The organism is Ureibacillus thermophilus (assembly GCF_004331915.1).
Lineage (GTDB): Bacteria > Bacillota > Bacilli > Bacillales_A > Planococcaceae > Ureibacillus > Ureibacillus thermophilus.
Window position 1 is genome coordinate 2,895,441 of record NZ_CP036528.1, and the last position, 57,671, is coordinate 2,953,111.

General features: G+C 38.1%; 58 protein-coding genes, 3 pseudogenes and 1 riboswitch (1 of these 62 only partly in view). Of the genes and pseudogenes, 25 read left to right on the forward strand and 36 right to left on the reverse strand.

Features of this window, described 5'->3' with window-relative positions; genetic code table 11:
• On the forward strand, positions 1 to 194 hold a 194-nt coding region (locus DKZ56_RS15390; protein WP_222837121.1), incomplete at its 5' end, for a hypothetical protein.
• A gap of 320 nt (positions 195 to 514) precedes the next feature.
• Here DKZ56_RS15390 and DKZ56_RS14685 read toward each other — a convergent pair.
• Entirely contained in the window at positions 515 to 1,393 is an 879-nt protein-coding gene (locus DKZ56_RS14685) for a nucleotidyltransferase-like protein (RefSeq protein WP_208650621.1), read from the reverse strand.
• A gap of 134 nt (positions 1,394 to 1,527) precedes the next feature.
• On the opposite strand from DKZ56_RS14685, the gene DKZ56_RS14690 reads away from it, so the two are divergent.
• Positions 1,528 to 1,887, forward strand: coding sequence for a YgzB family protein (locus DKZ56_RS14690; RefSeq protein WP_208650622.1), 360 nt, complete (start codon positions 1,528 to 1,530; stop codon positions 1,885 to 1,887).
• A 26-nt stretch (positions 1,888 to 1,913) separates the two neighbouring features.
• On the opposite strand, the gene DKZ56_RS14695 is transcribed toward DKZ56_RS14690, so the two are convergent.
• The 4 genes from DKZ56_RS14695 to bcp form a co-directional block, all read right to left on the reverse strand.
• On the reverse strand, positions 1,914 to 3,179 hold the full coding sequence (locus DKZ56_RS14695) for a trypsin-like peptidase domain-containing protein (RefSeq protein ID WP_245989513.1): 1,266 nt from the start codon (positions 3,177 to 3,179) through the stop codon (positions 1,914 to 1,916).
• Between the two features lie 143 nt (positions 3,180 to 3,322).
• A complete protein-coding gene (gene perR, locus DKZ56_RS14700) occupies positions 3,323 to 3,775 on the reverse strand; it encodes a peroxide-responsive transcriptional repressor PerR (RefSeq protein WP_390262259.1) in 453 nt (150 codons plus the stop codon).
• Positions 3,776 to 3,955: 180 nt separating this feature from the next.
• Positions 3,956 to 4,900 carry a D-2-hydroxyacid dehydrogenase gene (locus DKZ56_RS14705; RefSeq protein WP_208650624.1) on the reverse strand — a complete coding sequence of 315 codons (945 nt, stop codon included), beginning with the start codon at positions 4,898 to 4,900 and terminating at the stop codon, positions 3,956 to 3,958.
• 5 nt (positions 4,901 to 4,905) lie between these two features.
• Positions 4,906 to 5,382 (reverse strand): thioredoxin-dependent thiol peroxidase, encoded by a 477-nt coding sequence (gene bcp / locus DKZ56_RS14710; protein WP_208650625.1) that lies wholly within the window; start codon positions 5,380 to 5,382, stop codon positions 4,906 to 4,908.
• 117 nt (positions 5,383 to 5,499) lie between these two features.
• Between bcp and DKZ56_RS14715 the strand changes: the two genes are divergently transcribed.
• Complete coding sequence (locus DKZ56_RS14715; RefSeq protein ID WP_208650626.1) at positions 5,500 to 6,789, forward strand: glutamate-1-semialdehyde 2,1-aminomutase; 1,290 nt, start codon at positions 5,500 to 5,502, stop codon at positions 6,787 to 6,789.
• Positions 6,790 to 6,933: 144 nt separating this feature from the next.
• A complete protein-coding gene (locus DKZ56_RS14720) occupies positions 6,934 to 8,025 on the forward strand; it encodes an FUSC family protein (protein ID WP_208650627.1) in 1,092 nt (363 codons plus the stop codon).
• A gap of 779 nt (positions 8,026 to 8,804) precedes the next feature.
• Here the strand turns inward: DKZ56_RS14720 and pssA are convergent.
• Both pssA and DKZ56_RS14730 read right to left on the reverse strand, forming a co-directional pair.
• Positions 8,805 to 9,329: a CDP-diacylglycerol--serine O-phosphatidyltransferase gene (pssA, locus tag DKZ56_RS14725; RefSeq protein WP_208650628.1), complete on the reverse strand. Its 525-nt coding sequence runs from the start codon at positions 9,327 to 9,329 to the stop codon at positions 8,805 to 8,807.
• A 43-nt stretch (positions 9,330 to 9,372) separates the two neighbouring features.
• Complete coding sequence (locus DKZ56_RS14730) at positions 9,373 to 9,978, reverse strand: Crp/Fnr family transcriptional regulator (protein ID WP_208650629.1); 606 nt, start codon at positions 9,976 to 9,978, stop codon at positions 9,373 to 9,375.
• A gap of 149 nt (positions 9,979 to 10,127) precedes the next feature.
• On the opposite strand from DKZ56_RS14730, the gene DKZ56_RS14735 reads away from it, so the two are divergent.
• The 4 genes from DKZ56_RS14735 (at position 10,128) to cysK (ending at position 13,746) form a co-directional block, all read left to right on the forward strand.
• On the forward strand, positions 10,128 to 10,976 hold the full coding sequence (locus tag DKZ56_RS14735) for an ABC transporter ATP-binding protein (RefSeq protein ID WP_208650630.1): 849 nt from the start codon (positions 10,128 to 10,130) through the stop codon (positions 10,974 to 10,976).
• Positions 10,942 to 11,694: an ABC transporter permease gene (locus DKZ56_RS14740; protein ID WP_208650631.1), complete on the forward strand. Its 753-nt coding sequence runs from the start codon at positions 10,942 to 10,944 to the stop codon at positions 11,692 to 11,694. Before DKZ56_RS14735 ends, DKZ56_RS14740 begins: the two co-directional genes overlap by 35 nt.
• A gap of 16 nt (positions 11,695 to 11,710) precedes the next feature.
• On the forward strand, positions 11,711 to 12,727 hold the full coding sequence (locus DKZ56_RS14745) for an ABC transporter substrate-binding protein (protein WP_208650632.1): 1,017 nt from the start codon (positions 11,711 to 11,713) through the stop codon (positions 12,725 to 12,727).
• Between the two features lie 98 nt (positions 12,728 to 12,825).
• Complete coding sequence (gene cysK, locus DKZ56_RS14750; protein ID WP_208650633.1) at positions 12,826 to 13,746, forward strand: cysteine synthase A; 921 nt, start codon at positions 12,826 to 12,828, stop codon at positions 13,744 to 13,746.
• Between the two features lie 5 nt (positions 13,747 to 13,751).
• On the opposite strand, the pseudogene DKZ56_RS14755 reads toward cysK, so the two are convergent.
• From DKZ56_RS14755 to mutY, 7 genes and pseudogenes are all read right to left on the reverse strand, one after another.
• Positions 13,752 to 14,246: pseudogene (locus DKZ56_RS14755) on the reverse strand (ABC transporter permease); the annotation flags it as partial.
• Positions 14,247 to 14,248: 2 nt separating this feature from the next.
• A pseudogene (locus DKZ56_RS14760) lies at positions 14,249 to 14,611 on the reverse strand (ATP-binding cassette domain-containing protein); the annotation flags it as partial.
• A pseudogene (locus DKZ56_RS14765) lies at positions 14,586 to 15,104 on the reverse strand (oligopeptide/dipeptide ABC transporter ATP-binding protein); the annotation flags it as partial. The pseudogenes DKZ56_RS14760 and DKZ56_RS14765, both read right to left, overlap by 26 nt.
• 25 nt (positions 15,105 to 15,129) lie before the next feature.
• Complete coding sequence (locus DKZ56_RS14770; RefSeq protein WP_281275663.1) at positions 15,130 to 16,872, reverse strand: ABC transporter ATP-binding protein; 1,743 nt, start codon at positions 16,870 to 16,872, stop codon at positions 15,130 to 15,132.
• A 111-nt stretch (positions 16,873 to 16,983) separates the two neighbouring features.
• A complete protein-coding gene (ntdP, locus tag DKZ56_RS14775) occupies positions 16,984 to 17,532 on the reverse strand; it encodes a nucleoside tri-diphosphate phosphatase (protein WP_208650634.1) in 549 nt (182 codons plus the stop codon).
• Positions 17,533 to 17,748: 216 nt separating this feature from the next.
• On the reverse strand, positions 17,749 to 17,880 hold the full coding sequence (locus DKZ56_RS15785; RefSeq protein WP_281275664.1) for a hypothetical protein: 132 nt from the start codon (positions 17,878 to 17,880) through the stop codon (positions 17,749 to 17,751).
• 45 nt (positions 17,881 to 17,925) lie between these two features.
• Positions 17,926 to 19,005, reverse strand: a complete 1,080-nt coding sequence (gene mutY, locus DKZ56_RS14780) for an A/G-specific adenine glycosylase (protein ID WP_208650635.1) — start codon at positions 19,003 to 19,005, stop codon at positions 17,926 to 17,928.
• Between the two features lie 118 nt (positions 19,006 to 19,123).
• Here mutY and DKZ56_RS14785 point away from each other — a divergent pair, with 118 nt between their 5' ends.
• Positions 19,124 to 20,110, forward strand: coding sequence for a metal-dependent hydrolase (locus tag DKZ56_RS14785; RefSeq protein WP_208650636.1), 987 nt, complete (start codon positions 19,124 to 19,126; stop codon positions 20,108 to 20,110).
• Between the two features lie 205 nt (positions 20,111 to 20,315).
• On the opposite strand, the gene DKZ56_RS14790 is transcribed toward DKZ56_RS14785, so the two are convergent.
• The 3 genes from DKZ56_RS14790 to recX are packed head-to-tail and all read right to left on the reverse strand — an operon-like array spanning position 20,316 to position 21,701.
• Entirely contained in the window at positions 20,316 to 20,579 is a 264-nt protein-coding gene (locus DKZ56_RS14790) for a YfhJ family protein (protein WP_208650637.1), read from the reverse strand.
• Position 20,580: 1 nt separating this feature from the next.
• Entirely contained in the window at positions 20,581 to 20,907 is a 327-nt protein-coding gene (locus DKZ56_RS14795; protein WP_208650638.1) for a YfhH family protein, read from the reverse strand.
• On the reverse strand, positions 20,904 to 21,701 hold the full coding sequence (gene recX / locus DKZ56_RS14800; protein WP_208650639.1) for a recombination regulator RecX: 798 nt from the start codon (positions 21,699 to 21,701) through the stop codon (positions 20,904 to 20,906). The genes DKZ56_RS14795 and recX overlap by 4 nt, the downstream gene beginning before the upstream one ends.
• A gap of 167 nt (positions 21,702 to 21,868) precedes the next feature.
• Here recX and DKZ56_RS14805 point away from each other — a divergent pair, with 167 nt between their 5' ends.
• On the forward strand, positions 21,869 to 22,624 hold the full coding sequence (locus DKZ56_RS14805) for a polysaccharide deacetylase family protein (protein ID WP_208652278.1): 756 nt from the start codon (positions 21,869 to 21,871) through the stop codon (positions 22,622 to 22,624).
• 316 nt (positions 22,625 to 22,940) lie between these two features.
• On the opposite strand, the gene ribH is transcribed toward DKZ56_RS14805, so the two are convergent.
• From ribH to ribE, 3 genes are read right to left on the reverse strand one after another with little or no spacing between them, the layout of a single operon-like run.
• Positions 22,941 to 23,408 carry a 6,7-dimethyl-8-ribityllumazine synthase gene (gene ribH / locus DKZ56_RS14810; RefSeq protein ID WP_208650640.1) on the reverse strand — a complete coding sequence of 156 codons (468 nt, stop codon included), beginning with the start codon at positions 23,406 to 23,408 and terminating at the stop codon, positions 22,941 to 22,943.
• A 27-nt stretch (positions 23,409 to 23,435) separates the two neighbouring features.
• The gene (locus tag DKZ56_RS14815) at positions 23,436 to 24,623 is read right to left on the reverse strand and encodes a bifunctional 3,4-dihydroxy-2-butanone-4-phosphate synthase/GTP cyclohydrolase II (RefSeq protein WP_208650641.1); all 1,188 of its coding nucleotides are present in this window, start codon (positions 24,621 to 24,623) and stop codon (positions 23,436 to 23,438) included.
• Positions 24,624 to 24,637: 14 nt separating this feature from the next.
• Positions 24,638 to 25,282, reverse strand: a complete 645-nt coding sequence (gene ribE / locus DKZ56_RS14820; protein WP_208650642.1) for a riboflavin synthase — start codon at positions 25,280 to 25,282, stop codon at positions 24,638 to 24,640.
• A gap of 229 nt (positions 25,283 to 25,511) precedes the next feature.
• Positions 25,512 to 25,646: riboswitch (FMN riboswitch) on the reverse strand.
• Positions 25,647 to 25,790: 144 nt separating this feature from the next.
• On the opposite strand from ribE, the gene rlmD reads away from it, so the two are divergent.
• The 5 genes from rlmD (at position 25,791) to DKZ56_RS14845 (ending at position 31,240) form a co-directional block, all read left to right on the forward strand.
• Positions 25,791 to 27,164 carry a 23S rRNA (uracil(1939)-C(5))-methyltransferase RlmD gene (gene rlmD, locus DKZ56_RS14825; RefSeq protein ID WP_208650643.1) on the forward strand — a complete coding sequence of 458 codons (1,374 nt, stop codon included), beginning with the start codon at positions 25,791 to 25,793 and terminating at the stop codon, positions 27,162 to 27,164.
• A gap of 538 nt (positions 27,165 to 27,702) precedes the next feature.
• Entirely contained in the window at positions 27,703 to 28,953 is a 1,251-nt protein-coding gene (locus tag DKZ56_RS14830; RefSeq protein ID WP_208650644.1) for an L-lactate MFS transporter, read from the forward strand.
• Positions 28,954 to 29,252: 299 nt separating this feature from the next.
• Positions 29,253 to 30,368, forward strand: coding sequence for a tetratricopeptide repeat-containing glycosyltransferase family 2 protein (locus tag DKZ56_RS14835; RefSeq protein ID WP_208650645.1), 1,116 nt, complete (start codon positions 29,253 to 29,255; stop codon positions 30,366 to 30,368).
• A complete protein-coding gene (locus DKZ56_RS14840) occupies positions 30,365 to 30,520 on the forward strand; it encodes a hypothetical protein (protein WP_208650646.1) in 156 nt (51 codons plus the stop codon). Before DKZ56_RS14835 ends, DKZ56_RS14840 begins: the two co-directional genes overlap by 4 nt.
• A gap of 36 nt (positions 30,521 to 30,556) precedes the next feature.
• A complete protein-coding gene (locus DKZ56_RS14845; protein ID WP_208650647.1) occupies positions 30,557 to 31,240 on the forward strand; it encodes an acyltransferase in 684 nt (227 codons plus the stop codon).
• A gap of 337 nt (positions 31,241 to 31,577) precedes the next feature.
• Here DKZ56_RS14845 and DKZ56_RS14850 read toward each other — a convergent pair whose 3' ends face one another.
• The 3 genes from DKZ56_RS14850 to DKZ56_RS14860 are packed head-to-tail and all read right to left on the reverse strand — an operon-like array spanning position 31,578 to position 34,660.
• Positions 31,578 to 32,534 carry a Gfo/Idh/MocA family protein gene (locus DKZ56_RS14850; protein WP_208650648.1) on the reverse strand — a complete coding sequence of 319 codons (957 nt, stop codon included), beginning with the start codon at positions 32,532 to 32,534 and terminating at the stop codon, positions 31,578 to 31,580.
• Complete coding sequence (locus DKZ56_RS14855) at positions 32,531 to 33,637, reverse strand: DegT/DnrJ/EryC1/StrS family aminotransferase (RefSeq protein WP_245989515.1); 1,107 nt, start codon at positions 33,635 to 33,637, stop codon at positions 32,531 to 32,533. Before DKZ56_RS14855 ends, DKZ56_RS14850 begins: the two co-directional genes overlap by 4 nt.
• A 48-nt stretch (positions 33,638 to 33,685) precedes the next feature.
• Entirely contained in the window at positions 33,686 to 34,660 is a 975-nt protein-coding gene (locus DKZ56_RS14860; protein ID WP_208650650.1) for a glycosyltransferase family protein, read from the reverse strand.
• Positions 34,661 to 34,830: 170 nt separating this feature from the next.
• Between DKZ56_RS14860 and DKZ56_RS14865 the strand changes: the two genes are divergently transcribed.
• Positions 34,831 to 36,108: a nucleotide sugar dehydrogenase gene (locus tag DKZ56_RS14865; RefSeq protein ID WP_208650651.1), complete on the forward strand. Its 1,278-nt coding sequence runs from the start codon at positions 34,831 to 34,833 to the stop codon at positions 36,106 to 36,108.
• A 94-nt stretch (positions 36,109 to 36,202) separates the two neighbouring features.
• On the opposite strand, the gene DKZ56_RS14870 is transcribed toward DKZ56_RS14865, so the two are convergent.
• The 4 genes from DKZ56_RS14870 to DKZ56_RS14885 all read right to left on the reverse strand — a co-directional run bounded on the left by DKZ56_RS14870 (position 36,203) and on the right by DKZ56_RS14885 (position 40,584).
• Positions 36,203 to 37,303 (reverse strand): glycosyltransferase, encoded by a 1,101-nt coding sequence (locus DKZ56_RS14870; RefSeq protein WP_208650652.1) that lies wholly within the window; start codon positions 37,301 to 37,303, stop codon positions 36,203 to 36,205.
• The gene (locus DKZ56_RS14875) at positions 37,300 to 38,991 is read right to left on the reverse strand and encodes a glycosyltransferase family 4 protein (RefSeq protein ID WP_208650653.1); all 1,692 of its coding nucleotides are present in this window, start codon (positions 38,989 to 38,991) and stop codon (positions 37,300 to 37,302) included. Before DKZ56_RS14875 ends, DKZ56_RS14870 begins: the two co-directional genes overlap by 4 nt.
• Positions 38,992 to 39,104: 113 nt before the next feature.
• Positions 39,105 to 40,205 carry a DUF1648 domain-containing protein gene (locus DKZ56_RS14880; RefSeq protein ID WP_208650654.1) on the reverse strand — a complete coding sequence of 367 codons (1,101 nt, stop codon included), beginning with the start codon at positions 40,203 to 40,205 and terminating at the stop codon, positions 39,105 to 39,107.
• A gap of 1 nt (position 40,206) precedes the next feature.
• Positions 40,207 to 40,584: a GntR family transcriptional regulator gene (locus DKZ56_RS14885; RefSeq protein WP_208650655.1), complete on the reverse strand. Its 378-nt coding sequence runs from the start codon at positions 40,582 to 40,584 to the stop codon at positions 40,207 to 40,209.
• A gap of 288 nt (positions 40,585 to 40,872) precedes the next feature.
• Between DKZ56_RS14885 and DKZ56_RS14890 the strand changes: the two genes are divergently transcribed.
• The 4 genes from DKZ56_RS14890 (at position 40,873) to DKZ56_RS14905 (ending at position 45,574) form a co-directional block, all read left to right on the forward strand.
• Positions 40,873 to 42,102: a saccharopine dehydrogenase family protein gene (locus tag DKZ56_RS14890; RefSeq protein ID WP_208650656.1), complete on the forward strand. Its 1,230-nt coding sequence runs from the start codon at positions 40,873 to 40,875 to the stop codon at positions 42,100 to 42,102.
• On the forward strand, positions 42,099 to 43,238 hold the full coding sequence (gene nspC / locus DKZ56_RS14895) for a carboxynorspermidine decarboxylase (protein ID WP_208650657.1): 1,140 nt from the start codon (positions 42,099 to 42,101) through the stop codon (positions 43,236 to 43,238). The genes DKZ56_RS14890 and nspC overlap by 4 nt, the downstream gene beginning before the upstream one ends.
• A 394-nt stretch (positions 43,239 to 43,632) precedes the next feature.
• Positions 43,633 to 43,821 carry an SE1561 family protein gene (locus tag DKZ56_RS14900; RefSeq protein WP_208650658.1) on the forward strand — a complete coding sequence of 63 codons (189 nt, stop codon included), beginning with the start codon at positions 43,633 to 43,635 and terminating at the stop codon, positions 43,819 to 43,821.
• 202 nt (positions 43,822 to 44,023) lie between these two features.
• A complete protein-coding gene (locus DKZ56_RS14905; protein ID WP_208650659.1) occupies positions 44,024 to 45,574 on the forward strand; it encodes a fumarate hydratase in 1,551 nt (516 codons plus the stop codon).
• 113 nt (positions 45,575 to 45,687) lie between these two features.
• On the opposite strand, the gene DKZ56_RS14910 is transcribed toward DKZ56_RS14905, so the two are convergent.
• A complete protein-coding gene (locus DKZ56_RS14910) occupies positions 45,688 to 47,061 on the reverse strand; it encodes an L-cystine transporter (protein ID WP_208650660.1) in 1,374 nt (457 codons plus the stop codon).
• 226 nt (positions 47,062 to 47,287) lie between these two features.
• Between DKZ56_RS14910 and DKZ56_RS14915 the strand changes: the two genes are divergently transcribed.
• A complete protein-coding gene (locus DKZ56_RS14915) occupies positions 47,288 to 49,192 on the forward strand; it encodes a heavy metal translocating P-type ATPase (RefSeq protein WP_208650661.1) in 1,905 nt (634 codons plus the stop codon).
• A 67-nt stretch (positions 49,193 to 49,259) separates the two neighbouring features.
• Here DKZ56_RS14915 and DKZ56_RS14920 read toward each other — a convergent pair whose 3' ends face one another.
• Entirely contained in the window at positions 49,260 to 50,183 is a 924-nt protein-coding gene (locus tag DKZ56_RS14920; protein WP_208650662.1) for a YihY/virulence factor BrkB family protein, read from the reverse strand.
• A 33-nt stretch (positions 50,184 to 50,216) separates the two neighbouring features.
• A complete protein-coding gene (locus DKZ56_RS14925; protein ID WP_208650663.1) occupies positions 50,217 to 50,543 on the reverse strand; it encodes a YtxH domain-containing protein in 327 nt (108 codons plus the stop codon).
• 161 nt (positions 50,544 to 50,704) lie between these two features.
• Here DKZ56_RS14925 and DKZ56_RS14930 point away from each other — a divergent pair, with 161 nt between their 5' ends.
• The gene (locus DKZ56_RS14930; RefSeq protein ID WP_208650664.1) at positions 50,705 to 50,926 is read left to right on the forward strand and encodes a DUF1128 domain-containing protein; all 222 of its coding nucleotides are present in this window, start codon (positions 50,705 to 50,707) and stop codon (positions 50,924 to 50,926) included.
• 117 nt (positions 50,927 to 51,043) lie between these two features.
• Here DKZ56_RS14930 and motB read toward each other — a convergent pair whose 3' ends face one another.
• Together motB and motA are read right to left on the reverse strand one after the other, a co-directional pair.
• Entirely contained in the window at positions 51,044 to 51,826 is a 783-nt protein-coding gene (motB, locus tag DKZ56_RS14935; protein ID WP_208650665.1) for a flagellar motor protein MotB, read from the reverse strand.
• Positions 51,810 to 52,610 (reverse strand): flagellar motor stator protein MotA, encoded by an 801-nt coding sequence (gene motA, locus DKZ56_RS14940; RefSeq protein WP_208650666.1) that lies wholly within the window; start codon positions 52,608 to 52,610, stop codon positions 51,810 to 51,812. The genes motB and motA overlap by 17 nt, the downstream gene beginning before the upstream one ends.
• Before the next feature lie 333 nt (positions 52,611 to 52,943).
• On the opposite strand from motA, the gene DKZ56_RS15790 reads away from it, so the two are divergent.
• Both DKZ56_RS15790 and DKZ56_RS14945 read left to right on the forward strand, forming a co-directional pair.
• Complete coding sequence (locus DKZ56_RS15790) at positions 52,944 to 53,072, forward strand: hypothetical protein (RefSeq protein WP_281275667.1); 129 nt, start codon at positions 52,944 to 52,946, stop codon at positions 53,070 to 53,072.
• 157 nt (positions 53,073 to 53,229) lie between these two features.
• Complete coding sequence (locus DKZ56_RS14945) at positions 53,230 to 53,811, forward strand: beta-class carbonic anhydrase (RefSeq protein ID WP_208650667.1); 582 nt, start codon at positions 53,230 to 53,232, stop codon at positions 53,809 to 53,811.
• A 115-nt stretch (positions 53,812 to 53,926) separates the two neighbouring features.
• Here DKZ56_RS14945 and DKZ56_RS14950 read toward each other — a convergent pair whose 3' ends face one another.
• Together DKZ56_RS14950 and DKZ56_RS14955 are read right to left on the reverse strand one after the other, a co-directional pair.
• Positions 53,927 to 54,517, reverse strand: a complete 591-nt coding sequence (locus DKZ56_RS14950) for a GNAT family N-acetyltransferase (RefSeq protein WP_208650668.1) — start codon at positions 54,515 to 54,517, stop codon at positions 53,927 to 53,929.
• A gap of 103 nt (positions 54,518 to 54,620) precedes the next feature.
• Positions 54,621 to 55,370: a polyphosphate kinase 2 family protein gene (locus DKZ56_RS14955; protein ID WP_208650669.1), complete on the reverse strand. Its 750-nt coding sequence runs from the start codon at positions 55,368 to 55,370 to the stop codon at positions 54,621 to 54,623.
• Positions 55,371 to 55,480: 110 nt separating this feature from the next.
• Here DKZ56_RS14955 and DKZ56_RS14960 point away from each other — a divergent pair, with 110 nt between their 5' ends.
• A complete protein-coding gene (locus DKZ56_RS14960) occupies positions 55,481 to 56,209 on the forward strand; it encodes a TspO-related membrane protein (RefSeq protein ID WP_208650670.1) in 729 nt (242 codons plus the stop codon).
• Positions 56,210 to 56,227: 18 nt separating this feature from the next.
• Here DKZ56_RS14960 and map read toward each other — a convergent pair whose 3' ends face one another.
• The gene (gene map / locus DKZ56_RS14965) at positions 56,228 to 56,986 is read right to left on the reverse strand and encodes a type I methionyl aminopeptidase (RefSeq protein ID WP_208650671.1); all 759 of its coding nucleotides are present in this window, start codon (positions 56,984 to 56,986) and stop codon (positions 56,228 to 56,230) included.
• A gap of 493 nt (positions 56,987 to 57,479) precedes the next feature.
• Positions 57,480 to 57,671, reverse strand: partial view of an energy-coupled thiamine transporter ThiT gene (thiT, locus tag DKZ56_RS14970; RefSeq protein WP_208650672.1) — the 3' portion only. It continues 372 nt past the right edge of the window; only the last 192 of its 564 coding nucleotides appear in the window; its start codon lies beyond the right edge, outside the window; the stop codon is at positions 57,480 to 57,482.

Here is a 57,671-nt window from a genome sequence, read left to right on the forward strand (position 1 = left end):
CCGGTATTAGCTCGCGTTTCCGCGAGTTATCCCAGTCTATAGGGCAGGTTACCCACGTGTTACTCACCCGTCCGCCGCTAACCAATCAAAAAGCAAGCTTTTTAATTGGTCCGCTCGACTTGCATGTATTAGGCACGCCGCCAGCGTTCGTCCTGAGCCAGGATCAAACTCTCCATAAAAGAAAATTTGATTAAGCTCGAAATTACTGAATTTTGAATCTCGTTCGATAACTAGGTTTAACGAACTGAAATTTACGCGTCTGTTGTTCAGTTTTCAAAGTTCATTTTTATCGCTTTTTCGCAGCGACTTAATTATTTTATCTCATCACCAAACTTTTGTCAACAACTTTTTTTGTTTTTTTAAGTTGTTATTTAACTATAACTTTCATCGTTTAGCGACGTTTATTATAATACAAGAGCGATTGATCAATGTCAATACTTTTAGCGAAAAAATTTCGAGGAAAAATAAAATTATTTAACCTCGAAGAAATGGTATTTTAAAAGCAATATTAGAACTATATCGAATTATTGTTATTTGCTCGATATAATCTATGATCAATAGATTCGTTTTTAGAATTCATTCTTTCAATAATAATATATCCTTTTTCAATTAAAAATTCAATGAAAAGCTCTAATTCTACTGAATAAATTTTAAGCTCGTGATGGTTGTGTAAATCTTGAATTGTCCAAAGGTCTTTTGAACTCAAAATCTCCATTATATGTTGGGAACATGATTGGATTCGGGAATTCATAGAAAACTCGATTGCTAGAAACAGCAACTCCAATCTTTTTTCAAGAGTTTCCCTGCTTGTTACTAACTCTTCATAGAGCTTATAGATGGATGGCTCTATTTTTTTCACTTGAGACCAGACTGTTACTTCAGGATATAGACCGCTTTCAATGATTGACAGTCTTGCTAAGTATTGAAGAGATTTTACGACATGTTGATATGCATCTAAATAATCGCCGCGCTGAAAAAACTCTTTTCCTTCAGTATAGCTTCTCAATAACTTTGCAAATTGAATACCCGTCTTAATCTTTCTTCCGTAAAACGAGAAATCTTCTAATTCCAATTTTAAATGGCTTAAGTATTCATTGCGTTCGAACATTATTTTCCCATGAAATATCCAATCAACAATTCTCCGGTTTCTTCCTATGTAAATCCATTTATTTAATAATCTTTCGGTGATGACATGCATGGCCACTTTCTGATCTTCATAACAATAATGTTTTGTAAAAATAGGAAGTTCAGCCTCTTTAACAACAATTAAAATGATCGAATCAAATGTATCTGTTAAGTTAATTTGGTCTTCCCGTTTATTTACAAGTATAACTCCTAAAGTTTCAGGTTGACTTGCACGTTCTTGATAAATGGAACGCAGATTATAGTCCATGAATAGTCCTCCTATTTAGCGATTACGATAATTTCTTTCGACATTTATAATAAGAATCCTTCTTTCTTTTCTTTCTATTTCTCCATTTATCTTAACTATGATATATTAATATCAAGATTAGGAGGGCACTCTAAATGAAGAAATATTCAAGCAAAATCAATAAAATTCGTTCCTTCGCACTTGCACTGATTTTTATCGGATTTATCGTCATGTACGGTGCCGTATTTTTCAAAAACAGTGTTATATTAGTGCTTCTTTTTATGGGGTTAGGATTATTATGTATCATTGCCAGCACAGTAGTATATCTTTGGATTGGACTTTTATCTACTAGAGCGGTAAAAGTTATTTGCCCCAACTGTGGTAAGCAGACGAAAATGTTAGGCCGAGTTGATATCTGTATGTATTGCAACGAGCCGCTGACTTTAGACCCGTCTCTTGAAGGAAAAGAATTCAGTGAAGAATACAATCGAAAAATAAATAAAAAAAATGAGTAGGAAAGAAAGCTTTTCTACTCATTTTTTTATTTATGGATAGTAATGTCTGAAATTTTGAAATTTCCATACTCATCAACTATCACCGTATATGTTTTATAACGATCGAAATATTGGTAGTCCCCTGAAGCGCTATAAAAATCAAAAGTTTCATTTGTTTCTACTAGATAATATCCCTCATGAGATGTTACATCTAAAATATCATTTGTAAGAAATATAAATTGATGACCTTTATAAGCAATGTCTGAAATATAATCTTCTAATTCTTCATACGCAGTACCTGTTACCATATCAGCAATCCAATAAAAATTGCTTTCATTTAAAGCCAATTCATAATACATTCGGAAGCTTTGAACAAATTGACCAGCCAATATTGTATTATCATCTTCTAATGGTAATTCATTTTCGTAAGAATCTTCATCATAATAATCTTCATAAATCCCCGCCACGGCTAGTATATCTTGTCGACTCATCGGTTGTTGTATCCATTGCTCAAAATAGTCAATCATGCTGTAGATTGGAATTGCAAATCCAAAGTTGGTGTTTGATTTGGATGTATAGAGCAATGAATTGATGCCTACGACTTTTCCGGTATTTGAATCGACTAATGGTCCTCCACTACTTCCATGGTCAATTTGAACATCTACTTGATAAATTTGCTTATAAATAAACCTATCTAATTCCATATCGCGATTTGTTCCAGTGATATAACCAATGGAAGCTGAATTTTCAAAACCATTTGGACTTCCAAAAGCAATCACTTCTAAACCTACTGGTGATTCATTGGTTTCAATTGGCAAAGGATCTTCATTTTCATACGTTGGGACATGGAGCAATGCAATATCATAATGTTCCGAAATGCCGATGACTGTTGCATCAAATTCCTGACCTTTTGAATTACGAACAATCACATCCACCTCGCCATCGACAACATGAGCATTAGTCACAACATATCCACCTTTTGCATACAGAAACCCTGATCCTCTACTGTATGATGTTAAAATCGTAAATACTTTTTGCTGCACATTTTTTATTAATGTTACGCGATCTATTTCGTTCATTTTTACAGTATTTAGATAATTATTTTTGACCGGTTCTGAATTAATCGGTTTTTGCTCTTCCGTTAGTTCATATACTTTCCAAAGCCCGAAAATTACTCCGCCAAGTGCTAAAAAAATCATGAACAATATAGGCCATAACCATTTTGGCATATTCACTTCTTGTAAATTTGCTCCGCAAGATGAACAAAATTTTGCATGGCTTTCATTATCATAATGACATTTTTTACATTTCAAGTAATGCCCCCCATTATTATCCAATCTATATTAAAAAGATTAGCATAGACTGAGACTATCGTCTATACTACAAATATTTCTATCTTCTTAAGAATAGTAAAAACATAAAAAACCTAGCAACGAAAGTCACTAGGATTCCATGATTATAGTACTTTCTTATTTTGCTGTTCTAGACAGTCAGGGCAAGTTCCGTAAACTTCGAGGCGGTGAGAATTTACTTTATATCCAGTAACATGAGATGCGAATTGTTCGACTTCTTTTAACGCTGGATAGTGAAAATCCGTAATTTTTCCGCAGCTTTCACAAATCATATGATAGTGGTCATTTGTGACGAAATCAAAACGGCTTGCTGCATCACCGTAAGTTAACTCTTTCACTAAACCAGCTTCGCGAAAAACGCGCAAGTTATTATATACAGTCGCAACACTCATGTTTGGAAATTTACCTTCTAGGGATTTATATATCTCATCGGCAGTTGGATGCGTCATCGAGTTAATTAAATATTCTAGTATAGCATGACGTTGTGGAGTAATTCTTACGCCCGTTGCCTTTAACGTGTCTAGAGCATTTTTTAACTGCAGTTCAGACATCGTCATGCACCTCTTTTCAATAATTCTTAACTTATAATAGTTATAAATAGTGTAACTGAATATTTATGTAACGTCAACTTTTCAACTCATTTCTTGAGATGCAATAATACAATTTTCTCAAAAATTAGTCTTCTCTTCAATATATTAAACATAATAAATTCTTAGGTATGTAAATTGTACTATCATTTAATACCCTTTTAAAATATCCATTTTATTTTCAAGATTCCGTTCCCCGTTCATCCATTTTCTTAGACTCCGTTTAAAAATTTCAAAACTGCGCTCTAAATATCTGGAAGAGCGGCTTGAAATATGAGGAGAAATCGTTACATTCTCCATTTCCCAAAGTTTGCTGTCGCCTGGTAGAGGCTCTGTTTCAAAAACATCCAACACCGCGTGAAAAATTTGTTTTTCTTCAAGGGCTCGAATCAAATCTTCCGTTTTAACTAAATCGCCTCGTCCAAAATTCATAAAAATGCAGTGATCTTTCAAAAGTGTAAAATGTTCATAGTTCAATAAATATCTCGTTTCTACCGTACTTGGCAAAATGGAGATGAGGATATCAGCTTTCGGCAATAACTCCTTTAACTTATCCATTGAATGAGTTTCATTCATATAAGGGGCACTTTCTCCGCTGCGATTAACCCCTATCGTATAGACGTCGAAAGCTTGAAGCATCCGTCCCACTTCGCTGCCAATAGCTCCCGGTCCTAAAATAAGCGCCGTTGAACCATTTAGTTCATACAATTTTGTTTTTTGATTCCATGTTTTTTCTTGCTGATTTTTATAGATGAACGGCAACGCTCTCTTAATAGAGAGGAGATGGGCTAAAATCGATTCTGCCATTGGTTTTTTATGGATGCCGCGCACATTGGACACAACAATTCCCCTTTCCGCTATTGCTTGATGGGGCATTTTTTCAATGCCGGAAGAAGCGACAAAAATCCATTTCACCTTCTTTGCAATGTTGATTTTTTCTTCATCTAAATCTTCACCATAAGTCACCAATACTTCCGCTTTCGCCAATTCTTTATCATCAATGGTCTTATGAAAAATGAAATCAACCTCTGGAAAATCGTTTACTAAGGATTCTTTTAAATCCGGTCTTGGATCAAATGTGAAATAAACTCGCATATTTCTTACTTCCCTTCTGCTTCCCGTAAATAATTCAACACTTCTTCTATATGGTTTTTTACGCGAACTTTTCTCCATTCCTTGATGACAATTCCGTTTTCATCAATTAAAAAAGTGGAACGTTCAATGCCCATATATTCTTTACCGTAATTTTTCTTCAATACCCAAACGCCGTATTTTTCGCATACTTCATGGTTTGCATCAACTAACAATGAAAATGGCAAATTATATTTTTCAATAAACTTTTTATGCCGTTCAGCAGAATCCCCGCTGACTCCAAGAATTACAGCGTTGAGTTCCTCGAAAGATTCATGATGGTCGCGGAAGTCGCATGCTTCTGTCGTGCATCCCGGTGTCATGTCTTTCGGATAAAAATAAAGAATTACTTTCTTTCCTCGAAAATCACTCAGGCTGACTGGTTCCCCTTTTTCATTGTGCAGCGTAAAGTCTGGCGCTTTCTGATTTACTAAAGATTCGCTCATGAAAATCCCTCCCTTTTGTTTATCCTACCGAACTGGGGAAAATGTTTCAAATTCTTTGGCGTAATATGTCAAAGAAGGCTAAAATAAAATTGAAATTATAAACATGGAGGCAATACGATGAATCACTCAAAATCTGAAGAAATCTATCAAGAAGCACTAAAACATATTGTAGGCGGGGTGAACAGTCCTTCCCGTTCCTATAAAGCTGTTGGCGGAGGAGCACCTGTAGTAATGGCAAAAGGGAAAGGCCCATATTTCTGGGATGTGGACGGCAACCGCTATATAGACTATTTAGCAGGATACGGACCAATTATTACTGGGTTTGGCCATCCACATATTGCAAAAGCTATTAAACTTGCGGCGGATACAGGTGTGCTTTTCGGAACTCCAACCGAGCATGAAGTAAAATTTGCAAAAATGCTGAAAGATGCGATTCCATCGTTAGATAAAGTACGTTTTACAAACTCCGGTACAGAAGCGGTGATGACAACAGTCCGCGTTGCCCGCGCCTATACGGGACGAACAAAAATTATCAAATTTGAAGGCTGCTACCACGGACATTTTGACCAAGTATTAGTGGCAGCAGGTTCTGGCCCAGCAACTCTTGGTTCACCGGATTCAGCAGGTGTTCCTCAAACGGTGGCAACTGAAGTTATTACCGTTCCTTATAACGACACAGAACACTTGCAACTCGCAATGGATAAATGGGGAGAAGAAGTTGCCGCCATTCTAGTTGAACCAATCGTCGGAAACTTTGGTATGGTTATGCCAAAACCTGGATTTTTAGAATATATTCACAAAGTTGCCAAAGAATTTGGAGCCCTTGTTATATATGATGAAGTTATTACCGCTTTCCGTTTCCATTATGGCGGCGCACAAGATATGCTTGGACATACACCAGATTTAACAGCAATGGGCAAAATTATAGGCGGAGGTCTACCAATTGGCGCTTATGGCGGCCGGAAAGAAATCATGGATACGGTAGCTCCATTGGGACCAGCCTACCAAGCGGGAACAATGGCCGGAAATCCTGCGTCCATGCTTGCGGGAATTGCATGCTTAGAAGTGCTTCAAACTCCTGGCGTTTATGAAGAAATGGACCGCTTAGGAGGAATCCTTGAAAAAGGGATTTTGGAAGCAGCTGAAAGACATGGCATTCCAGTGACAGTCAACCGCATTAAAGGCGCTCTTACTGTGTACTTTACAGATCAAAAAGTCGAAAATTATAAACAAGCAGAACAATCAGATGGTGAAATGTTTGGCCGTTTCTTTAAATTGATGCTTTCAAAAGGAATCAATTTGGCTCCATCCAAATTCGAAGCTTGGTTCTTAACAACAGAACATAAAGAAGAAGATATTCTTGAAACAATCGATGCAGTTTATTACGCTTTTTCAAAATTGAAATAAGTTGAATGTATGGAATTCCGAATCTAAAAGGAAGGACGTACTGCATCCATTTTAATTCCTTGGGGGATTTACGATTTTGATGAGAATGATTTTACTAATAAGTTTGAACGGTTTACCAAAAAATTGTAAAGTGGGGGCTTCACTATGCAATTAGGCGCCCGAGTATTAAAAACCGGAGTAGCAATCGTCTTTGCTTTATTTTTAGCGGATATTTTGAAACTTCCATCACCTGTCTTTGCTGGAATTGCCGCAATCTTTGCCATTCAGCCTTCCATTTATCGTTCATATTTGACTATTGTGGAACAAATCCAAGGAAACCTGATTGGAGCAATTGTTGCCATCTTATTTGGTCTAAGCTTCGGTCACCATATTGTCGCCATTGGAATTGCGGCCATTCTTGTGATTGGCATTATGCTGAAGTTAAAGCTGCAATCTTCTCTTTCTTTAGCCCTTGTGACACTTGTGGCCATCATGGAGTATGAAAGCGGAGACTTCTTGGAATTCAGCGTCATTCGATTTTTAACGGTAATGGTCGGGGTGTTTGCAGCCTTTATCGTGAACATGGTCTTCTTGCCGCCACGATATGAAGTGAAATTGTTTAAAAATATTCAATCGCTGCAGGATGACATCATTCGATGGACGCGCTTAGCCATTCGGGGAGCTTCTGAGCATGTATCGACGAAAAATGCATTGAGCAAATTTGAAAAACGCCTTTCCGAAATTGAATCAATGTATGTCTTATTTAAAGAAGAGAGGCAATACACAAAAAAGAAACGAAAAAGCCAAATGCGCAAACTTGTCGTATACCGCCAAATGATTACGACAACGAAAAAAAGCTTTGAATTGCTTGCTAGGCTTCATAAACATGAAAATGAAATCGTTCATCTACCTGAAACATTCCGTACGATGCTGCAGGAGCGGCTTGACTTTTTGCTCACATACCATGAACAACTGTTATTAAAATATACGGGCAAACTTCGCCCGGAACATTCCAAATGGACAGTGGATAAAAAGCATTTAAATCGTTCGGAAGTAATGGAACGTTTGATTGAGCAAATCGCCATTGAAAAGAGGCGGGAAGGAGAAGAAGAATTTTCAAGCTACCATTTGTTCTACATTTTCTCCAGAATCCTTGATTATGAAGAAAATTTGGAGCACCTTGATACATTAATTGTTTCTTTCCGCAATTTCCACAGCAAAGACCGCAATGAAGATTTGGAAGAACAGTTTTATTAAGTCGTTCAATCGAGTAGGAGGGAGCGATGAACTCCCGTCCTCTCACACCATACGGTTCCGTATACGGCGGTTCAATTAAGATCATTGACGCAAGTTTTTATAACTTCCGTGAATAGCTGTTCTCTTTATGCCAGTGGTCACTCCACCCTCCAAGAGGACCCCACGGGATTCACCGCTTCCTTCCTCAAGTGAGGTACTACGTTTTCTGTGTTCATCATGACTCACTGAATGCCAAGGGCTATTCTCTCTTAATTGTTCGGTCCTTCTTAGTTGTTCTAGACCAACTAATACGATGACCTCTGCTGGCTTCTGACGGTTCAGCTACTTATCACTAAGTAGGTTATGAAGTGTACTTCACGTATCCGTCAGACCTCCCTGGGCAAGATTGTAATCTTTCCTTCCATCTATCTGCTTCATTTACTCTGTACCACCTTTGGCAGAAAGGACTTTGTTTTGTTTAGCAAACTCACTCAATCATACCTCGCCTTATATGAGGTTCGTGTTCCTCGGACCGGTGTTTTGCCTTCAGATTCCGCGTCACCACGGACACCCTTGCGTTGAGCTAACCTCTACTTCTGTCTTCGGGGTTCGGGACTTACACCCTATAGTTCATGTACATGCCGGGCACACAATGAAAAAGGGGGAATTGGCGTTTTCCAATTCCCCCTTTCTAATTACGAATGTCCGAAAATCTTTCAAGAGATTCACAAACCACCATATTCCTTTTGAAATTCCAATAGTGCCAATCAACCAACTGTTGAAAACTAGTTCAGGAACTCTTATCCTTTTTCAACCCTCATATGTTTTTTCTTAAAACTCGGAAACCTGATATGGCTCACCATGAGGTAACTTAGTAAAATTGTTGCCACAACTAAATAAGCCGGTTTCAATACAAATGAAAGTACAATAAGAAGAATGGCCGATACAGGAATCGGCATCCCAATAAAAGTTGAAAGCCCGCTATGTTTCGCATTAAAACGGGCAAGGCGTATTAGACCGCTGATGCTAAAAATGAGTGCCATAAACAAAGCAGCAGATCCCAATGTTTCCGAATAAATATTGTAAATGACAACAGCTGGAGCGACACCAAAAGTAACAATGTCTGATAAGGAATCAAGCTCTTTGCCAAATACAGAAGTTGCTTTAAACTTTCTTGCAGCTCTTCCATCCAACAAATCAAATAAGCAACCTAAACATATAAAAAGAATGGCTTTTCCTATTCGCTGATGGAGAACTGAAAAAATCGACAACATGCCGCATAAAAAATTTCCAATTGTTAAGAGTGAAGGTATGATATTTAACATATGACTCCCCTCTACACAATTCTAATGTATTAAAAGCAGTTTATTACTGCAAAAGTTTTTCTTCATCGACAATCACTAAAATTCCATCTTTATTCAAAAGGCCCCCTGCTTTTTGCCATTTGCTCATGAAGTTGCTGATTTTTTGGCGGCTGCATCCAAGATAATTTGCCATCTCCTCGTGGGTTAATGGCATTTCAATTACCATTCTTCCTTCTTTCTTTTTGGCCAGTTTTAAAAGCAGCCAACGCAGCCGCTCAGGTACAGTCATTGTTGAAAGTGCAATATTCAACTGCTCCGCTTTCGTTAATTCTTGTACGATAGAATCTAAAATCATCGTCCCTCGAATCATTTCATCTTCTAAAAGCTCTAACGGAAACGCATACAGAATACTATCTGTCAAAGCTGCAGCATATTTCGTATATTCGATCTGGCCTTTTAAAGAATCTAAATAACCAAAAAACTCTGAAGGTCCGATTAATGAAATGGTTGTCGTTCTTCCATCAAAAGAATCCATTGCAATTTTCACAAAACCTTTTTGTATATAGTAGAATGTATGAATTTGTTCCCCTATTTGATAAATCATTTCTCCCTTTTTTACAAAAACAGGTTTCCCTTTTTTGATGATGTCCTCAGTCCGAATGTTTATCACTCCCCTTCTGACTTAGCCATTATGATTATATAAAAATTTTTATATTTGTAACAAAAGTGACAGAAATTTTTCTCCATAATCTATAAAATTCATTTATCTAACTTAATCCTATTAATTTAGTTTGTTTTATAAGAAATTAGGTGAATTAAATGACCGAACATATTCTTTTACAGAACGTACATAAAACTTTTTCAAAGAAAAATCATTCGAAAACTGTCGCATTAGAAGATGTTTCGCTATCCATTAAACGGGGCGAATTTGTTTCCCTGCTCGGCCCTTCAGGTTGTGGTAAATCCACTTTATTGAACATAATCGCAGGGCTGGAAAAAGAAACTAGCGGTAAAGTACTTGTGAATGGAGCCCCTATAACTGGGCCCGGCAATGACCGGATTGTTGTATTTCAAGAATCGGGGCTTTTCCCTTGGATGACGGTGCTTGAAAATGTCATGTATGGACTTTTGATTAAAAAAGTGCCGAAAAATGAAGCAAAAGAACGGGCAATGAATTGGATACAAAAAGTGCATCTTGGCAAATTTGCCGACAGAAGCCCTCATGAATTATCTGGAGGTATGAAGCAGCGGGTAGCCATCGCTCGAGCGCTCGTTATGGATCCTGAGATTTTGCTCATGGACGAACCTTTTGCCGCACTGGACGAACAAACACGGATGGTTCTACACCATGAACTGGAAACATTGTGGAGAGAAACAAGAAAAACGATCATCTTCGTTACCCACAATATACGAGAAGCTGTCGTTCTTTCGGATCGAATTGTATTAATGAAAACACGACCAGGAGGCATAAAAAATATATTTCCTGTGCAAGCCGCACGACCTCGCAATTCATCCGACAGCATTTTAACTTATTTGGAAAGCCGCATTTTATTAGAACTCGAGCAAGAAATGGAAAAAGTGCTGAAGGAGGAATTGGGCAGTGATTACGCACTTCAGAAGGATCGGCTTCATATTGATCCTCATAATAATTTGGGAAGCGATATCTAAATTACAACTGTTTCCCTCATTTATGTGGCCGCCGCTGTTCATTCCAAATGAACCAGGTGGAACCACAATTATAAAAACTTTTATCAACGGAATTGTATCCGGTCAATTGTTGGAAGCAACTGGGGCTTCCTTATGGAGGCTTGTGGTTGGATTTATTATCGCCGTAGCCATTGGACTTTTGTTAGGATTTTTAATTTATAAATTCAAAGTTGTTGATGATACGCTTGGTTTCTTTGTAACAAGTTTGCAGGCAATTCCAAATATCGTCTGGCTGCCCCTTGCAATTTTATGGTTTGGCCTTGGTATAGGTTCCGTTCTATTCATTGTGATATTAGGAGCAGCCATCTCCATCACTATTACATCAAGCACGGCTTTTAAAAGCGTGAATCCCCTTTTGATTCGCGTAGCCAAAACGATGGGCTCTTCCGGATGGCACTTATTCCGCACAGTGATTTTTAAAGCATCCATCCCACAGCTGATTGCAGGACTCCGTATTGCTTGGTCTCTTGCATGGAGGGCTGTTCTTGCCGGGGAATTGCTGGGCGGCGGCAGCGGAGGGCTTGGCACTTTGCTTGACCTAGGCCGTTCCATTCAAGCAATGGATTTAATTTTCAGCATTATGATTATTATTGCCATCATCGGTTCTGTAATCGACAATTTTGTCTTTGTCCGCCTCGAAAAATTTGTTTTCCGCAAATGGGGCATATCAACAACATAAAAGGAGATGGAGAAAAATGAAAAAGCGATTGTTCTTAACAATTTTATCCGTATTGGTACTAGTTCTTGCAGCTTGCGGAAATACTGACGCTGAGAAAAAAGAGGAAAGCGCTTCTAAGGGCGAAGAAGCAAAGGCAATTCGCATTGGCTACTTTCCAAATATGACGCACATTGCGACAATTGTAGCTTTAGAAAAAGGGTACTTTGAAGAACAATTTGGCAGCGATGTAAAAATCAAAACAAACACATTCAACGACGGTTCTTCCTTCATGGAAGCGATGTCCACAGACGCCATTGATATCGGAACAGTGGGGCCTACGCCTGCTTTAAACACATACATTAAAAATCCGAAACATGAAATTATTTCCGGTGCAGTAAACGGCGGTGCCGTATTAGTTGTTGCAAAAGACTCCAACATCAATTCTGTAAAAGATTTAGTCGGCAAGAAAATTGCCATCCCAACATTCGGCAGTACACAAGATGTAGGATTAATCAAATCATTAAAAGATGCAGGCATTGATGTCAATCAAGTTACTAAAGTGAAACAAGCTCCTGCTGATACAGCTGCACTCATTTTAAAAGGTGAATTGGATGGGGCTGCTACACAAGAACCATGGGGCGTTAACATTGAAACAACTGCCGGTGCCAAATTATTGTTGGATGAAAACCAATTTGCTTGGGGCAGCGAATCAACAAATACTGTCGTTGTTGCCCGATCAAAATTCACAGAAGCAAACCCTGAACTAACAAAAAAATATTTAAAAGCCCATATTCAAGCAATTAACTTTATCAATGAAAATCCAGATGAAGCCATCCAGTTATTCCTAGACCACATTAAAGCAATCACAGGCAAAGACCTTTCAAAAGATGAAGTGACAAAAGCGTTTGACCGTTTAAAAGCAACAACAGATGTTAATGAAGATGTAATTAAAGAAATGGCAACTATTTCAAAAGAAGCTGGATATATCAATTCTGATGATATTGAAGGTCTTGTTAACCTAACTTACTTAAATGAAGTCTTAAATGAACAATAAAATCAATACTTTTGCGGGCACTTTTCCAAAACTCTATACTTGAAAATGGAAAAGATGCCCGCCTTCGTTTGAAATAATACTTTGAAAGGAAGTTTAATATGAAACTATATCATTCCATTGTAGAATTAATTGGCAATACACCCATTGTCAAATTAAATAAATTGCCCTCTCCTGAAGGGGCCAATGTTTATATGAAATTGGAATCCTTTAATCCAGGAGGAAGCGTGAAAGACCGAGCTGCCTACAACATGATTCTTCGCGCTGAACAAGAAGGAAAATTAATTCCAGGGGAAAGTACGGTGATTGAACCGACTTCTGGAAACACTGGCATCGGTCTTGCAATGGTGTGTGCCGTAAGAGGATATCGCTGCATTATTACAATGCCTGACAATGCAACAAAAGAGCGGATTCAATTGATGAGAGCATACGGCGCAGAAGTGTATTTAACTCCTAGCCATTTGCGAATGCAGGGCGCCATTGATGAAGCTTATCGAATTGCAGAAAAAATCCCTAATTCCTTTATTCCTTTACAATTTGAAAACGAAGCCAACTCGGATGCACACCGAAACACAACCGCAGTTGAAATTTTAAAAGCTTTCGGCGATCGATTAGACGCTTTCGTGTTGACGGCAGGAACAGGCGGCACTATCACAGGCACGGGAGAAGAATTGAAAAAAGCGCTGCCAAACTTAAAAATTTATGTCGTTGAACCAGCCGGCTCCCCAGTGCTTGCAGGCGGCCAGCCAGGACCACATAAAATCCCTGGGACAGGCCCAGGGTTTATTCCGAAAATTTTAAATACAAATATTTACGATGAAATTCTTCATATTCAAGACGAAGATGCCCAAACCACAGCAAGACGCTTAGCTCGCGAAGAAGGTATTTTAGTCGGAGCATCCGGTGCCAGCTCGGCCTACTATGCCCTTCAAATTGCAAAAGACCTTCCAAAGTCCGCCAATGTATTATGCTTAGCACCTGATACCGGCGAACGGTATTTGTCTAGCGACCTGTTTGAATAAGCATCTTAGTTTTTCATCTTCGGATCAAGAGCATCTCTCAATCCATCGCCCATTAAGTTAATTCCTAGAACAGTCAACATGATGGCTAGCCCAGGGAAAATCATTGTCCACGGTGCATTCGTTAAATAGATGCGCGCATCGGCCAACATTTTCCCCCATTCCGGTTGCGGCGGTTGCGCTCCTAAACCTAGGAAACTAAGAGCCGCCGCTTCTATAATTGCAGTCGCAATCGCTAATGTGCCTTGTACAATAATTGGTGCTAAAGAGTTTGGCAGAACATGACGGAATAATATCCGCGAATCTTTCATGCCAATGGCTTTGGCAGCAGTAATATATTCCTCTTCTTTTACACTCAATACTTTCGAACGAATTAGCCTTCCAAAGTTTGGCACATTGACGATGGCAATTGCAATGAACGCATTTTGCAATGAACTTCCTAAAATCGAAACAATGGCGATGGCAAGCAAAATGCTTGGGAATGCAAGTAACATATCAAATAATCAATCAATGGCTCCTCTAAAATTTTTTCAACGGTATGCCTCGGATTTAATGAAGCGTAAGGATCTTGAAACACCATTTGCAAATCTCTTCTGGTTTTTCTCATCTCATTTTTTGACAGTGATGTTGGTTCAATCCTATTAAAATAAATTTTTCCATCTGTTGGCTCAAGCAAGTGCATAATCATTCTTCCGGTAGTAGACTTTCCACAGCCTGATTCACCAACAATACCAGGGGTCTCTCCTTCAAATACTTCAAAAGAAACCCCGTCAACGGCTTTCACAACCTCCGTCGATTGGGAAAATGCCTTTTTTCGTTTAGGAAAATGTTTTTTTAATTGCTCAACTTTCAACAGTGTGTTTGTCAAGAACTTTCCCCTTGTCTTTCTCCATTAAGAAACATCTTGCCTTTTGACGTGATGAAACTTCATATATTGGGGGATTTTCTCTAAAGCATCGATCCGTTGCAAATTCACATCTCGGTGCAAATTGGCATCCAGTTTTGATGGAACCAGGCTTTGGAACGGAACCTGGAATGGAATAGAATGTTTCCTTTTTCACACGCATATCTGGAACTGATTGAATAAGCCCTTTCGTATATGGATGACTAAGATTTTGAAAGATATCCTTAACGGATGCTTCTTCTACAATTTGCCCGCTGTACATAACAATGACCCGTTCGCATATTTCTGCTACAGCCCCTCAATCATGTGTAATCAACAACACCGCAGAGTTTAATTTTTTATTCAAATCTTGCATCAGTTTCATAATTTGCGCTTGAATCGTTACATCCAAAGCTGTTGTCGGTTCATCGGCTATCAACAATTTCGGATTGCAAGATAATGCCATGGCAATCATAATAAAAAGGCGCCAAGCAATCTGGCACCTATAAATTTTGAATTTGATATAAATCGTGATAAACACCTTTTTTCGCCATTAACGACTCATGATTTCCTTCTTCTACCACTTTTCCATGATCAATGACAAAAATTTTGTCTGCATGGGTTATGGTGGATAGGCGATGGGCGATGATAATCGTTGTTCTGTCGCTGGCTAAACGCTCCAATGATTCTTGAATTAACGCTTCACTTTCCAAATCAAGGGCAGAAGTCGCTTCATCCAACACTAAAATCGGCGGATTTTTTAAAAATACTCTTGCAATGGCGATGCGTTGTTTTTGTCCTCCTGAAAGCTTGACTCCCCGCTCTCCGACTTTGGTATCGTACCCGTTCGGCAATTGCATAATGAAGTCATGGGCATTGGCTGCTTTTGCTGCTGCAATTACCTCTTCATCCGTCGCATCTGGTTTTCCCATTAAAATATTTTGCTTTACGGAATCGCTGAATAAAATATTATCCTGCAAAACGATTCCAATTTGGGAGCGGAGTGATTTTATATCCACTTCCCGCACGTCTTTCCCGTCAATTTTGACAGCCCCGCTCGTCACATCGTAAAACCGTGGAATGAGGCTGACGATTGTCGATTTTCCTCCGCCGCTCATGCCGACAAACGCTGCCGTTTCCCCCGGTTGAATGGTAAAGTTAATATTTTTCAACACCGGCTGCCCTTCATTTTCGTATTTAAATACTACATCTTGGAATTCCACCTTCCCCGATACTGGCGGCATCGGAAGAGCATTTGGCTTATTTTGCACATCATATTCTTCATCCATCAAACTAAACATGCGGTCCATGGAAGCAATCGATTGGGTAAGGGTTGTAGATGAGTTTATCAACCTTCTTAAAGGTGAATACAGCCGTTCAATATATCCCATAAAGGCTGCCATCTCACCGACAGACAGTTGTCCATGAATGATTAAGTAAGCTGCATAGCCAATGACAAGCAAAGGCGCAATATCGGTGATGGTATTTACAACTGCAAAGGATTTGGCATTCCATCTTGTATGGTCCAATGATTTATCCAAAAACTCGCCGTTTTCATGATCAAAAATTTTCTGTTCATGTTCCTCTAAGGCAAAGCTTTTAACAATGCTGATGCCGTTTACTCTTTCATGCAAATAGCTTTGCAAGTTTGCTAATGCCTGGGAACGTATTCTTGTTAAGGCTCTTAATCTTCCGAAAAAATATTTTACGCTAATCGCAAATAGTGGAAGAGAAATTACTGCAACAATAGTTAGCTTCCAATTCATCGACAACATGATTCCAATGACAATCAAAATGGTCGTCATGTCAAGCCATAAATTCATCAGGCCAATCATGACAAAGTTTTTCGTTGCCTCTACATCGTTAATGAAACGGGAAATGATATCCCCCGCCCGATGATTGGAATAAAATTTTAAGCTTAATTTTTGCAAATGCACATACAGTTCTTTTCGAATATCATACAGCACTTTATTGCTCACGTGCTGGGCAAAATATTGCCGATAATATTCCACCGGCGGACGGATGATAAAAAAGAGGAAAATCGCTCCGCCAAGCCAATAAACTAATTGCTTGACCCGCTCGGCATCGGTTAATTCGGTATTTAATAAAATGTCATCAATCACGATTTTAGTTAAGAACGGAATAAAAAGAGGAATGGCAAATTTAATAACCCCAATAATGAGGGTAAGAATAATTTCCCAATAATAAGGCTTGACAAAACGCATATATCTTCGAATACTATCCAAACACAATCACATCCTCATGCTGCATCAGTGCTTCTTTTTTCTAATAAAACATAACGCTTCTTATTTTACCACAATAAAAAGACGCCCCTTCAATTGAGACGCCTTGAATAATTATTGATTATTGGATTTCATGTCTTTATAAAATAAATAACGGTTTGTCCATACTTCAATAAAATCTTGTGCAAAAGGACCTTTTTTCTGTTTCACCCAACTTAAGAGTTTTGTGACATTGCGCTTTAAAATTTTATCGATTACATCTGGATAGCCCATTTCCGCTTTATGCTGCTCATATTCATCTTCATCCAGCAACGTATAGGATTTATCCGGAAACACTTTGAGATCCAGGTCATAATCAATGTATTTTATTGCATTATTGTCGAAAACAAAAGGAGAACTCATATTGCAATAATAGTAAACGCCGTCTTCTCTCAGCATGCAGATAATATTGAACCAATGTTCTGCATGAAAATAACATATGGAAGGTTCCCTTGTCAGCCAAGTTCGACCATCCGCTTCTGTGACGAGTGTTCTGTCATTTGCTCCGATAATAATATTTTTCGTTCCTTTTAATACCATCGTTTCGTGCCAAACTCGGTGGATGCTTCCATTATGTTTGTAACTATGTATTTGAATGGTTTCTCCTTCTTTCGGTACCGTCATTGCATTAGCCCCACCTTTTCACTATATCCTCACGTTTATTATATCAATGTTTCTAAAAACTTGTATGAAAACATACATACTTTCTTTTATTAAATTGAGAAATGGTTCATTTTACTATTATAAATCATTCAAATTTCCACCGTAAATGAAAATCCATGTAAAAAATTAAAGGTATAGACAAAAATGTCTATACCTGGGAAAACTGAAATTCACATCTTATTTGTTGTTATTGTTGTTTTGTTTGTTTGGTTGCTGCTTTTTATTTTGTTGATCTTGACGAGTTTGCTCAAAATCTTGTTCTTGTGCAAACTCCTCTACTTGGTTGTTTTTGTTGCGATTTTTTGCCATGCTGTTCACCTCCACGGTAGATATTGTGGACAGGTGAACTTGGGATTATTCCCATGAATAAAAAATATATTGATTCAGAAAATTCAAAATTTTAATCATTGGCACGGGAACAGGCAAGCTTTCCATTTCTTTTAAAGTCACGCAACGCACAGATTCCGGTGTTTTTTCGGTTTTCTCAATCTCCACCAAATGGCAGCGCAAATACCAAATTAAATGGGAAAACACATGCTTTTGCTCGAAAAAATTTTCTTTCAGGATTTTTTCGATTTTCACATTATAGCTTAATTCAAAAGCCTCTTTCGTATTATCCGACGGTTTATTCTTTTCAATCATTGGAAATTGCCACATATTCGCAAGCAATCCTTCCCTTGGCCGTCTTTCAATTACAACTTTCCCATCGTTGACCGCAATATATACATCATAGTATATATGTTTTTCTTTTGTTTTCTTTGTTTTAACGGGCAACTGTTCTGCATCGCCTTCCATAAATCCTAAACAATATTCCCTCACCGGACAGAGCAGACATTTCGGTGAAGTAGGAGTACAAATCATCGCACCTAAGTCCATCAACGCCTGATTGAAATCTCCAGGATATTCCGGATGAATGAGCTGTTCTACCGCTTCTTCAAAAATTTTTCGGGTTTTTGGAAGAGCGATATCTTCTGTCCTATGCAAAACACGGCTCAACACGCGCATGACATTGCCGTCCACCGCATGTTCCGGCAAATCATAGGCAATGCTTAAAATGGCTCCGGCCGTATAAGGGCCAACGCCTTTTAATTTTTGAAGGTCATGGCGATTATTAGGAACCGTGCCACCATATTTTTCGACAACCTCTTTTACTCCTGCTTGCAAATTGCGGACCCTTGAATAATAGCCAAGCCCTTCCCACATTTTCAGCAATTCTTCTTCATCGGCATTTGCCAACGATTCAATGGTAGGATATTTATCGATAAAGCGATGATAATACGGAATGACCGTATCCACGCGGGTTTGTTGAAGCATCACTTCTGATACCCAGATTTTATAAGGGTCTTTCGTATTCCTCCATGGCAAATCCCTTTTCTCTTGATGAAACCATTCGACAAGACTTTGTCGAAATTGTTGCAAGTATGGATAATTCACAATTTCCTCCTAGCGGTTTTCGATTTTATTTTGAGTGATTAGGATATAATATAATTATAAATATAATGGATTGATTGATTTTTTTCTGTAGTCCTCCGTTATTAAGGAGTTGATTTGGATGGATACAGGCACACATCTCGTCATGGGCATTGCCCTGGGCGGCTTATCTTTAGTTGATCCAGTGGTTGCAGGCAGCAGCGCAACCTTTGCGGCAGTTTTAACGGGAACTATTGCCGGTTCTCAAGCTCCTGATGTGGATACTGTGTTAAAGCTCCGCAACAATGCGGTTTATATAAGACATCATCGAGGTATTACCCACTCGATTCCTGCCGTTATTTTGTGGCCTATTGGAATTACCGCTATTTTATCACTCATTTTTCAAGACGCCAATGTATTGCATTTATGGTTATGGACATTCCTTGCCGTATTCCTGCATGTTTTTGTTGATATATTCAACGCCTATGGGACACAAGCATTTAGGCCATTCTCAAAAAAATGGGTAGCCCTTGGCGTCATCAATACTTTTGACCCTATTATTTTTGGCATCCATTGCGTCGGAATTGTTTTATGGATGTTAGAGTTGAACCCAATCAGAATCTTTGCCACGATGTATCTCATCATCATTGGCTATTATATTTTAAGATATTTAGTTCAACAATCGGTAAAAAATGCCGTACGCAAAACGATTCCAGATGCGGAAATCATCATCGTCGCCCCGACTATGCGATTTTTTATTTGGAGAGTCGCTGCAAAATCAAAAACCCATTATTATGTAGGACGAGCCTTTGGACGGTCGATCACCATTTACGATAAATTTAAAATTCGGCCTCTGCCTCGCACGCCTTTAGTCGAAAAGGCGCTGAGCGATCCGAATTTAGCGGCGTTTTTATCCTTCTCCCCAATTTATCATTGGGATATTTCAGAGCTTGAAAACGGGCTGACGGAAGTACGGTTAATTGACTTAAGATACCGCAGTAATGAACGTTATCCATTCGTTGCAGTGGCTCATTTGGATGAAGATTTGAACATCGTAACTTCTTATACAGGTTGGATACACAGCGAAGACAAGCTTCAGCGAAAATTGCAAATTGGCGCTAGCGATTAAACGCCCTTTTGACACTAGTAATGAAAGGGGGTGTCTGAAAAGTTATTTCAAGACGCCCCCTTTGCGGCTTTAGCTAGAGTTTTGCCGCAGATAATTGCGACGAAAAGGCGCGTTTTGTGACCACCGCAGGGAAAGTTTTTAAGAGAATATTACTAAGAAGTAAGGCTGTTCAGAAAGTATTCGACTTTCTGAACAGCCTCCTTTTTTATTCTTCATCTAATAAGTGTGCATATTTCGGGTTTCTTCCAGCAAACTCATGGATTTTCCCGCCGTAGCTTTCAATCCATTGACGGATAATTTTTTCTGTAAATTCAGGTCCACGGTAACTGCGTCCTGCTTTAGCGTAAGTTGCTTCAAAATCCGACCATAATAATTCAATCCATGTTCGCGCTTTATTTTCCGATAAAAATGGATTCACTTCCAATAACTCTTCTGTCAATCGCTCGATGATCATTGTACTAATGTCCATGTTATTCCTCCTCTTTCAATGGAGAGAGCATGGAAATAGGCAGCGCTTCTTCAAATTTTTCGCCATGCAAGCGGAATCCCCAAGCAAAACGTCCTTTTAAATATTCCACTTTGAAGTATTCTCCTGGAGCCCCTTCAATTCGGTAGATTTCGCCCGGTTTAATCGTTGATGGGTCCATTAAATATGCTTGTGCCATCAATGCTTTTCTTTCGTACACGGCAAATTCATTCACAATTCCTAATTGCTCTGCTTTTCGCGCCTTTTCTTTCAAGTTGGCAATTTCCTGTCTCAATTCTTCCGGCGTCATTTGAGCATATGTTTTTTTCATCCATTCTCCCTCGCTTCTAAAAATCGTTCGATTATATCTAATGGAAATCCTTTTTGATAAAGAGCTTGTTTTACTTTCAATTCAAGCTCTTTTCCCTCAAATTTCCGAACATACTTATTCCATATTTTTTCACCTTGTATTTCAATTAACTTGTCCCATTCTTCATCATCTCGCTCCAAAACCATTTGGTCAAGTATTTCATTCACAATATCAAATGAATACCCTTTTCGAATCAACGTATCTTGGATTTTTTGCTTAATTTGAACAGGCGTCTTAGTTGAATTCATTTTTACAGTTTTTTCGGCAAGCTGCATGGCAATCGCCAATTGTTCTTCATAAGTATAGGACTCTAAAGCTTTTTCCATCGTGTTTTTCTCTATGCCTTTTTTCATCAAATCCTGCTTAATCGCCATTGGACCTTTTTTGGTAGTTTTTTTCTTTGTTTCAAGTAATGCTTTGGAGTAGATTTCATCATTGAGAAAGCCTAGTTTTTTCAGCTTCTGAATAGCTTCAAGCACCACCGATTCACCGTATCCTGCATCGATTAGTTTCTTTTTGATTTCATATTCACTTCGCATTTGATAAGTCAAAAAGGACAGCGCCCGATTGAATGCTTTGGCGATTTCATCTTCATAGGCAATTTCATCTATTTCAAAAGAATCGAGTATTTTTCCTTTCGTCAAGCCAAACTTAATAAGAGTCGATTCGTCGACGGAAAAAGCATATTTATCGTTTATATAAATATTATATCGTTCCTGATTTTTTTGACGGGTGATTTTTGTAATAACTTGCATTCAAACACTCCTCGTTTTTAAGTATACACAAAATCCTAGTTCGTTCCCATATTCAAAAATTCCATCAGCATAATCGCCTCCTTTTTGCACAATCTAAGGCAAAAGGGAAAGGAGGCTGCAAGTTGAAACGCATTCTGACTACCATTTTCACGGCGCTGCTTTTGGCAATGATGATTTCCGCCCCCAATGCAGTAGCGAAAGAATACCATTGGGGTTTTACAAAAGCAAAAGACGGAAATCCTCCAGATGCAGGTGCTGAATTTGAACAAGTATTAAGAGAATACGGTGCATTTTATCGTGGAAATCCGGAAAAGAAGGTCATTTATTTAACCTTTGATAATGGATTTGAAGCAGGTTATACGGAGCAAATTTTGGATACATTAAAAAAAGAAAATGTGAAAGCAACCTTTTTCCTAACAGGACATTACTTAACAAGTGCCACGGATATCGTAAAACGAATCGTGAAGGAAGGGCACACGATTGGCAACCATTCAGATAAACATCCGAATATGGCGAGACTATCCCAGGAAGGTATGGTTAAAGAATGGCAAAACTTTGATAGGAAATTAAAAGGAATTACAGGAATTGAACGGACTTATTATGTTCGCCCCCCAGAAGGCGTGTTTAACGAAGAATTGTTAGAAGTGGGCAATGAACATGGCTATACCCACATTTTCTGGTCCATTGCTTTCCGCGATTGGGATACGGATCAAAAGAAAGGCAATGAATATGCTTATCATGAACTCGTCAATCAATTGCATCCCGGTGCCATTATTTTAATGCACACAGTCGCTCAACATAATGCCGATGCTTTGCCAGATTTTATCAAAGAAGCAAAACGGCAAGGATATTCTTTTGGAACATTGGATGAGCTGGTGTTTGATTATTTGGTGGATGAAATGATTTGGAGCAAAACTTATTGATGGAGTTATTTATTCCGGATAAACTTCATAATAATATGATTATTGGAATCCATTTTGAATGGGTTCCTTTTTTATTAAGCTAACTTTGCTATTAGTGCGTTTATGGCCTAGTTTAGTGTGTTTAGAAACTTATTTAGTGCGAATACAACTTCATTTAGTTCGGATAACAATCTATTAAGTGCGGATGCAACCATCTTTAGTGTGCATAGCATCCCATTTAGTGCGTTTATGACCTCATTTGGTGTGAATGAAACCTCGTTTGGTGCGAACACAAACAAAATAAAAAAGACCCCTCAAAGAGGAATCTTTTTTATCATCATTTAAACATCTTTTTCAAATTCGCCATTTCAATGGCTGATACGGCTGCATCAAACCCTTTGTTTCCTGCTTTTGTTCCAGCCCGCTCAATGGCTTGTTCAATATTTTCTGTTGTCACAAGGCCAAAAATCACCGGCACATTTGTTTGTAAGGAAACTTGAGCAATTCCTTTTGCCACTTCATTGCAGACATAGTCATAATGGGTAGTCGCCCCCCGAATAACGGTGCCTAAACCAATGATTGAATCGTACTCTCCCGTTTCAGCCATTTGTTTTGCAATAAATGGGATTTCGAAAGCTCCAGGCACCCATGCTACATCTATGTTTTCCTCATCTACACCATGGCGTTTTAAACCATCCATTGCTCCTTCTAATAATTTTTTCGTGATGAATTCATTAAATCTTCCTACTACAATTCCGATTTTTAAACCAGTTCCGACTAAATTTGCTTCAACAATTCTTCCCATTTTGCATATCTCCCTTTTTAATTATGTTTAAATGAAATGATGCATTTTCTCTCTTTTCGTTTTTAAATAAAAAGCATTGGCAGTATTCGGTTTAATGATAATCGGCACCCGTTCCACCACTTTGATGCCGTATTTTTCGATGCCTTCAATTTTCTCCGGATTATTCGTCATCAATCGGATTTTCGTAATGCCTAAATCCTTCAACATTTGCGCGCTCAACGCATAATCTCTTAACTCTGCAGGAAACCCGAGCTTCAAGTTTGCTTCCACTGTATCCAAACCTTGCTCCTGCAATGCGTATGCCTTCAGTTTATTAATTAATCCAATGCCGCGCCCTTCTTGCTGCATATATAAAAGAACGCCTTTTCCTTCTTGTTCAATCATTTCTAGTGACTTTTCCAGTTGCGGACCGCAATCGCAGCGTTTCGAATGAAAAACATCCCCCGTCAAACAAGCAGAATGAATGCGCACAAGAGGGGCTTCATCTTCACGAATTTCTCCTTTCACTAACGCCACATGCTCCAAGCCATCAATATCATTCTCATACCCAATCATTTGGAAATTTCCAAAGGTTGTCGGCATGTTCACGGAGGCTGCCCGTTTTACAAGCATTTCCGTTCTAAATCGGTAACGAACTAATTCTTCAATAGATATAATTTTTAAATCATGCACTTCAGCAAATTTCAAAAGATCATCCAGGCGGGACATTCTGCCGTCGTCCCCCATAATTTCGCAAATCACTCCAGCTGGGAAAACGCCTGCTATGCGGGCTAAATCCACCGCTGCTTCTGTATGCCCTTGTCTTTCCAACACGCCGTTTTTCTTAGCGATGAGCGGGAAAACGTGGCCAGGTCTTCTGAAATCGGATTTTGTCGCGTCCGGTTCAAGCATTTTTAAAATGGTCGTAGAACGTTCAAAGGCACTAATGCCCGTTGTGGTGCTTACATGGTCGATGCTTACCGTAAAGGCGGTTTGATGATTGTCCGTATTATGGACAACCATGGCATGTAAATCCAGTTTTTCTGCCAATTCTTCCGTAATCGGCGTACAAATCAATCCACGCCCATATGTCGCCATAAAATTGATAACTTCCGGTGTTGCATGCTCGGCTAAAGCAACTAAATCTCCTTCGTTCTCCCGATTCTCATCATCCACAACGATGATGGTTTTCCCCTTTTTCAAATCTTCTATGGCTTCCTCAATTGTGTTTAACATTTTAACCACCATCCTTAAAATCCATTTTGAGCCAGAAACTCAAAGGTTATTTTTGATTCTTCTTTTGCATTCATTCTCTTTAAATGATGCAAAACATATTTTCCCAGCATGTCCGTTTCGATATTGACTTTATCCCCAATTCCCTTCATCCCCAAAATCGTTTCTGAATAAGTATGAGGAATCAGAGAAATAGTAATGCTTGTATCGCTGACTCCAAAAATCGTTAAACTGGTCCCATCGATGGTAATAGAGCCTTTCGGGATACATTGTTCCAGCAGCTCTTTCGGCAACTCAATTTCGTAATATACCGCATTGGCTACTGGCTTCTTGCTTCGAATTGTACCGATGCCGTCCACATGACCGGAGACAATATGACCCCCAAAACGGCCTCCAGCAGCCATCGCCCTTTCCAAATTGACATAATCCCCTTTTTTCAACTGATGAATGGTCGTTGCCTTCACTGTTTCCGGCATGACATCAACAGTCATTTCGTCTTTTGTTAAATGCGTCACTGTTAAACAAACGCCATTGACTGCTATACTGTCGCCAAGATTAGCATCTGACACAATTTTGGGTGAGCGGATTACAATTTTCATGCTTTTCTCATCTTTTTCAATCCCAGTCACCATTCCTTTGTCTTCAATAAGACCGGTAAACATTTAAATCCCCCTTTTTCAATAAATGCAAGTAAAAAACCCCGTTAAGTCAACTTAACGGGGCTGGGAGAATGATGTATTTTTAGGCAGCACAAAAAAGACCTAAAATAGGCCAATTTAAAATACACCTAAAATAAAAAACTCCCGCAAAACAATTGCGGGAGAACGGATTGCAAAAAAAGAGTATAGGAAAGTAACCCATTAATCAAGGATTAATGGACTTTCTTTACAAACCATCCTTCTCCCATCCAGACTTTCACTGTCGGCTTTGGACTTGCACCAAATCCTGCTCGAAAAGAGCTCGCGGGCTTAGAAGCATTGCTTCATCACCGCCGGCTGGGAATTTCACCCGACCCCGAAGGATATAAAGAATATTCAGCTTATTTTTATTTAACAATAACATTTATTCCAAAGAAAATCCATACTTAAGCCTAATTAAGTCATATGAAATTTTACCTTTCTTTATTCGATTGCTATAATATTTTGAAGATAAATTAAAGGACGTGAAAATATGTCTGAAAAAATTAAAATGGAAATCGGACAAAAATTTCCTTTAACCATCAAAAGGCTTGGAATCAATGGGGAAGGTGTAGGTTTTTTTAAGCGTAATGTCATTTTTGTAAAAGGCTCCCTCCCTGGCGAAGTCGTGACTGCAAAAGTTTCAAAAATTCATCCAAACTTTGCAGAGGCGGACATAGTACGCATTCGAGAGGCTTCCAAAGATCGGGTTAAACCTCCTTGCGCAGTTTATGAACTATGCGGAGGTTGCCAATTGCAGCACTTGTCTTATGAAGGACAATTGAGAGAAAAACGGGATATTGTCATTCAAGCGCTAGAAAAGTTTGTACCGCAAATTGTTCATAACACAGAAATTAGACTAACTATTGGCATGGACAATCCATGGCATTATCGAAATAAAAGCGCTTTTCAAGTTCGAAAAATGGGGAATGAAGTAATCGCAGGGCTTTATATTGAAGGGACTAATAAACTTTTAAATCTCGATGACTGCCTTGTTCAGCACCCGGTGACAACCAAAATCACCATTGGCATCCGAAATCTTTTTCAAAAGCTGAATATCCCTATTTTTGACGGAAAATCCAAGGGAATCGTCCGTACCATCGTTGTCCGGACAGGCATTCAAACCGAAGAAACCCAAGTTTGTCTTGTCACAACAAAAAAAGAAATTCCCCGGAAACAGGAATTGATTGAAGGAATCAAACAGATTGATCCGAGCATCGTTTCCATTACCCAAAACATTAATAGGGCCAAAACTTCTTTAATTTTTGGGGACGAAACATTCGTGCTCGACGGCAAAGAAACAATTCATGAAAAATTGGGAGAACTCGCATTCGATTTATCTTCCCGCGCATTTTTCCAGTTGAATCCAACCCAAACCGTTGTTTTATATGATGAAATCAAAAAAGCTGCGGAACTTTCAGGAAAAGAAACGGTCGTGGATGCATACTGCGGTGTTGGAACGATTGGATTGTGGCTTGCGAAAGAAGCACAAGAAGTGAGAGGAATGGATGTAATTCCCGAATCTATTGAAGATGCCAAGAAAAATGCCAAAAAACACGGATTTTCCCACGCTAAATTTTACACAGGCACTGCCGAAGATTGGCTCAACAAATGGGCGAAGGAAGGCTTTATTCCAGATGTTGTAACAGTAGATCCGCCGCGCACCGGGCTTGCAGCAAGCTTTATCAAAACGGTTTTAAAAATTAAACCAAAGCGATTTGTATACACTTCCTGCAATCCTTCCACTTTTGCAAGAGATTTAAAGGAATTAACCCGTTCTTATCGTGTAGACTATATTCAACCTGTTGATATGTTCCCTCAAACAGCACGGGTGGAAGTGGTGGCAAAATTGACATTAAAAAAATAACTTTCTGATTCAGACCTGGAGTTCATCTCCAGGGCTTTTTCATGCCCAAAATCAATTAATTTCCAAAGATAAAATTGATTCACCCTTGAAAACTTCCCCACTTTTCTGCTTCTCTTCTTTTCTCTGCCACCAATTTTTGTATTTTTATTCACAAAATTGAATATTATAACTTTTTTCTCTTCTATCAATCAAAATGTTGAAAATTCATAAAATACTTTATACTAATATAAATATTCTCTATTAACTTTATTATTTTATATTTAATTCTTTATTATTCTTAAATTGTATTCAAAGTCTGTATTACTTTTTATTATCACAACTTTTTTCTTTAAAACACGCTGATTCCCTATTATATATACATCTGTTATAAAACAATTTTAGCTAAATATTCTGCTTTTAATAATTTATATTCTATTTAAAGAAAATATTTTTTTATTAAATAATATTGAAAAATTATTGTACTAGATGTTATATTTCCTATGAATCATTCGCGCGAAAAGATTCTGATTATAGAAAAAAAGGGGACTGTGACAGAAATATGGAGAAAAACAGATGGCTTATTGCACTCTCTGCTATTGCCATCCACCTGTCCATTGGTGGAGCATATGCATACAGTGTGTATAAAAATCCAATCACAGAACAAATGGGATGGAGCACAACAAATGTTACGATTGCTTTTACCATCATGATGGGGCTTGCTGGATTTGCGGCCGCATTATTTGGAAGTCTGGTTGAAAAAATGGGGCCGAGAAAGTCCGCTATTGTGGCAGCTGTATTGTTCGGAGCCGGACAAGCTGGTGCCGGAATTGCGATTTTAGCTGATTCAGTCGTGCTTTATTGGTTAACTTACGGATTTTTGAGCGGTTTGGGAATGGGGATCGGTTATATTGCACCCGTATCCACATTGGTGAAGTGGTTCCCTGATCGCAGAGGTTTGGCGACTGGGATGGCAGTGCTTGGCTTTGGTTCAGGCGCATTGATTACAGCACCTGTTGCCACTTTCTTAATGGGGGCTGTAGGCATTTCAAATACGTATTTTATTTTGGGTCTTAGCTACTTTACTTTAATGTTTCTTGGCGCCCTTTACATCGCCCCTCCAAAAGAGAGCCAATCCCTTCAATATGGCAACACTTCAGTGAAAATAAAGGCCCTCGCTCAAATGTCTGCCAGAGAAGCTGTGAAAACAAAACATTTTTGGATGCTCTGGACGATGCATTTAATTAACGTAACTGCGGGAATTATGATGATTTCCATCGCATCACCAATGGCGCAAGAAATTGTTGGTTTATCTGCTGCAGCCGCAGCAACGATGGTTGGTTTAATGGGATTGTTCAACGGGGGAGGCCGTCTGTTATGGGCAGCGGCATCGGACTATATCGGTCGCCAAAATATATTCATCATTTTCTTTGTCATTCAGATTATTGCCTTTACGACGCTGCCATTTACAACAAACATCCTATTATTCCAATTATTCATATTCCTTGTTGTAAGCTGTTATGGCGGCGGGTTCTCTAACTTGCCTGCATTTGCAAGTGATTTATTTGGTACAAAACAACTAGGGGTCATTCACGGTTATCTGTTGACGACTTGGTCATTAGGCGGCATTTTTGGGCCAATGATCGTTACATTAGTGCACAACACTGCCCACAGTTATATACCTGTATTCTATCTATTTTCAGTATTAATCGGATTCTCACTAATGATTGCACTATGGCTCCGTTACGATATTAATAAAATCAAAAAGCAGCAAAAAACATTATCTTTTTCCATGCCAGTGCATAAAAAATAATCATGGCAATACCCCGAAGGCAATTACGGGGCATTACCTTTTTAAAGAAAAAATAAAATGACCACTTTCATTATATATTTCACAACAAACCTTTTCAGTGAAAGAATTGTGAAGTTTCTTATTTTCCTAAGCAATCAGCAAACTGTTTTCTGTTAATTTTACAGATAAAGGGATATGCCGAAGCACTATACAAGGCATATCCCTTTATTTTATTCATCCAAAGCTGTATCTTGAAGTTTCGATTTTTTAACATGCTACATATTATAATGAAGTAAGCATTGCTAAGTAAGGGGTGTAAAATGTCGTCCATCAGCCTTTGCGTGATTGTTAAAAATGAAGAAGAAGTGTTGGCGAATTGCTTGGAAAGTGTAAAAGACATTTGCGATGAAATCATAATAGTCGACACCGGTTCCACCGACAATACAAAAGAAGTGGCGAGAAAATTCACAGATAAAATCTATGATTTTACATGGATTGACGACTTCTCAGCGGCAAGAAACTATTCCTTCAGTCTTGCAACAAAAGAATATATTCTCTGGTTGGATGCGGATGATGTCATCCTCCCGGAAGAACAGAAAAAGTTTAAAAAGCTCAAAAAAAATCTCCATTCCAAGATTGACGCGGTCTCCATGATATATGTTACTGCCACGGACGAAAACGGAAATCCGACCTTCTATTACCGGAGAAACCGCCTCGTCAAACGGAGCAAAGGATTCAAATGGATTGGTGCCGTACATGAATATCTGGCAGTGAGCGGCAATATATTGGAAGCGGACATTTCCATTCATCATCTCAAGAAAAATAAAAAACCGGACCCCGATTCCATTGGAAGAAACTTGAGAATCTATGAAAATCGCATCAAAAATGGCGAAGAGTTCTCTCCAAGGGATTTATTTTATTATGCCAATGAGCTCAAAGACCACAAGCAATATAAGAAGGCGATTATTTACTATCAGGAATTTTTAGATGGCAAAAAAGGGTGGGTGGAAGATAATATTCGCGCCTGTATTTATATGGCCGACTGTTATGCCTATCTCGGCGAAAAGGATAACGAACTGATGTCTTTATTAAAAACATTCGCATACGATGAACCGAGATCAGAGGCCTGCTGCCGCATCGGCGATATCTTCCAGGAAAGAAAAAATTTCAAAAATGCTGTATTTTGGTATGAGTTGGCAGTGAAAATGAAGAATAAAAAAACAGGCGGCTTTCAACATACCTCTTATACAACTTGGTATCCTCATCTCTCTCTCTGCGTTTCTTATTGGCAGCTTGGAAATGTGAAAGAGTCTATCAAACACCACGAAATTACAAAACAATATATCCAAAATCACCCAAAGGTATTATTTAATGAAGAATTTTTTCAAAACTATTTGAAAAAACATAAAAATAATGAAGGACGGATGAAGCAATGAAAGTCCACTACGAATATCAACAAGGAATTATGAAATTTCAATTCATCCCTGATGCAGATAATCAAACATCCTATCCTATCAACCAAAACTCCTTTAAAAATGATTATAGAGAATATAGCGCGAAACTCAGAGAATTGTTTGCTGGCTTATGAGAAATTTGCAATTTTTTATAACGAAAGGATGACAAAGTGGAGCAATCCCAAATACCTAAGCGTACAAAACTGGGGCAAAACGTGGTGATTGAAGAAGGAGTCCAAATTGGAGAAAATGTAACCATCGGCCACAATACAGTTATCCTAAAAGGCACAATAATTGGAGACCATGTCATTATCGGCTCTAATTGTGTTTTAGGAGTCAAAAAAAGCGGCAATCAAAAAATGAGAACTTCCGATGTCAAGCATCCCCATTTAACAATCGGGAATAATACAAAAATTGGAAATAATGTGACCATTTATGCCGGCTCTAAAATAGCGGACCATGTTTTTGTTGCCGATCATGCCAGCATTCGAGAAAATTCAATGATTGATAGCCAAACGGTTATCGGCAGAGGTGCCATCGTTGAATTAAATACATCCATCGGCAAAAGATGCACCGTTCAAACATTGGCTTATATCACCGGCGATACTATCTTGGAAGATGATGTATTTATCGGCCCTTGCGTTTCTATGTCCAACGATAAATATATGGGGAAAAAACCATATGAACTGAAGGGGGCCTATATTAAAAAAGGAGCGAAAATCGGAAATAATGCCACCCTTCTTCCCAATATTACAATCGGGGAAAACGCCATTGTCGGCGCCGGCTCTGTTGTGACAAAGGACGTTCCTGCCAATGCGACGGTTGTTGGTGTGCCGGCAAAAACAATCAAATAAATCCAAATAAAAAAGGGCTGTGACAAATCTAAATAAACATCATTTTCTCCAAAGAGAAAATGATGTTTTTTTGATATGTTATTAAAAATTGATTTCCGTTCCGGGGACGCTTTCCGCAGGCCCGCCTCTGAGTCATTCCTTCGTTCCTCGTGGTCTCAAGAGGGCTCGTCGCAGGAAAGCTTTGAATTTACTTCCTTGAACTTGCTCCGCTTTGCGACTAAGCGTGCGCGACAGGAACTTGCCCCGTCACTCCAATCAATTTTTCGATATATCAATTTTTTATCAAAACTCTTTCAGCTGCCCCTACAATTTTTGGTTTATGTCCCAACCTCAGTTTTTATTTTGAATCTAGTAAACATTGTTTAATTTTTAAAGCCACTTCAACAGCAGCACTGCCCTCCTCCACTCCAATAACAGGAGTTCTATCCGAAGCAATGCAGTCAATAAAATGCAAAAGCTCTTCTTGCAAAGGATCGGTATACGGAAGGGAGATGTTGGCAATCAACTCCTCTGCTCCAGACGGCAATATAGCATTAGAATCATTCATTTTATTCATAATCAGCTGCTGCTGTTTCATTAAATAATTCGTTTTGATTACTTTTTCTTTTTCATAAATGATTAGTTCCCTTACCTTTTCATGGGAGATATTGCTTGCGAGCAAATTTGCTACAATGCCATTTTCAAATAACAGAATGGCTGAAACGGTGTCGAATTTTGAAGCATCCCGCATCCGAATCCCTTCAGCTGAAATCCGTTTAATCGGGCTTTTGATCAGGCTTAATATGATGTCAATATCATGAATCATGACATCCAATACGACATCTGTATCCTTAATCCGGTCTGAATAAGCAAGTCGTTTTGCTTCGATGTTCACTATTTCATCCGGCTGAATTAATTCATGAATCCTCTTAATAGCTGGATTGAATCTTTCAATATGGCCCACTTGAAATTTCAAATTTTTATTGTTTATTAATGTTTTAATTTTATCTGCCTCATCCACCGTCATGGTCATTGGCTTTTCAACAAATACATGCTTATTATGGACAATCGCTTCCTCCGACAAAGAAAAGTGATACGGTGTCGGTGCAGCGATAATGACCGCATCAATATGTTTCAACAATTCGGCATACGTCTCGAAGGCTTTAATTTGAAACATTTGGCTAATCTTTTCAGCTCTTTTTATAACCGGTTCAAAAATTCCGATAAAGTTTACATTTTTCATTTGATTTAATTTCATACAGTGGAAAAAACCCATTTTCCCAGTACCTGCAACGCCAACCCGAATTCGGCTCATGGCAAAACACCTGCAAACTCTTTCATTGCTTGGATAATATATTCCTGTTCTTTTACAGTCAGCGTTGGATTTATTGGTAGGGCTAAAATATGTTTTGCGACATTCTCGGAAACAGGGAAATCCCCTTGTTGATATTGAAGATTCTGGAAGGCTTTTTGCAAATGCAATGGAATTGGGTAATATATTCCTGTGGCAATGCCCTTTTGATTTAAGAAACGAATCAATCTGTCCCTTTCCTCTACTTCGACGCAATATTGATGGTATGTGTGTCTCTTATCCGTATATTGAGGGGGCTTCCGCTTCACATGATGGAGCTCTTGAAAGTATTTGTTCGCTACAACGATTCTCTTAAAAAGAAACATATCTAATAACTTTAATTTTTCGAGTAAAATTGCTGCTTGTATTTCATCCAAACGGCTATTCATGCCGATTGAAGTATGAATATATTTTTCAATGCTGCCATGGTTGCGCAGTCGACAAATTTTCTCGTGAATTTCCGGATGATTTGTCACTACCAATCCTCCGTCGCCGAAAGCGCCTAAATTTTTCGTTGGAAAAAAGGAGAAGCAGCCAACATCCCCTATGCTGCCAACGCGCTTTCCTTTATATTCCGTACCAATTGCTTGGCAGGCATCTTCAATAACTTTTAAATGGTGCAATGAAGCAATCTCCATAATTGAATCCATTTCAGCGGCCATGCCAAACAGATGGACAACAATAATGGCTTTTGTTTTTTTCGTGATGGCTCCTTCTAATTTTTTTACTTCTATGTTATAAGTGTCCGGCTCAATATCGACGAACACAGGTTTTGCACCCACTTTTGCAATTGCTTCAGCCGTCGCAAAAAAGGTGAAAGGCGTCGTAATCACTTCATCCTCTTCTCCTATATCCAAAGCTTCAAGAGCTAGAAGCAATGCATCTGTTCCGTTAGCAACGCCGGCAGCATATTGTACGCCTAAATAATTTGCCATTTCCCTTTCAAATTGTTTTACTTTATCCCCTAAAATATAAGAGCCGCTTTGCAGCACTTCCACTACAGCTTTTTCAATATTTTTTCCGTATAGCTCATATTCTTTTTTTAAATCAAGCAAGGGAATATTCAATATTATCCCTCCATAAGCTAAATTAAAATCCATACAACTTTTATTAAACTATGACAAGGTTTTGATAAATCTTTGCACTTCATCCACAAATTCCTTTGCCCTAACTTCATCGGTATGTTTCGTATGAATGAATTGATAGCCATTTTCTGTGATTCGGTTTCTTTCTTCTTCATTTTTCCAGTAATACATAGACTTTTCATAAAAATTCGACTGGTTGCAGGCAATAAAATTTTCCCCATCTTTAAATCCCAATTCCAAAATGTCCGGCACAGGCTCTGCAAGAAGAAGAGTTTTGCAAGCAGGAGCCTCGAAAAACTTTAATACGGGATACTGCAGTATTGAACCGCAAGTAAAGAACATTTTCGAACGGTTCAACTCTTTCGCATATTTTTCATTCACCAAAGCATTTGCTGAAGCTGTATGCCCTGGATGGGGATGAAATACAAAACCTTTTACCCCTCTCATTTTCTCAAGAACTATTTCTCTAAATGGATATCTCCCTTTTCTTGTCAAAGTTTGATATCCTGTATTATTCGTTCGATCATATAATTGGCCCATTAATAAGAATTCAATATCTTTTTCCAATTGCCAATCTTTAAAAATCGTTTGGTCAATGGAGAAAGGAAGCCATCTAAATTGATTTTTATAGTTTCCGTAAGTTTTCAGAAAGGCTGATTTGGATACGGAAAAAATCAAATCTATTTTGTTTTGTTCGAAATACTTCTTTCTTTCCGTTGGGGAATAATGGGCATCGATGACATAACATCCCTTTGGAATATTAATTTCACCGAGTCCGGTAATCTTTGGCGCCATTGCATATTGATAGCCAATATCATAATGGAAAATAAAATCCGGTTGGAAATTCAGTTTTTTTAATATATCGTGAATATTCCCATCTTGCTGCCAATATCGGACATCTGCAAATTTTTCAATGGCTTTAAACATTCCAACTTTAGGTTTGTGCTTAGGAAATTTTTTTTCGATCGGTCTTATGAGAACCAATAGCTTCAGTTTTTCCTGCATATTTTTCACCTCCTAGCCTGCACAACATTCAATATATGTTCCATTTCTTCCAATTGTTTATACGTTCTCACTAGATTTTGAAGAAAGAGTTTACACGAATATGTGACCTTAGACATATATTTATGTGGAGCAAACCTGTGTTGCGCAGGAAATGAAAAGGAGCTGAATGCATGGAAACCGTTACGGTTATTGGATTAGGAAAAATCGGATTACCGCTTGCCGCGGTTTTTGCAAATTCTGGCCATTTCAATGTGATAGGCGCCGATGTAAACGAAAAAGTAGTAGAAACGGTAAACAAAGGGATTTCCCATATTCAAAATGAGCCAGGATTGGACCAGCTGCTCTATGCAGCATGGAAAGCAGGAACTTTGAGAGCCACAGTCGATACGGAAAAAGCAGTCAGCCAATCAGATGTAGTTGTTGTCATCGTACCGGTGCTAGTAGATGAAAAAGGAAATATCAACTATAAATATATTGACGCAACTGTAGAAGAGATTGGCAAAGGAATTCGCAAAGGTACCCTTGTCATTTTTGAAACGACATTGCCTGCTGGGGATACAAGAAACCGTTTTGGCAAAAGAATATCCGAACTTTCAGGACTCACATTAGGCAAAGATTTCTACTTAGGCTACAGTCCGGAAAGAGTGTACTCCAATCGCATTCTTCAAGACCTCTCCAATTATCCAAAAATCGTAAGCGGAGATAACGAAAAAAGCCTTGAACTCGTCAAATCCTTCTATCAAAAAGCTTTAAACTGCGACATCATCTCTGTCAGCAATTTAGAAACTGCTGAATTTACAAAAGTCGCTGAATCCGTCTACCGGGATGTCAATATTGCATTAGCAAATGAGCTTGCTGTATATGCAGACTCATTAGGCGTCAATATCAAAGAAGTCATCCATGCTGCAAACAGCCAGCCCTTTTCCCATTTGCATTCGCCTGGCGTCGGGGTAGGCGGCCATTGCATTCCTGTATATCCTTACTTTTTTATCAACAACGGATTAGGCAATGGAATCGTCCAACTTTCAAGAAAAGTGAATGACCAAATGGCAAAATACGCTGTGCAGCAAGTGGAGAAACATTTCAGCACACTAGAAAATAAAAACATTCTAATTCTAGGTCTTGCATTCCGGGAAAACGTAAAAGAAACCGCCAATTCTTCTACTTTGCTGCTTGCTGATGAATTAAAACAAAAAGGTGCTGTTGTATATGTGGATGACCCTCTTTACACTTCAGAAGAAATCGCAGCTTTCCAAGTTCAACCGTTTTTAGTAAATGACCGCGAAAAGATTGATGCCATCATTCTTCAAGCCTATCATGCGCAATATAAAGACTTTGATTTTAAACAATTCCCGAACTGTCAATTTGTATTAGACGGAAGAAATGTTCTCGATCTTAAAATTATTGAGGGGCTTGGAATGAAGTATCAAGGCATTGGGGTGCAGTAAAAAGTTATAAAATGGGCTGTTCAAAAGTCGAAATTCATGGACTTTTGAACAGCCTAATTTTGTTTCTCGGCTTGTGCGGAAGTTTCCCTTCAATTTATTTAAAAGGTTCCACATGCTTATCAATTAAATTATGTCCCTTTAAAATGCCGATGACTTTCAAATTTTTCACAGGTGCATGGTAATTCGGCGATAATTCCAATGCCCGCCAAAAATGTTCATAGGCTTGATTGTAATTTTTCATATGGAGAAAAGCTTCACCTAAATAATTTTCCTCAATGTGATTGCGATTTGAGATTTGCTGAAAATGATGAATGGCATGGTTATAATGATGTTCGACCAACCCTTTCATTCCTTCAAAAAAGTGGCGGTCTCTTGCCGTTTTGACTAATGGAATAGCTTCATAAAAAAGAGCAAATCCTTCTTTTTTCATCCATCGGCGAGACAAAGCAAGCCCTGCTATCAACTTGGCGGCAAGCAATCGGTTTTCCAATCCTTTTACTTCATCCAAACTTTCCAAATCTTTATCTTGAATATTTAACCGGACGTGTTTGGCCAAATCCTCATAATTTCTTTTGCTCGTAATATTCATTTGATGTCTTCTATAAAGATATAATGGCTCCGGAACATGGGAAGAACGCCATTTTCCTTTTGCCACTTTTAGCACAAAATCGGTATCGGAACCGACTTTGATGCTTTCTTCATAAAAAAGTTGTTCCACGGCTTCTCTTCTAAATAAGATGCTTCCGTTATTAAATGGGGTGCCTACATTTAGAAAAAATGAATAAATTTCATCAGGCGAAATATTCCCCGTTTGCCAATAGCCAATCGGCGAATCTTTCTCTGTAATAAGCAGCATATCAGAATGGGCATACCCAATATTTTCACAGCAAAACTCCGAAAGCAGCCGCTCAAAACGATGAGGCAATGACAAATCATCAGCCCCATGAAAAGTGATAAAATCCCCTTTGGCAAGCTTCAACCCTTCATTAAATGCAGCCGCAACACCTTTGTTTTCCTGTTTTACATACCGGATCCGTTCATCATCTACTGATAAAATCACCTCTTCGCTATTATCTGTGGAACCATCATTTATAATGATTAACTCCAAATCCTTTTCCGTTTGCTTTAAAATGCTTTCAATAGAATCTTTCACAAAACTAGCAGCATTATAGACTGGCATAATAACGCTTATCATCGTTCCACCTCATTCATGAAAAACTCTGGATAGGAAGTGGCATCGCCCAACGTTTTTATGGAATATAAATCTTTTTCCTTTCCTTCCAATAAATAAGAGAGCTTATAAAAGTCCGCATTGTATGGATGCTGGGCGATAAACTCTTTCAATTTTCTCTTCGCTTCTTCTTTTCTTTGCAGCCGCACAAGCGTCAAAATCACCCATCTTCCGTAAGCAGCCTTTTCCTTTTCATCTCCGCTTTTTTGCAATTCCATAAATTCCTCTAAGGCCCGCTCAAATTGTTTCAACAAAAAAGATTGATAGCCTTTCAGATGATAAAGTTGAAATGGATTTACTGGTTGCACTGGACAAAAGCATGTTTCTACAGAACCATCCCAGCATTTTTTTCGCACAGCTGCCGTTTCCCACCGTGCGATTGCAGGGATTTTATCCACTTGATAAACTGCTGGAACTTTTACTAGATCGGCATTGGTCATAAGCAGAAATTTTTCGAACCGCTCATAATCTTCAGGATTTAAGGAATGTTCTTTGGAAATGACAATGTCCCAGTCGCTTAATTCGTTTCGAGGCTGCACTTGATAGGAAGCAATATCTTGATAATAACTTAAAATTTTTTCCATGATGGACTGCCAGTTATATTGACTTACCGTCTTAAATCCATTTTGAATCAACTGTTCCTTTAAATCCTGATTAGAAAGCAATTCTTTTATTTTCTTTGCCATATCCTCTGAATCTTTCATCTGGCAAATGAGCACATTTACTTGATGTACGGCATATTCCAGTACTCCTTCGTTATCCGTTGTCACAACCGGACAACCGCACGCCATCGCCTCAAGAGGAGGCAAAGAAAAACTTTCATAAGTTGAGCCGCTAACGTAAAGAGCTGCGCCCCGATATAAGGAAGCAATGGTTTCTTGGGAAGGGCTGATAAAATATTTCGTAACCCTTTGCCTCATTTGCTCAGATGGCATTTCTGGAGTAATCCAATACAAATCAAGGTCAAACTCCCTCATCAGCTTTTCATAAGCTTCCATAATATAGGAAAGTCCTTTAAATGCCGTACTTTCTCTGCCAATCATCAGCAAGTAAGGACGTTCTCCCTCTATCCAAGGTCCTTCACGGTTGAAAATCTTTTCATCAATCGCATTCGGATAAACCTTTGCTTCCCTTCCATAAATCTTTTGAATTAGTTCGGCTGCTGACTTGGAAACCGTATAAATAAAGGCCGGCAACTGAAACTGCTTTTGAATGTAATTCTTCAATGTCTGATTCATCTTTTCGTAATCAAATAAATGAAAATCTCCTTGTTCAAAATAAACAACTGGAGCAATGCCAGTTTCAATGCAAGGTTGAATATGGTCCCAATAAGTGGCTACAATCAAATCGCAATCCGGGATGCCCTTTGTCAATTCCAAATCAAAGGGAACTTGAATATAATCAGCTTCAATAGGAAACCAAGCAGGCTTCACATAATGGGCAACAATGGTCACCTTTGCGCCAAGCTGCTTCAGCCGGTTCGCATGTTCAAAAATAATTTTGACGCCGCCCGAAACGCCGACATGGGTCATGACATAAACAATATGAAGCTGTTCTTTTTTTTTATGCTGTTTTATGACATTTTGCTTAAATGCCTGCGAAACCCGCGACAGCCGCTTCTCAAACTCCATTCTTCTAAGCGTTTGAATCAACGTTTTTCACCCTCATACAATTCATTCCACAGTAGTTTATGTCGATTTTCCATTTTAGTGATTTTGGGACCAATGAAAAAAGCCATACCCTCGCAGCAGGGCATGGCTTTTCTTTAATTAAACAAGAATGTAATCAGCAAGATGAAGAAAAGCGGAAGGAATATAATGATATAACCTATCGGATTGGCCAAATTCAACGTCCATCCAACACCAAACCGTTTTTCTACAAAAATGGAAGGGTCATTTTTATTAAAATAAAATAAACCGGCTTTCCAATATCGGTCATCATTGATATCCATAATAGAAGAATACAAGGAATCCGGCTCCCTTTTATCCGAACGCCCCACTTTCACCATAAAAACGACGGTTCCAGCTAAAATCAATATAAAGAAGCCTAAAGGGATAAGAATTTTCAATTGCGAATCTTGAAAACGCTCCGGATGAATCGTCGCCAATTGGAAATATACAATCAACATTGTAATTAATAAAACCGTATAGTAAGAAAACCAGCTTGATGATTTTCTTAAGGTTAACTGCCGGTTTTTTGAGGCGCTTAAATTCGTTGCACTAAGTTTGATGCCAGAAACTTTTATCCCTAGTTGAATGCCTAAAAACATCAATTGGAGGAGCAGCAAAAGTACAAGCATTTGAATGGCTGAAAATGGCGTTTTTTTTGTAAAGGCATCCGGTTCCCCGCTTGGTCCCCAATGGATAGGAATTTCGTTTGGCAACAGGTCGTACTGATAAAAGGTGTATCCGATTAATCCCATTGTCACAATTATTGGGAACAAATAAATAGCCCAAGGAGGCAACTGCTCTTCCGAACGGGCAGATAAATCGACAACTGCCACTTGCTTTAACTCGCCTTCCCACTGCATTTCCTTTTTATACTGTTTCATCTTCTCGCGGAAATAATAGAATAAGGCAAGGCTGATGAATATAATCACAAATTCAATGACTGTACTTATTAAGATCAATAAGTCATCTGAAGGTTTTTTCGTTGCAACCCAGATGCAAAAAAACAAGATCATGAAAAGCGAAACCATAACCGTTATCAGCAAATATTGTTTTTTATATGAACGAACACGAGCATCTTGAATCATTTGTTCCGGAATGGACACTCCAAAAACAACCGTTCTTTTTACAAAATAAGGTACAAAGGTTTGAACGATTGCTAACAAGCATAATATTACAAACGAAATGAATAAGGCCATTTCAATCCTCCTTTAAGTCATTAATAATTTTTTTGACTAATTTCATCATCTCTTCCTTTGACATTCCTAATACAAGAGCCTCTGCAATGTGAGGTATAAAGCTTCTATAGAGCCTTTCATAAGTGTTGGAATCCATGTGAAGGTGCCTTCTTATAACCGCACCGGATTTCGGAACAATTTCAATAATCCCCTTTTTTTCTAATTCATGATAACTTTTGTTGACGGTGTGCATATTGACCCCTAAATCAGCAGCAAATGCACGAACAGATGGAAGGGCATCGCCAGGTTTTAATTCTCCTTTTGCAATCCCTTCAATAATCTGATTCGTCAATTGAATATAAATTGGAACTTCTGATTCCGGATCAATTCGGATAATCATTTTCTCACCTCAATCTGTTCTACAATTATTATAACAAAAATTGTTCTATTTTGTATATAACAAAATGGAGAAAATATTTTGCTATATTGTTTTCTGAATATGGAACACTATCGAATTAGAAACACAAATCTTTCATTAACGAAGAAAATTTCGTGGAATATTTATCGCATCCCAATTATTCAAAATTTTTATTTTTTCATTTTAAAAACAATTGCTACTTAAGAAATTATTATGTATAATCTATTGCATTGCTTGATACTATTTTTCCATTAAGGGGGTCATAATGAATTGGGTAAAGCATTGATTATTGGAGCTGGCGGTGTAGCTAGTGTAGTGGTACACAAATGTGTACAAAATTCAGACGTGTTCGAGGAAATTATGATTGCCAGTCGAACAAAGTCTAAGTGTGACGCATTAAAAGAGAAACTCGACGGTGGTAAAACTATTATTCACACCGCTCAAGTAGATGCGGACAATGTGGACGAACTCGTCGAATTAATCAATGGTTTTAAACCAGACGTAGTCATTAACGTAGCATTACCTTATCAAGATTTGAGTATTATGGAAGCTTGTTTAGCTACAGGTGTTCATTATTTAGATACCGCTAACTATGAACCACCTGAAACAGCTAAATTTGAATATAAATGGCAATGGGCTTATAAAGAAAAATTTGAAAAAGCAGGCATCACTGCTGTACTAGGCTGCGGATTTGACCCAGGTGTTACCGGCGTTTTCACTGCTTACGCATTAAAACATCATTTCGATGAAATTCATTACATCGATATTTTAGACTGTAATGCCGGCGACCACGGCCTACCATTCGCAACAAACTTCAACCCTGAAATCAATATTCGCGAAATTACATCAAACGGCCGCTATTGGAAAGAAGGTAAATGGGTTGAAACAAAACCTTTGGAATACAAAGAAGTTTACAACTTCCCTGAAGTAGGTCCAAAAGACATTTATCTGCTTTACCATGAAGAATTGGAATCTTTGGCGAAAAACGTAAAAGGTCTTAAACAAATACGCTTCTGGATGACATTCTCTGAAAAATATTTAACTCACTTACGAGTGCTCCAAAATGTTGGAATGACATCTATTGAACCAATCGAATTTGAAGGCAAAATGATTCAACCTCTTCAATTCTTAAAAGCGGTTCTACCAGATCCAGCATCCCTTGGACCTCGTACAAAAGGGAAAACAAATATCGGTTGTATTTTCCGCGGTATAAAAGACGGAAAAGAAAAAACTTACTATTTATATAATGTATGTGACCATGAAGAATGCTACCGCGAAGTAGGAAGCCAAGCGATTTCTTACACAACGGGCGTACCAGCAATGATTGGTGCGAGCCTCATTATCAAAGGAATTTGGCAAAGACCAGGAGTTTGGAACGTAGAAGAATTCGATCCAGATCCATTCATGGAAGAATTAAATAAATGGGGACTTCCATGGAAAGAAAGCTTTAATCCAGAATTGCTTGAATTAGACCTTGAAAAACGTGAGGTAAAAAAATGAAAACAATTGACTGGAAAAGTGCACCATCCCCAAGTTACATTGTCGATGAACGTTTATTAAAACGGAATCTTGAAATTTTAGATTCCGTTCAACAGCGTACAGGCTGCGATATTTTGCTTGCCCTAAAAGGCTTTTCCATGTTTTCCACATTCCCGCTCGTAAGCAAATACTTAAAAGGGGTTACTGCAAGCTCCCTTTTTGAAGCCCGCTTAGGCTATGAGGAATTTGGAAAAGAAGTGCATGCTTACTCTCCAGCCTACGCTGAACACGAAATCGACGAATATTTAAAATACATTGACCATATCGTATTTAATTCATTCAATCAACTAAATAAATATAAAGAAAAAATTCAAAAATTGGACAAGCACGTTTCCATCGGGCTAAGAGTGAATCCTGGATATTCAGAGGTGGAAACAGCCCTTTACGACCCATGCGCGATAAATTCCCGCTTAGGTATTCCATTCGATCAATTTCGTCCGGATGAATTAGATGGAGTTGAGGGCCTCCACTTCCACGCTATGTGTGAACAAAATTCTGACGTGCTTGAACGTATCTTGCCTCATTTTGAAGAAAAATATGGCAAGTACTTGTATCAAATGAAATGGGTGAACTTCGGCGGAGGACATCATATTACTCGACCGGATTACGACATCGATAAACTGGTTGACTTAATCAACTATGTAAAAAATAAATATGATGTCCAAGTAATTCTCGAACCAGGTGAAGCCATTGCACTCAATACGGGCTACCTTGTTGCAACGGTGCTGGATATTGTAAAAAATGGAATGGACATTGCCATTTTAGATACATCCGCCACATGCCATATGCCAGATGTGCTTGAAATGCCATATCGCCCACAAATCATCGGGGCAAGTACACCTAACGATAAACCATACACATACCGCCTTGGCGGAATGACTTGTCTTGCAGGAGATGTAATCGGCGATTATTCATTCGATGAACCGCTAAAACCGGGTGACAAAATTGTATTTACAGACATGGCCCATTACACAATGGTGAAAAACCATATGTTCAACGGTGTCAACTTGCCAAGCATCTGTTTATACAACGATGAAGAAGGAATTAAAGTCGTAAGACAATTTAAGTATGAAGATTACAGAAACCGTCTTTCATAAATAACGAAAAGCACCAATTGAAACCTATTCAATTGGTGCTTTTTATATAAAAAAAACAAAACCCCAGCGATCTGTGCAACATTCATCATGCACTTTCACTAGGGCTATTTTTACTTTCTATCATTATAATTGCATAAACAGTTTCGGCTTCTTCCGCCGAAAGATTGTTTAAACTCCCTCCTTTGCAATAGAGTGAGCGCTTACTTTTCGACCATCTCCTTTGCAATTAAGTTAATAATAATTTAGCACAGACAATCATTATTGTAAATATTCTGAATAGTAAAAATAAAAAAACGGTATGAATGACCTACATATTTACAAAAAAATACTTTTATTAATAATTGCATCTTTGTTTATTTTCCGTTATGATGGCCTAGATGAAAGAGGTGGAAATGTGAAAGCGATTTATGACAAAAACAAACAAGTGCAATATTTAAAAGAGCGCTTGGAAATTTTCCTTGAAGTATTGGAAGCGATTGACGAAGAAACGGCAGATCTTGAAGATATCGACCGGCTTATCCAAATGATTGAAGATATTGAAGAAAAATTAAAGCAGTTTAAATATCGTGCTGATGAAGATTAAATGCATCAAAAAATCAGTGAGGACTGCTCACTGGTTTTTTTTGGAATAGACACAGATGATATTAATTCTCATTTTATTATGGGAATATACATTGCATTCCAATCTTAAACCTATTTTATCTTTTGGATAACAGTACTTTTAATAAGTTTTTCAAAAATGTATAATATTCTAGAATTGAATATTTTTTTGGGGGGAAAATAACATGTCAGTGGCTACTACCTATTTACAAACGTTGGAGAAAAGCCTTTATGACTTAATTTGCGAAACATCAACAAACTTGCCAAAAGATGTTCGCCGCGCAATAAAAAGAGCAAAAGAAGCTGAAAACGCAGGCACTCGCGCTGCTATGAGTTTGGCAACAATCACTAATAACATCGTCATGGCAGAAGATAATGTATCACCTATTTGCCAAGACACAGGGCTTCCTACATTTAAAGTGAAAACTCCTGTTGGGGTTAACCAATTGGAAATCAAAGAAGCTATCCGCAATGCTGTAAAAAAAGCTACTGAAGATGCAAAACTTCGTCCAAATTCCGTTGATTCATTAACTGGCAAAAACAGCGGGGACAATCTTGGGGAAGGTGTTCCTGTTATTAAATTTGAACAATGGGAAAAAGACTACATTGAAGTAAAACTCATCTTAAAAGGTGGAGGCTGTGAAAACAAAAATGCCCAATACAGCCTGCCTTGCGAATTAGAAGGACTAGGCCGCGCTGGACGTGACCTTGACGGCATTCGCAAATGCATTCTTCATGCTGTATGGAAAGCGCAAGGACAAGGCTGCTCTGCAGGGTTTATCGGCGTAGGCATCGGTGGAGATCGCTCTGCTAGCTATGACCTTGCAAAAGAACAATTATTCCGTCATTTAGAAGATACAAATCCAATTCCTGAACTTGCAAAATTGGAAGAATATATTGTTGAGAAAGCGAATACCCTTGGCGTAGGTACAATGGGCTTCGGCGGAGAAACAACATTATTGGGCTGCAAAATCGGCGTTATGCACCGCATTCCAGCTTCCTTCTTCGTATCAGTAGCTTACAACTGCTGGGCATTCCGTCGCATGGCTGTTGACATTGATGCCAACACTGGTGAAATTACAAAATGGCATTATCAAGATGGAGAAAAAGTAACATTCCGAGATGAAGAAGAAAAAACAGAATCCAATTCTGAAAGCCGCGTGATTGAATTAAGAGCACCGATCACGGAAGAACAAATTCGCCAACTTAAAGTGGGCGACGTTGTGAAAATTAGCGGCCGCATGTATACTGGACGCGATGCAATCCACCATCATTTAATGACTCATGATTCTCCAGTAGACTTAAATGGACAAATTATCTACCACTGCGGTCCGGTAATGGCAAAAGACGAAAATGGAAACTGGACTGTTAAAGCAGCAGGTCCTACTACATCCATCCGTGAAGAACCTTACCAAGGCGAGATTATGAAAAAATTCGGTATCCGTGCAGTAATTGGTAAAGGCGGTATGGGGGCAAAAACATTAAAAGCGTTGCAAGAACATGGCGGCGTTTACTTGAACGCAATTGGTGGAGCTGCACAATATTATGCAGACTGCATTAAGAGCGTAGACGGCGTAGATTTCCTTGAATTCGGTATTCCTGAGGCTATGTGGCACTTAACTGTGGAAGACTTCACTGCCGTTGTAACAATGGACTCCCATGGAAACTCTTTACATGCGGATGTTGAAAAATCTTCACTTGAAAAATTAGCTCAATACGCTGAACGAGTATTTTAATAAAAGAAAAAAAGCTGTCAAAATCTGATTTTGGCAGCTTTTTTATGTACAAAAAATGGGCATTCACTTGTGATGAATGCCCATAGTTTTTCTTATATTTTAGAGTATGATTGTTAAACTAAAGAAGTTTTTTCTGTAGTGTCATTATAGATATCTGTATTTAAATCTTTTGTAATTCGGCTTGATACAATTCCGGATACCATCGAACCGCTGACATTCAACGCCGTACGTCCCATATCGATTAACGGTTCTACCGAAATTAATATACCAGCAAGAGCAATTGGTAAATCCATTGCAGATAGGACAATGATTGCTGCAAAGGTTGCACCGCCGCCAACGCCTGCAACACCAAAAGAACTGATTGCAACAATTAAAATAAGCATTCCAATAAAACCTGGTGTAAACGGATCAATGCCAACAGTTGGTGCAATCATCATCGCCAACATCGCTGGGTAAACCCCCGCGCAGCCATTTTGGCCGATGGATAAACCAAAAGAGCCGGCAAAATTGGCAATTCCTTCAGGGACGCCTAAACGTTTTGTCTGTGTTTGAAGATTGAGCGGCAATGTTGCTGCACTTGAACGGGAAGAAAAGGCAAATATTAAAGTTTCCGCCACTTTTCTCACATAAATTACAGGATTCAAGCCAGTCAACGATACGATGATTAAATGCACTATAAACATGGCAATCAATGCCGCATAAGAAGCAACGACAAATTTACCTAAATCGGCAATTGCCCCAAAATCGCTTGTAGCAACCGTGCGTGCCATAATCGCTAAAACCCCGTAAGGAGTCAACTGTAGCACAATGCGCACAACACCCATCACTAGACCATAAATGGCATCGACGCCTTTTTTCACTGTATTTGCCGTTTCTTCATCTTTTCGGCGAAGTTGCAAATAAGCAAAACCGAGCAATGCAGCAAAAATAACTACTGCAATAGTTGAAGTAGAACGGGCCCCTGTTAAATCAAGGAATGGATTGGATGGGAACATTTCCAAAATATGTTCTGGCAATGTTTTTACAGTTTCCGCTTTCTGTTCAATCTCCTCACCACGTGCAATTTCAGATTCTCCTTGCATGATCTGGGATGCATCTAAATCAAAAACGGCCGTTGATAAGATTCCAAAAGTTGCGGCAATGGCCGTTGTACCAATCAACACTGCCAAGATAATCGTTGCAATTTTACCTAAATTTTTCCCAATTGTTACTTTCGTAAAAGCAGCTAATATGGAAATAAACACTAACGGCATTGCCACCATTTGCAATAACTTAACATAGCCATTTCCAATAATATTAAACCATGGCATTGTTTCCGTAATCGTTTCTGAGCCAAATCCATAAACCCACTGCAATACCACTCCGAAAACAACCCCAAGGGCCAGTGCAATAAAAACTCTATTCGAAAATTTTACATGCTTCTTCTTCAAAAAATATAAAAAAGTCATCAAGCCTATTAAAATAGCAATATTCACAATAATTCCCATGATGTAACCTCCTTTTTATGAACAATGATTATCATATATTCAATTATCCTTATAAGTCAAGTATGTTTAATATAAATTTATCATTCTTTCTTTTCGGTTTACAAAATATGTGTTTTAGGTTAAAATGATTTTAAAATAATACTAATTTTAAATAATTGATATTTATTCTCATTTTCAATAAAATCAATATTCTGATATTGAAATTCATTATCATGAGGAGGATTATATGAAAAGCACTAATCGAGAAAATTCATCTGCAATTGAGAATATAAAAGAGCACCAAGAATTAATTGCAGCCATTATAAGCGGTATCATTATATTCGTTGCATGGAAACTCGAAAAAAATGGATTATCCACAGCTTCCGTAATATCTTATATATCTGCTTTTGTGATTGGCGGATATGCCAAAGCGAAGGAAGGAATTATCGACACTATTGAAAATAAATCATTAAATGTTGAAATTTTAATGATTTTAGCAGCCGTTGGTTCTATGATCATTGGCTATTGGACAGAAGGCGCAATACTTATTTTCATTTTTTCATTAAGCGGCGCTCTTGAAACCTATGCCATGAATCGCAGCCACCGTGAAATCTCTTCTTTAATGAGTTTGCAGCCGGAAGAAGCGTGGCTTGTACGAGGAAATTTTGAACCGATGAAAGTTCCTGTTTCATCATTGCAAGTAGGGGACCATCTTCTTGTAAAACCCGGTGAACGCATTCCTGTTGACGGAAAAATTATTAAAGGTTCTTCTTCCATTGATGAATCGGCCATTACTGGTGAATCCATCCCTGTTTCAAAAAACGTTGGAGATGAAGTGTTTGCTGGGACGATTAATTTAAATGGCACCATCACCATCAACATGACAAAACCGAATGCCGAAACTTTATTCCAAAAAATTATTACCCTTGTGCAAACAGCCCAAAGCGAAAAATCCCCTTCCCAATTGTTCATTGAAAAATTCGAAAACCGCTACGTGAAAGGGGTACTTATTACTGTAGCAATCATGATGTTCCTTCCCCACTATTTATTCGGTTGGGATTGGAATACAACATTTTACCGAGCTATTGTTTTACTCGTTGTTGCTTCCCCATGCGCCCTTGTTGCATCCATCATGCCTGCAACACTGTCAGCCATCTCAAACGGGGCACGGCACGGCATTCTTTTTAAAGGCGGCGTCCATTTAGAAAATATGAGCGTTATCCGATTGCTTGCCGTAGATAAAACGGGGACGTTGACTGAAGGAACCCCAGTCGTAACAGATGTGATTGTTCGAGAGGGATTGGATGAGAAAGAAGCGTTAAAAATCATGGCATCCATTGAAGCCCAATCCAACCATCCATTGGCTCAAGCCATCGTTCAATATGCCAAAGAACAGCAAATCGAAATGCTTTCTGGCATCGATATTACAGACATTCCTGGATGCGGGATAAAAGCAACTATTGACGGTGAAACCTTCACTATCGGCAATGGAGATTTTGTTGGTAATGAAGAAGCAAAAGAATTTGCAAATGGTATAGCTGGCCGTTTTGCAGATGAAGGAAAAACCATAGTCTTTATGAAAGATGAAAAAGGAATCGCCGCATTGATTGCCTTAAAAGATACCATCCGCAATGAAGCAAAAGAAGCGGTTCAAATTTTAAAAGAACTCGGAATCCAAATTGCCATGCTGACAGGCGACCATGAAAAAACAGCCAAAGCGATTGCTGCTGAAGCTGGTGTGAATGAATATATCGCCAAATGTTCCCCAGTGACGAAAACAGAATTTATCGATAAAGCTTTAACCCAATATCAATATGTTGGCATGGTCGGCGATGGAATCAATGATGCACCAGCCCTTGCCAAATCAACCGTTGGAATTGCCATGGGCGGCGGCACTGACGTAGCATTGGAAACAGCCGATGTGGTGCTAATGAAAAACGACCTTGCTAAAATTGCATATGCTGTGAAACTCGGAAGAAAAATGCAAAGAATTGTGAAACAAAATGTCATCTTTTCAACTTCTGTCATTGCGTTATTAATTATTTCAAACTTTTTGCAATTACTTGATTTGCCACTTGGAGTAGTCGGCCATGAGGGCAGTACCATCTTAGTCATTTTAAATGGATTAAGAATGCTTAAAACCATAAAATAAATTTGTAGACTCAAAAAGCGGCTCAAGCCTTCAAAGTGCTTAAGCCGCTTTTTTATGATGATTAGTTTTATTTCAAAAGTCTCTTCTTGGCTAAATGCCGTTTATACATTGTTGCATTGAGAAGACCTCCAAAAATTAAAATCATGCCGGTAAAATACAGCCAAAGCATTAAAATAATGACGCTTGCAATACTTCCATAAGTGGAAGTAAAATGCCCAAAATGATTTACATAAAAAGAAAATCCATAAATTAAAACAACCCATGAAATGGAAGAAAAAAAGGTTCCGGGCAAAACCGTGAGAATTGGAACTTTTGGGTCCGTATAAGGAATTAGCCAATACAATAAAAGCAATACAATGAAAATGAGTACTGGAGGTAAAATCCATTGAACATAGTTCCAAAAATCTACAAAAGATGCCGCCACCCCTAAAAAATCAAACAACTGATAAACATATTGCTGTCCAAAAATCGGAAGTAACAGTGCAAACAACAACACAAAAATAAGAGACACTGTAAAAACCAAAGACCAGCCCCGGTTGATAATCCCCATCTTCGGTTCTGTTTCATAAGCTTCATTCAACGTTTTCAAAATCGCATTCATTCCTTTTGAAGCAGCCCAAAGCGTACCTATAATTCCGACCGATAATGCACGGCCACCATCATAATCTGTCAATACTTCAACAATCGTACCTTGGGTTAAAAAAAATACTTCTGTCGGCACAATGGTTTGGAGGAAAAGAAAAACATATTCTTGATTAATGTTTAAATGAGGCAATATGGAAACGATTGCCAATAGTAATGGAAAAAAGGACAATAAAAAGAAGTAAGCTAGTTGTGCGCCTTTACCTGATATATCCACTTTCTTCATTCCTAAAACTAATGCTTGAACAAATCCTTTGAAAGTGACCACATTAATTTTAGATCGCTCCGGACTGAAAAAGGAGCGAAACCATACCGCCCATTTCGATTGCAAAAATTTCGGTTTACTCAAACGCTAGCTCACTTCCCTTCATGAACCCCCTCTTCACTTTTGTTCCTTGGAAGAAAAAGCTTCCTTCGTATCTTGAACAATTTCTTGAACAGCCCCAGGAATTTCTTTGACTTCATCCAATTTTTCCATAATAAAATTCACATTCTCCTTTGTATCCTCATACAACTTTTGCATTTTTTCAATTTGTTCCCGAACAAGAATCTGCAATTCCTCGCGATTTTTTGCATAATACACAACGGAATGCTTTGCTTTTTTTACTTTTTTCAACGTCTCTTCTCTTGTTTCCTCATCAAACATGCTGACGGCGGCACCGACTAATGCTCCAATGACAACACCTTTACATAATTTGTTTCCGCTCATGACCTTTCTCCTCCTGTCGATTCTTGTAAAGATTTTCTATTTATATTCTATAAGAACTTGACATCTTTTGAAAGTAAGGGAGAATACATGATAAAAACTTGACAACAATAGAATGAAATGAAATGATGATACAAAGCAAAATGAAAGGTGGATTATAAAGAATGAATTTGTCGACGCCTTCTAAAGAAAATGTGTCGTACATGATAGAAAAATTGAAGGAAAAACTAAAAATGGTAAATACGAATGTATTGCGTTCAGAAGATTTTACTGAAGCCAACTATGAAGAATTATATGATTTATATGAAATGGTAATGAAACGGGATTCCTTCAGTCCCAGCGAAATGCAGGCAATTGTCTCTGAATTGGGTTCCCTCCGCAAATAAAGTCTATAATTTTTTCAGCTACCGCATACTTTTTCCCATTTCAGCAATCATTATTCAAAAAAATACAAGAGAATGAAAAATTAAAAGGAGCGTCTCATGATGAAACGCTCCTTTTGATTATTGTGCACTATTATTGCTTGTATCGGAAGTAGTTTCTGCACTTTCATCAACAAGTTGTTGAATCAACACTTCAACCCGGCGATTTTTCGCTCTTCCTTCTGCCGTATCGTTCGATGCAATTGGATTGTATTCACCATATCCTTTTGCACTGAAATATTTTGGATCTAAACTTGGATTTGAATCAATTAGCAGTTTTAAGAAATTCACTGCACGCATTACCGATAGTTCCCAGTTAGATCGAAATTCCGGAGTATTTTGAGGAACATTATCAGTATGCCCTGTTACAACAATATATCGTGGTGGATCAAAATTTAATAAATTCGCTAATTCCTGAGCAATTGGAATGTTTTCAGGTTTGATATCCGCTTTACCGGAATCAAATAAAATACTATCACGGATTGTTAAAAGCAACCCTTCATCTGTCATTTTAGTTGAAAATGTGTCTTCTAATTCATTTACAGCAATAAAGTTTTCAATATCCTTTTGGATTTTTCTTAGCTGTTCTTGATCTTTTAAATAAGCAGCTTGTCGCGAATCGATGCCATCCATAATAGACGTTGGATTATCAATAACTGAACTATTTTGCATAAATCCAAAGCCGCCGTTAAAAATTTCGTTAAACACTTGGGACATTTTATTAAACTTGGCTTCATCGATGCTACTGGAAGCGAATAATACGATGAACAAAGCTAATAGTAGCGTCATCAAATCCGAATATGGCAATAGCCAAGATTCATTGATATGTCCATCATGTTTCTTTTTTTTACTTTTCTTTTTCAAGGCTACCAGCCCCGCTTTCATAGAATAGTTTTCGTTCTTCATTTGTCAAATACGAAGCCAATTTCTGTTCAATAATACGCGGAGCCTCACCTTCTAATACAGATAATACGCCTTCAATCATTAAGCGCTTTTGTCTTGCTTCATGCGCGGATTTACGTCTTAATTTATTGGCAAATGGATGCCATAAAACGTAACCTGTAAAAATCCCAAGTAAAGTTGCAACGAATGCTGATGAAACGGCGTGACCTAAAGCATTAACATCACTCATATCACCTAATGCCGCAATCAAACCAACAACCGCACCAAGCACCCCGAGTGTCGGTGCATATGTACCTGCTTGAGAAAAGATTTGGGCACCACTTTCATGGCGCTCTTCCATCGCTTCCACTTCTTCGTTTAACACATCACGTATGTAATCTGCACTTTGGCCATCGATTGCGAGGGTAAGACCATTACGTAAAAATGGATCTTCAATTTCTTGCGCCTCGCTTTCTAATGCAAGGAGACCTTCACGACGAGCTAAATCCGCCCATCTGGAGAACATTTTAATGATTTCCACATCGCTGATCATTTGTTGTTCTTTAAAGATGATTTTAAGTAATTTCGGTATTCTTTTTAATTCATCTTTTGGGAATCCAATTACGACAGATGCAACGGTTCCCACAATAATAATTAAAAACGCTGCAGGGTTAATAAGGATGCTTAATGGGGCGCCTTTTAGCACCATCCCAACAAATACCGCAATAATCCCTAAAATCAAACCTATTAATGTAGCTATGTCCATAACTGTACCTCCAAATCTTCCACTACTATTTATTTCGTCATTTTCCATTATTTTTTAAAGTCTCTTTTCATCAGTTAACTATAATAATCATTTCATCCTAGATGCAGGCGGATAAGTTTTTCTGCTTTTATAACTTTCTATCGATATAGTTATATAGTAATAAAAAGATATTAATTATAATATATTTTTTATGAAATTAAACCTAATAATTTTAAAGGTTGGGGATGTTTCCTAAAACCACTAATGTTATTTTTCTCGTAAAACCTTTAAAATTTTCTTATAGTTATAGTATAATGAATTTGATTATAATTGTTTTAAGAAAGGAGTCTAATCATGGGCTTATTTTTATCAACTGTAACTGGTATGCTTGGTCTTCTTCTTGTTTCAATTGCAATTTTCATCCATTATTTGCGCAAAGGCTTAGATTCTTCTGATTCAATTAAAGTCGATCCAAAAAACTGATTAGAATATTTGATTTAAAAAACCGACAAAACAGGGAAAGCTAGTTTTGTCGGTTTTTTTTATAACTTTTAGCTATATTTATTAATATTCTAATAATTCTGTTGTTTCTAACCTTTTTTTGTTTATAATCAGAGGTACAAAAGAAAGGGGATTTATAATGGCATCATTGAATGAAATTTTGCGTTTTAACAAAGAGTTTGTAGAACAAAAACAATATGTTCCATATATCACAGATAAATTTCCAAATAAAAAAATTGTGATTTTAACATGCATGGATACTCGCTTAATTGAGTTGTTGCCAAAAGCAATGAATCTACGAAACGGCGACGCCAAAATTATTAAAAGCGCCGGCGCTATGGTTGCCCATCCATTCGGCGGTATTATGCGCAGTATTTTAGTAGCTGTGTATGAATTGCAAGCTGATGAAGTCTATGTAATCGGACACCACGACTGCGGCATGAGCAGAGTGGACCCGCATCATATGATTGAACATATGAAACAAAGAGGCGTCAGTCAAGAAATTATTAAATCCATTAAATATTCAGGAATCGATTTAGTTGAATGGCTTCGTGGATTTGGAGACGTTGAAAAGAACGTTTTAAATAGTGTCGATATCATACGCAACCACCCACTCTTTCCAAAAAGTACACCTGTGCATGGTTTAATCATGCATCCAGAAACCGGAAAACTCGATTTATTGACAAATGGACATGAATATCTTAAACAGCAATCTGAATAATTGACGTTTCATCCATCTGCTTAAGCGGGTGGATTTTTTTATTAATCAATGCAAAAAAAAAAAATCCATTATAACTGCCGTTACCAATGGATTTAAAAAATGAAATATTTTAACTTCAAAAATATTCTCCCTGTAAAAGAGCATAGATATAATGGTCTTCCCAAGAACCATTAATATATAATAGTTCTCTCAGCAGCCCTTCCCTTTTAAAATTTGATTTCTCTAAAACTTTAATTGATGCGATGTTTTTGGGTGATACGTATGCTTCGATTCGGTGCAAGTTTAATACATTAAAACCAAACTGTACAACTTCCTTCACCGCTTCCGTAGCAATCCCTTGCCTAGTAAATTGTTCATCAATAGAGTAGCCAATAAATGCGCTGCTGTATGGCAGTCTTTTAATTGCATATAGAGAAATATGGCCGATTAATTGTTGCTCATCCTTTGTAAAAATCCCAAAAGAATATTCACGATTGGAACGCTGTAAATGGATGCCTTCTAAAATTTTCCGATATTGTGCTTCTTCCGTGTAAAATGCTGCATCATGCAGCGGCTCATATGTGGCCCAAAAATATTTATTTTTCTGCATCAGTTTCGCTAAATCTTTTGCGTCTTTTTCCACAAAAGTGCGCAGATGCAGCCTGTCGCTTTCGATTCGAATCACTCGATCACCTTTCTTTTGAAAAACTTTTAGAAACTTCCTCATCCTCATTATACCTATGCCTTTCTTTCATTATTTAAGTGATAAGGAGCTTATAGTTAAATCTATTATTATCTATTGTAAATAGCCATACGAAACTACAAAATGATTATTTTTTCGTATAGCTTTTAATTTTTTTGCCGCGGCGTTGAACTTCTTTTTCTACATGCTGAATAATTTCCTCCAATACTTTGATGCGTGCGTATAATTTATCATTTCCAGGTATCAGCACCCATGGGGCATTCGATGTATCGGTTTGTTCGAACATTTCATTTGCTGCTTCTACATATTGATCGAATTTTTTTCGATTTCGCCAATCTTCCTCTGTCAGTTTCCACATTTTAAATGGATTCGTTTCCCGTTCCTTAAAGCGCTCCAATTGCTCATTCTTATCAATATGTAGCCAAAATTTGATAATGATATAATCATCATCCGTCAACAGTTTTTCAAATTGATTAATTTCTGCATAGGCTCTCGACCATTCTTCTTTTTTGGCAAAGCCTTCAATTCTCTCCACCAATACCCGTCCATACCATGAGCGGTCGAAAATAGCGATTTGTCCGTACTGCGGAAGTTTTCTCCAAAAACGATGCATATAATGATATCTATTTTCATGGGGTTGAGGCGCTGAAATGGGATGTACAACAAATCCTCTTGGGTCAAGACGACAGGTTAAACGTTTGATGGCTCCACCTTTTCCTGCCGCATCCATTCCTTCAAAGACTATAATTAAACCGATTTTATTTTGATATAAAAATTGTTGAATATTCAGAATATCAAATTGCAATTTTTTTAATCTTTTCTTATATTCTTTTTTCTCCAATTTCAAACTTAAGTCCAAATCTTCTATTTTTTTCATAAGCCCTCTCTTCTTTCTTATGAAAATTTAACAAATAAAAGGAATTGATTTAGTTAAAGTTGTTCAATCATTTTAGAACGTATATAATTTTATGGAAAGGAGTGCGAAACATGGGTCGAATGATTGTTGTTTTTGGCAGCTTGATAGTCTCAGCCATATTTACATTATATTCTTTTTGGCTGCCAATAAAAGGTAAACCCACGATTGAAATGATTAATCGCCTGCCATTATTGATATCGCCGGCATCATATGTATATATTTTTTGGTTTTTCCTTTTTATTGTTTTATTTCTTTGGGCTATCAATTATTCCAAAAATCTCAAATCAATAACTTTTATTTCACCAATTCAAACCATTCTCTTTTTTTTAATTATGGTATTTCAAATCCTTTCCATTTATCTATGGAATAACGGAGCGTTGCTTCATTCCTCTATTTCCATTTTACTACAACTCTTGCTCTTATTTGCATTATATCTTACGTATCCAATGGAAGGGGAGTATTTAAAAAAGAGAATTCCTATCGCTATTTATTTCGGATGGACAACTTTTATTTTTATGATTAATGTCTGTTATTTGCTTTTATATCATGAATGGCATGGCTTCGGTTTAAGCAATGCTTTATGGGTCGTGATTATCTTAACCTTTGCCACATTAGTAGCATTGCACTTGCGCTACCATCATTTCGATATTGCCTATCCGCTTGTATTTGTTTGGTGTTTTATCGGCATAGCCATCTCAAATGGTTTTGATGAATTATTAGTAACTACTTCCTCCCTTTTCTTGAGCGGTGTATTAATCGTTGGAATATTATTTATGAAAAAAAATCCTGCACGTTCTTAAACGTACAGGATTTTTTATTTATGCTTCCTCATCCAGCTGCGTTAAAATAATTGGTTTGTCTTTCGTTACAACAATCGTATGTTCAATTTGGGCAACAAGAGATTTGTCTGGAGTAATGAATGTCCATCCATCTCCTGATTCAATAATATGATCAGCTCTTTCGGAAATGAATGGTTCTACCGCAAGGACCATTCCCTCTTTCATAATCGTTTTATCCCAAGCGTCATAATAATTAAGAATGTGTTGAGGATCTTCATGCAAAGAACGTCCTACCCCATGCCCTGTTAAATTCATAATGACTTTTAATCCGTTTTCTTTTGCTTCCCTTTCAACCGCTTTTCCGATTTGGTTTAATCTTGAACCGGCTTTTACTTTCGTCATAGCCCGATCAAAAGCAGATTTCGCTACACGGCAAAGTTTTTCTTTTTCTTCATAGCCTTCTCCGACTACAAAAGAAATGCCCGTATCAGCAAAATAGCCATTTAGAGAACCAGAAACATCAATGTTGACTAAGTCACCTTCTTTAATCACTTTATTTCCAGGAATACCGTGGGCGACTTCATGATTGACACTGATACATGTATAGCCAGGGAAATCGTATTCCCCTTTAGGAGCTGAAAGGGCACCTGCCTCTTTAAACATACGGCCGGCAATTTCATCTAATTCTTTCGTTGTGATTCCTGGTTTTGTTGCCGCTTTCATTGCATCGCGAATCTCAGCGCAAATGCGGCCGATTTTTTTTAATGCTTCTAATTCTTCTTGTGTTTTGACAATCATGTAAAAGATCCTTTCTTCTATACAATTTCATTTTATAATATATCATATTCTATCAATCATTCGGGAATTCCTTGATTATTTTACACAATATCAGCAGAGAAATTGTTGAGATCATTGGAAAATCCTCAACAAAAAATGAAAAGAGGCTGGGACATAAACAAAAAATTAAAGGGGCAGTTGAAATAGTTTTGATAAAAAATTGATATAACGAAAAATTGATTGAAGTGACGGGGCAAGTTCCTGTCTCGCACGCTTAGTCGCAAAGCGGAGCAAGTTCAAGGAAGTAAATGCAAAGCTTTCCTGCGACGAGCCCTCTCGAGACCACGAGGAGCGAAGGAATGACTCAGAGGCGGGCCTGCGGAAAGCGTCCCCGGAAAGGAAATCAATTTTAATAACATATCAAAAAAACATCATTTTCTCTTTGGAGAAAATGATGTTTTTTTAGATTTGTCCCAACCTCATCTTTTATTGTAAAACTGTCTAATGACAGAGATTATTCATTTTCTCTTTTAATGAGTCGTGGGCTTGCTGTAAAGATGAATGCCGCTGCGATAGCTGTGATGACAATGGCAGGAAGCATATATGTGCCATTATAAACGATGGAGTAAATCCAAGCATTTTGCTCTCCTGCATATTCTTTAAAGAAAATAGCTCCTGCAAGTATATGGCAAATATAGCGTAATAG

Excerpts from the sequence above, each read along its gene's own strand:
- motA (WP_208650666.1), bottom strand. The coding sequence starts at position 52,610 with ATGGACATAGCTACATTAATAGGTTTGATTTTAGGGATTATTGCGGTA.
- DKZ56_RS14705 (WP_208650624.1), bottom strand. The coding sequence starts at position 4,900 with ATGCGAGTTTATTTCACATTTGATCCAAGACCGGATTTAAAAGAATCC.
- nspC (WP_208650657.1), top strand. The coding sequence starts at position 42,099 with ATGAAAACAATTGACTGGAAAAGTGCACCATCCCCAAGTTACATTGTC.
- DKZ56_RS14950 (WP_208650668.1), bottom strand. The coding sequence starts at position 54,517 with ATGAGGAAGTTTCTAAAAGTTTTTCAAAAGAAAGGTGATCGAGTGATT.
- DKZ56_RS14860 (WP_208650650.1), bottom strand. The coding sequence starts at position 34,660 with ATGCAGGAAAAACTGAAGCTATTGGTTCTCATAAGACCGATCGAAAAA.
- bcp (WP_208650625.1), bottom strand. The coding sequence starts at position 5,382 with ATGAGCGAATCTTTAGTAAATCAGAAAGCGCCAGACTTTACGCTGCAC.
- ribE (WP_208650642.1), bottom strand. The coding sequence starts at position 25,282 with ATGTTTACCGGTCTTATTGAAGACAAAGGAATGGTGACTGGGATTGAA.
- cysK (WP_208650633.1), top strand. The coding sequence starts at position 12,826 with ATGAAACTATATCATTCCATTGTAGAATTAATTGGCAATACACCCATT.
- DKZ56_RS14815 (WP_208650641.1), bottom strand. The coding sequence starts at position 24,623 with ATGTTAAACACAATTGAGGAAGCCATAGAAGATTTGAAAAAGGGGAAA.
- DKZ56_RS14865 (WP_208650651.1), top strand. The coding sequence starts at position 34,831 with ATGGAAACCGTTACGGTTATTGGATTAGGAAAAATCGGATTACCGCTT.
- DKZ56_RS14790 (WP_208650637.1), bottom strand. The coding sequence starts at position 20,579 with ATGGACATTAGTACAATGATCATCGAGCGATTGACAGAAGAGTTATTG.
- DKZ56_RS14690 (WP_208650622.1), top strand. The coding sequence starts at position 1,528 with ATGAAGAAATATTCAAGCAAAATCAATAAAATTCGTTCCTTCGCACTT.
- DKZ56_RS14745 (WP_208650632.1), top strand. The coding sequence starts at position 11,711 with ATGAAAAAGCGATTGTTCTTAACAATTTTATCCGTATTGGTACTAGTT.
- DKZ56_RS15790 (WP_281275667.1), top strand. The coding sequence starts at position 52,944 with ATGGGCTTATTTTTATCAACTGTAACTGGTATGCTTGGTCTTCTTCTT.
- DKZ56_RS15785 (WP_281275664.1), bottom strand. The coding sequence starts at position 17,880 with ATGGCAAAAAATCGCAACAAAAACAACCAAGTAGAGGAGTTTGCACAA.
- recX (WP_208650639.1), bottom strand. The coding sequence starts at position 21,701 with ATGCAAGTTATTACAAAAATCACCCGTCAAAAAAATCAGGAACGATAT.
- ribH (WP_208650640.1), bottom strand. The coding sequence starts at position 23,408 with ATGGGAAGAATTGTTGAAGCAAATTTAGTCGGAACTGGTTTAAAAATC.
- pssA (WP_208650628.1), bottom strand. The coding sequence starts at position 9,329 with ATGTTAAATATCATACCTTCACTCTTAACAATTGGAAATTTTTTATGC.
- DKZ56_RS14795 (WP_208650638.1), bottom strand. The coding sequence starts at position 20,907 with ATGAAAAAAACATATGCTCAAATGACGCCGGAAGAATTGAGACAGGAA.
- DKZ56_RS14685 (WP_208650621.1), bottom strand. The coding sequence starts at position 1,393 with ATGGACTATAATCTGCGTTCCATTTATCAAGAACGTGCAAGTCAACCT.
- DKZ56_RS14880 (WP_208650654.1), bottom strand. The coding sequence starts at position 40,205 with ATGGCCTTATTCATTTCGTTTGTAATATTATGCTTGTTAGCAATCGTT.
- DKZ56_RS14915 (WP_208650661.1), top strand. The coding sequence starts at position 47,288 with ATGAAAAGCACTAATCGAGAAAATTCATCTGCAATTGAGAATATAAAA.
- DKZ56_RS14905 (WP_208650659.1), top strand. The coding sequence starts at position 44,024 with ATGTCAGTGGCTACTACCTATTTACAAACGTTGGAGAAAAGCCTTTAT.
- map (WP_208650671.1), bottom strand. The coding sequence starts at position 56,986 with ATGATTGTCAAAACACAAGAAGAATTAGAAGCATTAAAAAAAATCGGC.
- DKZ56_RS14835 (WP_208650645.1), top strand. The coding sequence starts at position 29,253 with ATGTCGTCCATCAGCCTTTGCGTGATTGTTAAAAATGAAGAAGAAGTG.
- DKZ56_RS14930 (WP_208650664.1), top strand. The coding sequence starts at position 50,705 with ATGAATTTGTCGACGCCTTCTAAAGAAAATGTGTCGTACATGATAGAA.
- DKZ56_RS14925 (WP_208650663.1), bottom strand. The coding sequence starts at position 50,543 with ATGAGCGGAAACAAATTATGTAAAGGTGTTGTCATTGGAGCATTAGTC.
- DKZ56_RS14720 (WP_208650627.1), top strand. The coding sequence starts at position 6,934 with ATGCAATTAGGCGCCCGAGTATTAAAAACCGGAGTAGCAATCGTCTTT.
- DKZ56_RS14870 (WP_208650652.1), bottom strand. The coding sequence starts at position 37,303 with ATGATAAGCGTTATTATGCCAGTCTATAATGCTGCTAGTTTTGTGAAA.
- DKZ56_RS14715 (WP_208650626.1), top strand. The coding sequence starts at position 5,500 with ATGAATCACTCAAAATCTGAAGAAATCTATCAAGAAGCACTAAAACAT.
- rlmD (WP_208650643.1), top strand. The coding sequence starts at position 25,791 with ATGTCTGAAAAAATTAAAATGGAAATCGGACAAAAATTTCCTTTAACC.
- DKZ56_RS14830 (WP_208650644.1), top strand. The coding sequence starts at position 27,703 with ATGGAGAAAAACAGATGGCTTATTGCACTCTCTGCTATTGCCATCCAC.
- DKZ56_RS14910 (WP_208650660.1), bottom strand. The coding sequence starts at position 47,061 with ATGGGAATTATTGTGAATATTGCTATTTTAATAGGCTTGATGACTTTT.
- DKZ56_RS14735 (WP_208650630.1), top strand. The coding sequence starts at position 10,128 with ATGACCGAACATATTCTTTTACAGAACGTACATAAAACTTTTTCAAAG.
- DKZ56_RS14805 (WP_208652278.1), top strand. The coding sequence starts at position 21,869 with ATGATGATTTCCGCCCCCAATGCAGTAGCGAAAGAATACCATTGGGGT.
- DKZ56_RS14885 (WP_208650655.1), bottom strand. The coding sequence starts at position 40,584 with ATGATTATCCGAATTGATCCGGAATCAGAAGTTCCAATTTATATTCAA.
- DKZ56_RS14850 (WP_208650648.1), bottom strand. The coding sequence starts at position 32,534 with ATGAGCCGAATTCGGGTTGGCGTTGCAGGTACTGGGAAAATGGGTTTT.
- ntdP (WP_208650634.1), bottom strand. The coding sequence starts at position 17,532 with ATGACGGTACCGAAAGAAGGAGAAACCATTCAAATACATAGTTACAAA.
- DKZ56_RS14955 (WP_208650669.1), bottom strand. The coding sequence starts at position 55,370 with ATGAAAAAAATAGAAGATTTGGACTTAAGTTTGAAATTGGAGAAAAAA.
- DKZ56_RS14960 (WP_208650670.1), top strand. The coding sequence starts at position 55,481 with ATGGGTCGAATGATTGTTGTTTTTGGCAGCTTGATAGTCTCAGCCATA.
- DKZ56_RS14840 (WP_208650646.1), top strand. The coding sequence starts at position 30,365 with ATGAAAGTCCACTACGAATATCAACAAGGAATTATGAAATTTCAATTC.
- DKZ56_RS14785 (WP_208650636.1), top strand. The coding sequence starts at position 19,124 with ATGGATACAGGCACACATCTCGTCATGGGCATTGCCCTGGGCGGCTTA.
- perR (WP_390262259.1), bottom strand. The coding sequence starts at position 3,775 with ATGACGATGTCTGAACTGCAGTTAAAAAATGCTCTAGACACGTTAAAG.
- DKZ56_RS14945 (WP_208650667.1), top strand. The coding sequence starts at position 53,230 with ATGGCATCATTGAATGAAATTTTGCGTTTTAACAAAGAGTTTGTAGAA.